Source organism: Pseudonocardia sp., from assembly GCF_050250275.1.
Classification (GTDB): domain Bacteria; phylum Actinomycetota; class Actinomycetes; order Mycobacteriales; family Pseudonocardiaceae; genus Pseudonocardia.
This window is the reverse complement of the sequence record NZ_JBFWOY010000003.1, coordinates 222,249-266,792: the sequence shown is the minus strand read 5'-3', so window position 1 is coordinate 266,792 and position 44,544 is coordinate 222,249. Positions and strand designations below refer to the sequence as shown.

45 protein-coding genes (1 of these 45 cut by a window edge) are annotated in these 44,544 nt (G+C 74.0%); 36 read left to right on the top strand and 9 right to left on the bottom strand.

Annotation, left to right across the window (positions count from 1 at the left end; translation table 11 throughout):
* Positions 1 to 122 precede the first annotated feature (122 nt).
* The 3 genes from AB7F12_RS05130 to AB7F12_RS05120 are packed head-to-tail and all read right to left on the bottom strand — an operon-like array spanning position 123 to position 3,012.
* Positions 123 to 971 carry an ABC transporter permease subunit gene (locus tag AB7F12_RS05130; RefSeq protein WP_428502025.1) on the bottom strand — a complete coding sequence of 283 codons (849 nt, stop codon included), beginning with the start codon at positions 969 to 971 and terminating at the stop codon, positions 123 to 125.
* Positions 968 to 1,960, bottom strand: coding sequence for an ABC transporter ATP-binding protein (locus tag AB7F12_RS05125; protein ID WP_428502026.1), 993 nt, complete (start codon positions 1,958 to 1,960; stop codon positions 968 to 970). Before AB7F12_RS05125 ends, AB7F12_RS05130 begins: the two co-directional genes overlap by 4 nt.
* Entirely contained in the window at positions 1,957 to 3,012 is a 1,056-nt protein-coding gene (locus AB7F12_RS05120) for a LolA family protein (protein WP_428502027.1), read from the bottom strand. Before AB7F12_RS05120 ends, AB7F12_RS05125 begins: the two co-directional genes overlap by 4 nt.
* Positions 3,013 to 3,187: 175 nt before the next feature.
* On the opposite strand from AB7F12_RS05120, the gene AB7F12_RS05115 reads away from it, so the two are divergent.
* The 13 genes from AB7F12_RS05115 to AB7F12_RS05055 all read left to right on the top strand — a co-directional run bounded on the left by AB7F12_RS05115 (position 3,188) and on the right by AB7F12_RS05055 (position 19,310).
* A complete protein-coding gene (locus AB7F12_RS05115; protein ID WP_428502028.1) occupies positions 3,188 to 3,874 on the top strand; it encodes a response regulator transcription factor in 687 nt (228 codons plus the stop codon).
* Between the two features lie 13 nt (positions 3,875 to 3,887).
* Positions 3,888 to 5,207 carry a sensor histidine kinase gene (locus AB7F12_RS05110; RefSeq protein ID WP_428502029.1) on the top strand — a complete coding sequence of 440 codons (1,320 nt, stop codon included), beginning with the start codon at positions 3,888 to 3,890 and terminating at the stop codon, positions 5,205 to 5,207.
* 19 nt (positions 5,208 to 5,226) lie between these two features.
* Complete coding sequence (locus tag AB7F12_RS05105; RefSeq protein WP_428502030.1) at positions 5,227 to 6,066, top strand: NUDIX domain-containing protein; 840 nt, start codon at positions 5,227 to 5,229, stop codon at positions 6,064 to 6,066.
* 90 nt (positions 6,067 to 6,156) lie between these two features.
* A complete protein-coding gene (locus tag AB7F12_RS05100) occupies positions 6,157 to 6,921 on the top strand; it encodes a hypothetical protein (protein ID WP_428502031.1) in 765 nt (254 codons plus the stop codon).
* A 400-nt stretch (positions 6,922 to 7,321) separates the two neighbouring features.
* Complete coding sequence (typA, locus tag AB7F12_RS05095) at positions 7,322 to 9,205, top strand: translational GTPase TypA (RefSeq protein WP_428502035.1); 1,884 nt, start codon at positions 7,322 to 7,324, stop codon at positions 9,203 to 9,205.
* A gap of 74 nt (positions 9,206 to 9,279) precedes the next feature.
* The gene (locus AB7F12_RS05090; protein WP_428502032.1) at positions 9,280 to 11,157 is read left to right on the top strand and encodes an ABC transporter substrate-binding protein; all 1,878 of its coding nucleotides are present in this window, start codon (positions 9,280 to 9,282) and stop codon (positions 11,155 to 11,157) included.
* A 233-nt stretch (positions 11,158 to 11,390) separates the two neighbouring features.
* Positions 11,391 to 13,094 carry a peptide ABC transporter substrate-binding protein gene (locus tag AB7F12_RS05085; RefSeq protein WP_428502033.1) on the top strand — a complete coding sequence of 568 codons (1,704 nt, stop codon included), beginning with the start codon at positions 11,391 to 11,393 and terminating at the stop codon, positions 13,092 to 13,094.
* A 70-nt stretch (positions 13,095 to 13,164) separates the two neighbouring features.
* Entirely contained in the window at positions 13,165 to 14,097 is a 933-nt protein-coding gene (locus AB7F12_RS05080) for an ABC transporter permease (protein ID WP_428502034.1), read from the top strand.
* Positions 14,098 to 14,140: 43 nt separating this feature from the next.
* Complete coding sequence (locus tag AB7F12_RS05075) at positions 14,141 to 15,115, top strand: ABC transporter permease (RefSeq protein WP_428501330.1); 975 nt, start codon at positions 14,141 to 14,143, stop codon at positions 15,113 to 15,115.
* A complete protein-coding gene (locus AB7F12_RS05070; RefSeq protein WP_428501329.1) occupies positions 15,115 to 17,208 on the top strand; it encodes a dipeptide ABC transporter ATP-binding protein in 2,094 nt (697 codons plus the stop codon). The genes AB7F12_RS05075 and AB7F12_RS05070 overlap by 1 nt, the downstream gene beginning before the upstream one ends.
* 121 nt (positions 17,209 to 17,329) lie before the next feature.
* Entirely contained in the window at positions 17,330 to 18,208 is an 879-nt protein-coding gene (mshB, locus tag AB7F12_RS05065) for an N-acetyl-1-D-myo-inositol-2-amino-2-deoxy-alpha-D-glucopyranoside deacetylase (protein ID WP_428501328.1), read from the top strand.
* Positions 18,205 to 18,558 (top strand): hypothetical protein, encoded by a 354-nt coding sequence (locus AB7F12_RS05060; RefSeq protein WP_428516786.1) that lies wholly within the window; start codon positions 18,205 to 18,207, stop codon positions 18,556 to 18,558. Before mshB ends, AB7F12_RS05060 begins: the two co-directional genes overlap by 4 nt.
* A complete protein-coding gene (locus tag AB7F12_RS05055) occupies positions 18,558 to 19,310 on the top strand; it encodes a hypothetical protein (protein ID WP_428501325.1) in 753 nt (250 codons plus the stop codon). Before AB7F12_RS05060 ends, AB7F12_RS05055 begins: the two co-directional genes overlap by 1 nt.
* Before the next feature lie 72 nt (positions 19,311 to 19,382).
* On the opposite strand, the gene AB7F12_RS05050 is transcribed toward AB7F12_RS05055, so the two are convergent.
* The gene (locus AB7F12_RS05050; protein WP_428501324.1) at positions 19,383 to 20,393 is read right to left on the bottom strand and encodes a GNAT family N-acetyltransferase; all 1,011 of its coding nucleotides are present in this window, start codon (positions 20,391 to 20,393) and stop codon (positions 19,383 to 19,385) included.
* 136 nt (positions 20,394 to 20,529) lie between these two features.
* On the opposite strand from AB7F12_RS05050, the gene fdxA reads away from it, so the two are divergent.
* The 3 genes from fdxA to AB7F12_RS05035 are packed head-to-tail and all read left to right on the top strand — an operon-like array spanning position 20,530 to position 23,214.
* A complete protein-coding gene (fdxA, locus tag AB7F12_RS05045; protein WP_428501323.1) occupies positions 20,530 to 20,856 on the top strand; it encodes a ferredoxin in 327 nt (108 codons plus the stop codon).
* Complete coding sequence (gene dapC / locus AB7F12_RS05040; protein WP_428501322.1) at positions 20,853 to 21,971, top strand: succinyldiaminopimelate transaminase; 1,119 nt, start codon at positions 20,853 to 20,855, stop codon at positions 21,969 to 21,971. Before fdxA ends, dapC begins: the two co-directional genes overlap by 4 nt.
* A 10-nt stretch (positions 21,972 to 21,981) precedes the next feature.
* The gene (locus AB7F12_RS05035; RefSeq protein ID WP_428501321.1) at positions 21,982 to 23,214 is read left to right on the top strand and encodes a CynX/NimT family MFS transporter; all 1,233 of its coding nucleotides are present in this window, start codon (positions 21,982 to 21,984) and stop codon (positions 23,212 to 23,214) included.
* Here AB7F12_RS05035 and AB7F12_RS05030 read toward each other — a convergent pair.
* Together AB7F12_RS05030 and dapD are read right to left on the bottom strand one after the other, a co-directional pair.
* On the bottom strand, positions 23,171 to 24,175 hold the full coding sequence (locus tag AB7F12_RS05030) for a CHAD domain-containing protein (protein ID WP_428501320.1): 1,005 nt from the start codon (positions 24,173 to 24,175) through the stop codon (positions 23,171 to 23,173). The genes AB7F12_RS05035 and AB7F12_RS05030 overlap by 44 nt on opposite strands.
* Before the next feature lie 45 nt (positions 24,176 to 24,220).
* Positions 24,221 to 25,156 (bottom strand): 2,3,4,5-tetrahydropyridine-2,6-dicarboxylate N-succinyltransferase, encoded by a 936-nt coding sequence (dapD, locus tag AB7F12_RS05025; RefSeq protein WP_428501319.1) that lies wholly within the window; start codon positions 25,154 to 25,156, stop codon positions 24,221 to 24,223.
* A 145-nt stretch (positions 25,157 to 25,301) separates the two neighbouring features.
* Here dapD and dapE point away from each other — a divergent pair, with 145 nt between their 5' ends.
* From dapE to AB7F12_RS04975, 10 genes are all read left to right on the top strand, one after another.
* Positions 25,302 to 26,369 (top strand): succinyl-diaminopimelate desuccinylase, encoded by a 1,068-nt coding sequence (gene dapE / locus AB7F12_RS05020; RefSeq protein ID WP_428501332.1) that lies wholly within the window; start codon positions 25,302 to 25,304, stop codon positions 26,367 to 26,369.
* Positions 26,370 to 26,514: 145 nt separating this feature from the next.
* Positions 26,515 to 27,279, top strand: coding sequence for a TIGR00730 family Rossman fold protein (locus AB7F12_RS05015; protein WP_428501318.1), 765 nt, complete (start codon positions 26,515 to 26,517; stop codon positions 27,277 to 27,279).
* Complete coding sequence (locus AB7F12_RS05010; protein WP_428501317.1) at positions 27,279 to 27,878, top strand: TIGR00730 family Rossman fold protein; 600 nt, start codon at positions 27,279 to 27,281, stop codon at positions 27,876 to 27,878. The genes AB7F12_RS05015 and AB7F12_RS05010 overlap by 1 nt, the downstream gene beginning before the upstream one ends.
* 74 nt (positions 27,879 to 27,952) lie before the next feature.
* Positions 27,953 to 28,768, top strand: coding sequence for a dihydropteroate synthase (gene folP / locus AB7F12_RS05005; protein ID WP_428501331.1), 816 nt, complete (start codon positions 27,953 to 27,955; stop codon positions 28,766 to 28,768).
* Positions 28,765 to 29,712, top strand: coding sequence for a glucosyl-3-phosphoglycerate synthase (locus AB7F12_RS05000; RefSeq protein ID WP_428501316.1), 948 nt, complete (start codon positions 28,765 to 28,767; stop codon positions 29,710 to 29,712). The genes folP and AB7F12_RS05000 overlap by 4 nt, the downstream gene beginning before the upstream one ends.
* 9 nt (positions 29,713 to 29,721) lie before the next feature.
* Positions 29,722 to 30,366, top strand: a complete 645-nt coding sequence (locus tag AB7F12_RS04995) for a DivIVA domain-containing protein (RefSeq protein WP_428501315.1) — start codon at positions 29,722 to 29,724, stop codon at positions 30,364 to 30,366.
* Positions 30,363 to 30,845, top strand: coding sequence for an SRPBCC family protein (locus AB7F12_RS04990; protein WP_428501314.1), 483 nt, complete (start codon positions 30,363 to 30,365; stop codon positions 30,843 to 30,845). The genes AB7F12_RS04995 and AB7F12_RS04990 overlap by 4 nt, the downstream gene beginning before the upstream one ends.
* On the top strand, positions 30,842 to 31,411 hold the full coding sequence (locus AB7F12_RS04985; RefSeq protein ID WP_428501313.1) for a DNA-3-methyladenine glycosylase I: 570 nt from the start codon (positions 30,842 to 30,844) through the stop codon (positions 31,409 to 31,411). The genes AB7F12_RS04990 and AB7F12_RS04985 overlap by 4 nt, the downstream gene beginning before the upstream one ends.
* Before the next feature lie 224 nt (positions 31,412 to 31,635).
* A complete protein-coding gene (locus AB7F12_RS04980) occupies positions 31,636 to 31,803 on the top strand; it encodes a DUF3117 domain-containing protein (protein WP_428501312.1) in 168 nt (55 codons plus the stop codon).
* Between the two features lie 359 nt (positions 31,804 to 32,162).
* Complete coding sequence (locus AB7F12_RS04975) at positions 32,163 to 32,756, top strand: CGNR zinc finger domain-containing protein (RefSeq protein ID WP_428501310.1); 594 nt, start codon at positions 32,163 to 32,165, stop codon at positions 32,754 to 32,756.
* A 37-nt stretch (positions 32,757 to 32,793) separates the two neighbouring features.
* On the opposite strand, the gene glgA is transcribed toward AB7F12_RS04975, so the two are convergent.
* Positions 32,794 to 33,957 carry a glycogen synthase gene (gene glgA, locus AB7F12_RS04970; protein WP_428501309.1) on the bottom strand — a complete coding sequence of 388 codons (1,164 nt, stop codon included), beginning with the start codon at positions 33,955 to 33,957 and terminating at the stop codon, positions 32,794 to 32,796.
* A 204-nt stretch (positions 33,958 to 34,161) separates the two neighbouring features.
* Here glgA and glgC point away from each other — a divergent pair, with 204 nt between their 5' ends.
* A complete protein-coding gene (gene glgC, locus AB7F12_RS04965; protein ID WP_428501308.1) occupies positions 34,162 to 35,412 on the top strand; it encodes a glucose-1-phosphate adenylyltransferase in 1,251 nt (416 codons plus the stop codon).
* Positions 35,413 to 35,425: 13 nt separating this feature from the next.
* Here glgC and AB7F12_RS04960 read toward each other — a convergent pair whose 3' ends face one another.
* Positions 35,426 to 35,983, bottom strand: a complete 558-nt coding sequence (locus AB7F12_RS04960) for an O-methyltransferase (protein ID WP_428501307.1) — start codon at positions 35,981 to 35,983, stop codon at positions 35,426 to 35,428.
* Positions 35,984 to 36,221: 238 nt separating this feature from the next.
* On the opposite strand from AB7F12_RS04960, the gene sigE reads away from it, so the two are divergent.
* The 5 genes from sigE to AB7F12_RS04935 all read left to right on the top strand — a co-directional run bounded on the left by sigE (position 36,222) and on the right by AB7F12_RS04935 (position 40,127).
* Positions 36,222 to 36,884, top strand: a complete 663-nt coding sequence (gene sigE / locus AB7F12_RS04955) for an RNA polymerase sigma factor SigE (protein ID WP_428502552.1) — start codon at positions 36,222 to 36,224, stop codon at positions 36,882 to 36,884.
* A complete protein-coding gene (locus AB7F12_RS04950; protein ID WP_428502551.1) occupies positions 36,881 to 37,570 on the top strand; it encodes an anti-sigma factor family protein in 690 nt (229 codons plus the stop codon). Before sigE ends, AB7F12_RS04950 begins: the two co-directional genes overlap by 4 nt.
* An 83-nt stretch (positions 37,571 to 37,653) precedes the next feature.
* Positions 37,654 to 39,261, top strand: coding sequence for a trypsin-like peptidase domain-containing protein (locus AB7F12_RS04945; protein ID WP_428502550.1), 1,608 nt, complete (start codon positions 37,654 to 37,656; stop codon positions 39,259 to 39,261).
* A gap of 30 nt (positions 39,262 to 39,291) precedes the next feature.
* On the top strand, positions 39,292 to 39,735 hold the full coding sequence (gene tatB, locus AB7F12_RS04940; RefSeq protein WP_428502549.1) for a Sec-independent protein translocase protein TatB: 444 nt from the start codon (positions 39,292 to 39,294) through the stop codon (positions 39,733 to 39,735).
* A 173-nt stretch (positions 39,736 to 39,908) separates the two neighbouring features.
* Positions 39,909 to 40,127, top strand: a complete 219-nt coding sequence (locus AB7F12_RS04935) for a hypothetical protein (RefSeq protein WP_428502548.1) — start codon at positions 39,909 to 39,911, stop codon at positions 40,125 to 40,127.
* A 356-nt stretch (positions 40,128 to 40,483) separates the two neighbouring features.
* Here the strand turns inward: AB7F12_RS04935 and AB7F12_RS04930 are convergent, their stop codons facing one another.
* Positions 40,484 to 41,893: an amidase gene (locus AB7F12_RS04930; protein ID WP_428502547.1), complete on the bottom strand. Its 1,410-nt coding sequence runs from the start codon at positions 41,891 to 41,893 to the stop codon at positions 40,484 to 40,486.
* A 125-nt stretch (positions 41,894 to 42,018) separates the two neighbouring features.
* Between AB7F12_RS04930 and AB7F12_RS04925 the strand changes: the two genes are divergently transcribed.
* The 4 genes in view from AB7F12_RS04925 to AB7F12_RS04910 are tightly spaced (at most 34 nt apart) and all read left to right on the top strand, a layout consistent with a single transcriptional unit that may run on beyond the window.
* Positions 42,019 to 42,534, top strand: a complete 516-nt coding sequence (locus AB7F12_RS04925) for a DUF3830 family protein (RefSeq protein ID WP_428502553.1) — start codon at positions 42,019 to 42,021, stop codon at positions 42,532 to 42,534.
* 28 nt (positions 42,535 to 42,562) lie between these two features.
* Complete coding sequence (locus AB7F12_RS04920; RefSeq protein ID WP_428502546.1) at positions 42,563 to 43,345, top strand: maleate cis-trans isomerase family protein; 783 nt, start codon at positions 42,563 to 42,565, stop codon at positions 43,343 to 43,345.
* A gap of 34 nt (positions 43,346 to 43,379) precedes the next feature.
* Complete coding sequence (locus AB7F12_RS04915; protein ID WP_428516788.1) at positions 43,380 to 44,105, top strand: maleate cis-trans isomerase family protein; 726 nt, start codon at positions 43,380 to 43,382, stop codon at positions 44,103 to 44,105.
* A 13-nt stretch (positions 44,106 to 44,118) separates the two neighbouring features.
* A protein-coding gene (locus AB7F12_RS04910) for a GntR family transcriptional regulator (RefSeq protein ID WP_428497998.1) crosses the window boundary here: on the top strand, positions 44,119 to 44,544 show its 5' portion. The gene runs 288 nt beyond the window's last position; only the first 426 of its 714 coding nucleotides appear in the window; its start codon is at positions 44,119 to 44,121; its stop codon lies beyond the right edge, outside the window.

Genomic DNA, 44,544 nt, shown 5'->3' with positions numbered 1-44,544 from the left:
GAGGACCTCCAGGGCGAGGGTGTGGGTGCCTTCAGCAGCTCCACACTCAGCCCGGAGGTCCTCCCTGGATCAAGCACCCTCACGGGTGTGTCGCCCTGCACCAACCTGCCCGAGCAGTACACCTAGGCGTCGCGCGTGAGCATCCGGCTCGTGGTGATCCCGCCACCGATCGCCATGTAGCACAACGCCCGTAGTGTGCTGCTGCCCGGATCGCCCCACGTCATCGGGTCGCGCAGCACGTCGGCGCCGGCGGAGAAGCCCGTCGTCAACAGGTAGGGCTGGAGCCAGTCGAGCGCGGGGATCGCGCCGAGCACCCCGAACACGATGAGCCCACCGAGCACGGACGCGAGCACGACCAGCGGGTGCTCGGTGAACGCCGAGATCGCCAGCGCGATCGCACCGACCGCGGCGAGCTGCCCGACCGTCCACAGCGCGGCGATCCCGACGCGGCCCATGGCCTCGCCGAAGCCGAGCGTGGTACCGGACAGGGTCACGAGCGTGCCGTCGGCACCACCCACCACGACGAGCCCGGCGAGCACCCCGACGACGGCGACGATCACCGTGGCCACCACGGCCACGACGAGCACGCCGAACGCCTTCATCACGACGAGCCGGCCACGTCCGACCGGTGCCAGCAGCAGGCTGCGCAGCGTGCCGTGGGCGGCCTCGCCCGCGATGGCGTCGGCCGCGGCCATGGCGACGGCCAGCGGCAGCAGCAGGGCCAGCATCAGTGTCATCGCCGCGACGGGCAGGACGAGCCCGTTGCCCGCGATCGCGCCGATCAGCCCGCCCCCGGACCGGTCGGCGACGACGACGACACCGATCGCGATCAGGATCGGGACGAGCGCGAACAGGCCCAGCATGACGAGGGTGCGCGGCCTGCGCAGCACCCAGCGCAGCTCCGCGGCCAGCAGCCGGCCCATGGGCGCGGACCCGCGGTGCGGCGTCGTGGCGCTCTCGACCAACGTCATGGCGACTCCTCGGTCAGGCGCGCGAACAGCTCTTCCAGCCGGGCCCGGCGCCGCCGGACCTCGTGCACCCCGACATCCGCCCGGACCAGCAGCGCAACGACCTCCGGGGCGGGTGGGCCGCCGTCGGCGACGACGATCCCGTCGCCCTCCCGGAACGCCGTCGCGCCGATGCCGCGCAACGCCTCCAGTGCGGTGTCGACGTCGGGTGTCGTGACGACGAGCCCGCCGGTCCCGGCCTCCAGCAGCGCACTCAGCTCGCCGGAGGCCACCAGCGTCCCGGCCTGCAGCACCGCGACGTGGGTGCACGTCGCCTCCACCTCGGCCAGCAGGTGCGACGACACCAGCACCGTCGCGCCCCCCGCGTGCAGTTCGGCGATGATCCGCCGGACGTCGCGGGTGCCGGCGGGGTCGAGGCCGTTGGTGGGCTCGTCGAGCACGACCAGCCTGCGCGGCACCAGGAGCGCCGCGGCCAGGCCCAGGCGCTGCTTCATGCCGAGGGAGTAGCCGCGGAAGCGGCGGTCGGCGGCGTCGGCGAGCCCGACCCGCTCCAGTGCGGTACCGACGGCGTCGCGGATCTCGTGGCCCGCGAGCAGCGGCTCGGTGGCCGCGACCCGGCGCAGGTTCTCCCGGCCCGACAGGAACGGGTGGAACCCGGGCCCCTCGACCAGCGCGCCGACGTGCGGCAACGCCTGCTCGGCGGCGTCGGGCACCGCGTGCCCCAGCAGCTCCGCGGTGCCGGCGGTGGGCCGGGTCAGCCCGAGGAGCATCCGGATCAGGGTGGTCTTGCCGGACCCATTGGGACCCAGCATTCCCAGCACCGCGCCGGTGGGCACCTCGAGGTCGATCCCGTCGACGGCGACGGTCTTGCCGAACACCTTGCGCACTCCGCGGACAGCGGCCGCGGGTGCGGCGACCGGAGTGGCCCCCCCACCCGGATCACCGGCGCCGTGTGCGCCGGCGGCGGCGCTCTGCTCGGTGGGGACGGTCACTGCGAGAGGGCCTCGGTGAGTACCTGGGCGGGCACCGCGCCGACCGCGACCCGGCCGTCGGAGGTGATGATCGCCGTCGCCACCGCGGTGTCGATCTCGCGGCCGCTGCCCCAGGGGCCGCTGACCTCCTTGCCGATCGACGACAGGTCGGGGGCGTCGCCGCCGTCGGGCCGGCCCGGGCCCGGCCGGGCCTGCTGCTGTCCGGCGTCGGCCGGCATCGTCGCGATCGTCACCGTGTCCCAGCCGTCGCCGACGACCTTCGGCTCCGGACGCTGCGGCTGCTGCGCGTCACCGGGGCGGTCGGGCGCCTCGGTCACCGTCGCGCCGGGCGGCGGGGTGAACGTGAACATGCCCGCATCCTGGGCCCCGAACTCCAGCTGGGTGAAACCGACCTGCAGCGCCGGGTCCGACGAGCCGTTGGCCAGCACCGTCAGCCGCAGCGGGACCCGCTTCTCCGAGTCGACCGCGACGCGCACCTCGCGCAGCAGCGTCCGCTCCGTCGGCAGCGGGCGCAGCACCAGCTCGTAGGCCGGGCGCCCCGCCACCTCGGCGGTGCCGTCGACCGCGACGGTGCTCGTCGCCCGCAGGTCCGTGATCGCCTTCTGCGCGGCCGCGGCCGGGTCGGTCGCGTGGGCCTGCGGGGTCGTGTGCCCCGCGCCCGCCGCCGTCTTCGTGACGGTCCTGTCCGCGGAGTCCCACGCCCACACGGTCGTGCCGTCGTCGACGATCGTCTTCTCGCCCTGCCCGCTGGGCACCGACAGGCGGCCCCTGCCGGCGCCGTCGGACCACACCTGAGCGGTCGAGGTCCCGTTCGCGGTCTGCGGCACACCCGCGATCGCGGGCAGCCCCAGCGCGTTGTCCAGGGTCACGGTCCCGTGCAGCGGACCCGGGTCCTTCGCCTCGACCACCGACGTCACCAGGTCCTCCGCGCTCACCGGCGGCAGCTCCGGCGCCGCGCCCGCGCCGGCCGGGACGGCCAGCAGGCCCAGCCCCACCGCCCCCGCGACGGCGACCCCCATGCCGACCCGTGCCCAGCCACGTCGTGATGCCATGCGCTCAGCCTGACGCATCGGCCCTGAGAAGCCACTGAGTGCGCTGAGAAGGCTCTGAGTGCGCTGTGGAGGCGCCGAGCGCGCTGTGGAGGCGCCGAGCGCGCTGAGAGTCCGCTTAGCCCGACCCGTGGACATCCGTGCCCGGCGCGGGTGGGGACCAGTAGCGTCCGGCGCGATGGCGAGAGTGCTGGTGGTCGACGACGAGCCCGGGGTGCGCACGGCGCTGCACCGCGGGCTCACCGCCGAGGGCATGGAGGTGGTGTCCGTCGGCGACGGGCAGTCCGCGCTGCGCGCCGCCCTGACCGGCAGCTTCGACGCCGTCGTCCTCGACATCATCCTCCCCGGACTGTCGGGCTACCGGGTCCTCGAACACATGCGGGCCGCCGGCGTCGACACCCCCGTCCTGCTCGTCTCGGCCAAGGACGGCGAGATCGACCAGGCCGACGGGCTCGACCTCGGCGCCGACGGCTACCTCGTCAAACCCTTCTCCTTCGTCGTGCTCGTCGCCCAGCTCAAGTCGATGCTCCGCCGCCGCGACGCCACCCTCGGCCGCACCGGGCAGCGCGTCCGCCTCGGCGGGCTCGTCGTCGACCCCGCGGCCCGCAGCGCCTCCTACGAGGGCAACGCCATGGAGCTGTCGCCGCGGGAGTTCGCGCTGCTGCACGCGCTCGCCAGCAGGCCCGACACCGCCGTCGCCAAGGACGAGCTGCTCCGGCTCGTGTGGGGCGACTCGCAGGCCGCGAGCCGCAACGTCGTCGAGGTCTACGTCGGATACCTGCGACGCAAGCTCGAGGCCGTCGGTGCCGGGCACCTGCTGCGCACCGTCCGCGGCTTCGGCTACCTGGTGGGCTCGGGCACGTGACCCACCCGACCGCGTGACCCGCCTGCGCCGCTGGTGGACACGGCGCTCGCTGCGGTTGCGGATCACGCTCGTCGTCGGGGTCGTGGCCGTCGTCGCGCTGGTCCTGCTGTCGCGGCTCGGTGCCGGGCTCGTGGCGTCCACGCTGACCGGGGCGGCCGACGCCGAGCTGCGTGGGCAGGCGACCACGGTCGCCGCGGACCTGCGCACCGGTGGGGCTGCGGCTGCCGGACCCGGGATCCGGATCGTCGACACCGCAGGCACCCCCGTCGACGGCCGCGGGCCACTCCCGCTGCGCGACAGCGAGATCCATCGCCTCGCCGGCGGGGCGGCGATCACCACGTTCGGCGACGGCGAGTTCCGCCGCTGGCTCGCCGTCCCTGCGGTGGTGCCCGACGGGTCGACCCGGCTCGTCGTCGCCAGCGGGACACTGGTCGGTGGGGCCACCCTGCTGGCCCGCGCCGCGGTCGGGTTCCTGCTCGCGGCGCTCGTCGTCGCGGCCGTGATCGCCGTGGCCGCGTGGGCGGCCACCCGCGCCGCGCTGCGCCCCGTCGACCGCATGCGCGCGGCCGCCGCCGCACTCCCGCCCGGTGCGCGGCTCCCGCTGCCCGAGTCGCGTGACGAGCTCCGCGCCCTCGCCGAGGAGATCAACGGGCTGCTCGCCCGCCGCGACGACGCCGTCACCCGCCTCGAACGGTTCACCGGCGACGCCGCCCACGAGCTCCGCTCACCCGTCGCCTCGATCCGCGCGCAGGCCGAGGTCGCCGTCGCCCACCCCGACCCCGCTCTCGCCGACGACACGTTGCGCGCCATCGCGGACGAAGCGCAACGGCTGACGACGATGCTGTCGGACCTGCTCGCCCTGGCCCGCGCCGACGCCGGCCGCCGCGCCGCCGCCGAACCCGTCGACCTGGTCGCCGCCGTCCGCGCGGCCGCGTCCCGGCTGCCGGCCGCGGGGCCGGTCGTCGAGGTCGTCGCGCCCGCCCCCGCCACGGTCGCCGCGGGCCCCGGCGAGGTCGCGCTCGTCCTGGACAACCTGCTGGGCAACGCGGCCCGCTACGCCCGCACCGTCGTCCGCGTCGCCGTCCTGCCCGCGGGCCGGTGGGTGCGCCTGATCGTCGACGACGACGGCCCCGGCATCCCCGAGGACGACCGCGCCCGGATCTTCGACCGCTTTACCCGTCTCGCCCCCGAACACGCCGTCGACGGCGGCGGCGCCGGGCTCGGCCTCGCCCTCGTCGACGGCCTGGTCCGGGGCCGCGGCGGGACCGTCGTGGCCGGGGCGGCCCCGGGCGGCGGCGCGCGACTGGAGGTGCGCTGGCCGGTCGCCGGCTGAGCTTTGCGACCATCACCGGGTGCCCGCCGAACGCCTCTCCTACGTCGTCACGGCCGGGCCCCGCACCGTCGCCGGGCTGCTCCGCGACGCCACCGTCGCCGCCGCCGCCCTCGCCGCTGCGGGCCACCGCTTCGCCACCGACGTCCGGCTCCTCGCCCCCGGCGACCAGGTCCGGCTCGGCGTCCGCGGCGTCCCGTGGCTACCGGTCCGGTTGCCCGCGGTCACCGTCGTCGACGAGGTCTCACCGACCCGCATCTCGACGTCGCTGGTCCGTGGCCCGCTCCACGGCCTGACCCATGTCACCGACCTCGTCGACGTGCCCACGGGCACCCGCGTCACCGACACCCTCACCTGGCGCGCCCCCTTCGGCCCGCTCGCCGACCCGCTCGTCGTCCGTCCGCTCCTGCGTGGCGTCCTGGCCGCGCGGGCGGCGGGCCTGTCGTCGGCGGTGGCCGGCGTCGCGGGCGCCCGGGTCGTCGTCGCGACCGCGCTGATCGTCGACGGCCGGGTCCTCGCCGCCCGGCGCACCCGCCCGGCGGCGCTCGCCGGACGGTGGGAGCTGCCCGGTGGGAGCGTCGAGGCGGGCGAGGGGGAGGCCGACGCCGTCGTCCGGGAGTGCACGGAGGAGCTCGGCGCCGACGTCGAGCCGTGCGGCAGGCTCGGCACCGACCTCCCCATCGACGCGGGCCTGCTGCGCGTCCACCTCGCCCGGCTGCGCCCCGGCTCCGCTGCGCCGCAGGCCCTCGACCACGACGCGCTGGCGTGGGTGGGGCCCTGCGAGCTCGACGCCCTGCCCTGGGTCGACGCCGACCGTGCCGTCCTCCACGACCTCCGGGCCGCCCTGACCCGCGGCCCCTGACGGGTGGTGGCCCTCCGGGGCGGTCGTGTGCGGCTGCAACCGATCGTGGGGCGGGGGGAACCGGGCGGCGCGGGGGAGCGTCGGAGCCGCATGTGTCTGGAGGACGTGCTCGCCACGCAGGCCGGGGTCGTGTCCCGGGCCCAGGCCCTGGCGACGGGGCTGACCCCGCGTGCGGTCGACCGGCTGGTCGCGCGCAGGCGCTGGCATCCCGTGCATCCCCGGGTCTACCTGGTGGGCGACGCCCCACGCACCGACGAGGCCCGGGTGTGGGCGGCGGTGTCGTGGGCCGGGGAGGGGGCGGTGTTGTCGGGCGCCGCGGCGGCGTGGTGGTGGGGGCTGCCGGTGCGGGCGCCGTCGTCGATCGCGGTGACGGTGCCGCGCAGGCGTGCACCGGGCCGGAGGCCGGGGATCGTGGTGCGCCGACGGACGCTGGCGGTCGCGGACCTGGGGCGGCTGCGGGGGCTGCCGGTGACGGCTCCCGCGTTGACGGTGGTGGAGACGGGACTGGAGATCGGTCCGGCGTTCCTGGACGCGGTGCTGCCCGGGACGGTCGCGCTGGGGGAGGTCGTCGCGGCGTCCGAGCGGGCGGGGGTGGGGCAGCGGCTGCTCGCGGAGGCGGCGGACCGGCTGGGGGCGAGGGCCCGGTTGCGGTTGGCGGGGGTGCTGCGCAGGGCGGGGGTGCCCGCTCACGTCGCGCCGGGGCGGCGGGCGGTGGTCTGCCCGGTGCACCGGGTGCTGGTCGTCGAGGCGGCGCAGGCGGCGCCGCGGGGCTGGGCCGTCGTCGTCGGCGGCGAGGAGAGCGGCATCGCCGCGAGGGTGCGTGAGGCGGCCCGGGGAGTGCGGAGGACGGGGTGATTCCGATCACCGGGGTGGCGGGCCGGGGCAGGCGTGGCGGCGCGGGTGGCGCGGCGGTGCCACGGCGGGGCCCGCCGCCCACGGCCGACCGCGCCGCGACGAACGGGCGGAGCGCCGTATCCGCTGGTCCGGCCTAGTACACGCGGGCCCGTTCGATCGCCTTCCGGCGCGCTTTCCCGCTCAGTTCGTCGAGCGCGACACGGCTCAACCGCTTGGCGACGACCGGGCAGTTGCGGCACCGTTCGGGTGTGGAACGGCAGCACTTCTTCTTCACTTTGCCCATCGTCAGGGGAGCCTAACCTCACGCCGGGCGAAGGACCAGGGTCGTGTCGAGATACCGTTAACTGTGAGCACAGCTGGGACCACCCTCGACGCTGCACCGGCTACCGCGGACCGCGGCCTGCCGGATTCGCGCGGAGGGCTGCGCAACGTCGCCATCGTGGCGCACGTCGACCACGGTAAGACGACGCTCGTCGACGCGATGCTGCGCGCGTCCGGCGCGTTCGGCGAGCGCGCGGAGCTCGTCGACCGGGTGATGGACTCCGGTGACCTCGAGCGCGAGAAGGGCATCACCATTCTCGCGAAGAACACCACGGTCAACTGGCACGGGACGACGATCAACGTGATCGACACCCCGGGCCACGCCGACTTCGGTGGCGAGGTCGAGCGCGGCCTGTCGATGGTCGACGGTGTGGTGCTGCTGGTCGACGCGTCGGAGGGGCCGCTGCCGCAGACGCGGTTCGTGCTGCGCAAGACGCTCGCGGCGGGCCTTCCGGTGCTGCTGGTCGTGAACAAGACCGACCGCCCGGACGCCCGGATCGAGGAGGTCGTCGACGAGTCGCTGGAGCTGCTGCTCGAGCTGGCCGACGAGCTGGAGCTCGGCGAGGACCAGACGGCGCACCTGCTCGACCTGCCGGTCGTCTACGCCTCGGGGCGTGCCGGCCGCGCGAGCCGCAACCGCCCGGCCGACGGCGAGATGCCCGACTCCGAGGACCTGCAGCCGCTGTTCGACGTCCTGCTGGACACCGTCCCGGCGCCGGCGGACGACCCGGACGCGCCGCTGCAGGCGCACGTCACCAACCTCGACGCCACGAACTTCCTCGGCCGTATCGCGCTGTGCCGCATCCGCGCGGGCGAGATCCGCCGCGGCCAGCAGGTCGCGTGGATGCAGGAGGGTGGCAAGGTCACCCGCGTCAAGATCACCGAGCTGCTGCGCACCGAGGCCCTGACCCGGGTGCAGGCCGACGTCGCCTACGCCGGTGACATCTGCGCCGTCGCGGGCATCCCGGACGTCATGATCGGCGACACCCTGGCCGACCCGGAGAACCCGGTCGCGCTCGAGCGCATCCACGTCGACGAGCCGGCGATCTCGATGACGATCGGCATCAACACCTCGCCGCTGGTGGGCCGCGACCCGCACCCGGGCCAGAAGCTGACGGCGCGCCAGGTGAAGAGCCGGCTGGACGCGGAGCTCGTCGGCAACGTGTCGCTGCGCGTGCTGCCCACCGAGCGTCCCGACACCTGGGAGGTGCAGGGCCGTGGTGAGCTGGCGCTGGCCATCCTGGTCGAGACGATGCGGCGGGAGGGTTTCGAGCTGACCGTCGGCAAGCCGGAGGTCGTCACGAAGGTGATCGACGGCAAGCTGCACGAGCCGTTCGAGCAGCTCTCGATCGACGTGCCGACCGACAGCCTCGGCGCGGTCACCCAGCTGCTGGCGGCCCGCAAGGGTGACATGAGCCAGATGGTGCACGGCGACACCCGGGTCCGGCTCGACTTCCGGGTCCCCTCGCGCGGCCTGATCGGCTTCCGCACCGAGTTCCTGACGATCACCCGCGGGGCGGGCATCGCCAGCCACGTGTTCGACGGCTACGGCCCCTGGGTCGGCGAGATCTCCAGCCGGCTGCGTGGCTCGCTGATCGCCGACCGGTCGGGCCCGGTGACGGCCTACGCGGTCGACGCGCTGGCCGACCGCGGTGTGCTGTTCGTCGGCCCGGGTACCCAGGTCTACGACGGCATGGTCATCGGCGAGTACACCCGCAACGAGGACCTCGAGGTCAACATCGTGCGGGAGAAGAAGCTCACCAACATGCGCAAGTCGACCGGTGACGAGCTGGTGAAGCTCACGCCGCCGACGATCCTGACGCTGGAGCAGTCGCTGGAGTTCTGCGCCAACGACGAGTGCGTCGAGGTGACCCCGGAGAACGTCCGCATCCGGAAGGTGGAGCTCGACTCGCACCTGCGCGGGCGGGCGCGTGCCCGGGCCAAGGCAGCGGCCGCCAACTGACCCGCCGCACCGGCCTCCTGCCCCGATGCGACGATGGTCGCGGGGGTAGGGGGACTCGGGCGCAGGAGGAGCGCGTGGCACGCAGGGGCGGTGACGTCGGCCCGGGTCTGTTGCGTGCGCTGATCGTGCTGCTGCTCGCCGCCCTGCTGGCGGCCTGCGTGAACGAACCGGCGCCGCGGGTGGTGACACCGCCGCCCTCACCGGCGACCACGACGCCGGCGCAGCCGGAGCCCTCGACGGTGACGGTCGGTGTGGAGTCGATCGGTGCGGGGTTCAACCCGCACCTGTTGGCGCACCAGTCGCCGGTGACGACGGCGCTGGAGACGTTGGTGCTGCCGTCGGTGTTCCGCCCGGACGTCGACGGCACGCTGCGCCTGGACCAGACGGTGGCCACGAGCGCGCGGGTGACGTCGACCGATCCGTTCACGGTGAGCTACGAGCTCAACGTGCAGGCGTCGTGGACGTCGAACGCGCCCATCGCGGCGGAGGACTTCGTCTACCTGTGGGAGCGGATGCGCTCGGAGCCGGGGACGGTCGACGCGGCCGGGTACTCGTTGATCACCGACGTGCGGTCACGGGCCGGTGGCAAGGCTGTCGACGTGGTGTTCGCGAGGCCGTACGACCACTGGCAGGAGCTGTTCTCGGGGCTGCTGCCGGCGCACATCCTCAAGGACGCGCCGGGTTCGTGGACGGGTGCGCTCGCGGGCGGGATGCCCGCGTCGGGGGGACCGTTCCGGGTGGTGACGGTCGACCGTGCGCGTGGCGAGGTCGTGTTGGCGCGCAACGATCTCTACTGGGCGACGCCGGCGGGTCTGGACCGGATCGTGCTGCGCGCCGTGGACCAGTCCACGATGGTCGACGAGCTGCGCTCCGGCGACCTCGACGTGGCGTTGCCGGAGGCCGACCCGACGGTGCGCCAGCTGCTCGCGGCGCTGGGGCCGACGGTGCGGACGCAGGACGCGCCGCTGCCCGTCGTGACGGGGCTGGGGTTCCGGTCGGACGTGGGCCCGATGTCGGACGTGCGGGTCCGCCAGGCGGTGGCGGCGACGCTGGACCGTGGCGCGTTGCGCGCGCAGGTGGCGCCGGGCGCGTCGGCGGCGGACGCGTTCGGGCTCGCCCCGTCGGAGACCGGCTACGCCTCGACCGCGCCGGCGGGGGCGCCGGCGACGCCGGATCCCGCTGAGGCGCAACGGCTCCTGCTGGCGGCCGGGTACGTGCGCGACGCGCAGGGCCGCTGGACGACCGGTGGGCAGCCGTTGGAGATCGTGGTGGCGGCCGCGGCGGAGCGCCCGCAGGACGTGGCGCTCGCGCAGGCGGTGGCGGTGCAGCTGGCCGCGGGCGGGATCACGGCGACGGTCCTGGCCCCGCCTGCGGCCGATCTGTTCGCCCAGCCGGACGTGCCGGCGACCCCGCCGACGACCGAGCCGGCCGCCCCCGGGGTGACGGGCCCGGCCCCGGTGACGACGTCACCGGCGCGGTCACGCACGACCTCGCCGACGCGCCCGCCCGCGACGAGGACCACCCCGCCCGCCACCTCGTCGACCACGACGACCGGGTCCACCGTGCAGGCGCCGCCGACCGGCCGGGTCCGCGCCGACGTGATGGTGCTGCCGCGCCCCGTGGGGGGCGACGTCAGCGCGCGGTACGCCTCCGACTACGGCTGTCCCGTCGCCCTCCCGGGTGGGGCGACGGCGGCGACGAGCCCGACGCGGTTCTGCTTCCCTGCGCTCCAGTCGCTGCTCACCGGCCTGGTCGACGGCACTGCCCTCCCGGGGACGCAGGCCGTCGTCGAGAAGGTCCTGTGGGCGCAGCTGCCGGTGCTCCCGCTGTACCAGCCGGTGTCCGTGGTGGCGAGTACCGCCGCGACGGACACCGCCACGGGGATCTCTGTGGGCCCGCTCCGTACGGGTCCGTTGACCGGTGCGCAACGCTGGACCGCGCCCCCGGGTTGAACAGGTGAACTCCGAGGGTTAAGTTACCCGGCGGTAGCGCACCGCTGTCGCGGACAGTCACCGACCAGTCACCCTTTGGTCACGATCATGACGGTGGCCGTGACGAGGCAGAACGCGCTTCCTACCGTCCGGGATACGCGGGTCCGTCCGAACATGGCGCGACCGGCGGTTGCTCGAGCGGGCGCCGCGGCGAACCCGCGGACCGGCAGCGTCAGCAGAGAGGCATGGAGTCGATGAGGAGATCCAGGGCGGCCCTTTCGGCCATCGCGCTCACCGCGGTGGTCGGGATGGTCCTCACCGGGTGCAGCCAGAAGTCCAACACGGGGACGAGCGGGAGCGGCCAGGCCTCCGTCGGGTTCCCCGAGACCCAGGACCTGCCCCCGGTGGCGGGCAAACCGGGTGGGACGTTCCGGCTCGGCATCACGGAGCCGACGGCGATCGACCCGTACAACGCCCAGGAGTCCGAGGGCATCCTCGTCAACAAGGCGCTGTTCACCGGCCTGGTCAACGTCAAGCCCAACGGCGACGTCTACGACGGTGTGGCCTCGAAGTGGGAGCCCAACGCCGACTGCACGGCGTGGACGTTCACCCTCAAGCCGAACCAGACGTTCTCCAACGGTGAGCCCGTCGACGCCGCGGCGTTCAAGCGTGGCTGGGAGCGCACCTCGGCCAAGGACTCGGGCTCCGACGTCGCCTACCACCTCAACGAGGTCAAGGGCTTCGACGAGATGCAGGCCGGCACCGCGACGTCGCTCTCGGGCGTCGACGCGACCGACCCGGCGAGCCTGAAGGTCGCCCTGTCCCGGCCCGACTGCGAGTTCAACCTGCGCACCGCGGCCCCGCCGCTGGCCCCGGTCCCGAGCGTCGCGGGCGCCGCCGACAACAAGGCCTACAACGACGAGCCCATCGGCAACGGCCCGTTCAAGATGGACGGCCCGTGGCAGCACGACAAGGGCATCAAGCTGGTCCGCAACGACACCTACGGCGCCGGCCCGAAGGCGAACCTCGACGCCGTCGAGATCACCATCACCCCGGCCGACACCGGCATCCAGGCCGAGTACGACGGCTTCAACAACGGCCAGTTCGACTGGGCCCGCATCCCGACGCCGCTGCTGTCGCAGGCGCGTTCGGCGCAGGAGTCCAAGAACCAGTGGATCTCCAAGAAGACGGCGGGCATCAACTACCTGCTCGTCTCGGTGACCACCAAGCCGCTCGACAGCGCCGACGCCCGCAAGGCCGTCTCCATGGCGATCGACCGGGCCGCGATCACCCAGGGCATCTTCCAGGGCTCGCAGGTCCCGGCCGACGCGTTCGTCCCGGCGTCGTTCGACAAGGTCTACCAGCCGGGCGTCTGCGACGCGTGCAAGTACGACGTCGCCGCCGCGAAGGACCTGGCGCAGAAGGCGGGCCTGACCCCCGGCACCGAGGTGAACTTCCAGTTCAACACCGGTGGTGGCCACGAGGAGTGGACCGCGGCGGTCAAGCAGCAGCTCGAGACGAACCTCGGCCTGAAGGTCACCTACTCGGGCGTGCCGTTCCGCGACCTGCTGGTCAACGAGCAGCAGCCCAACGCCAGCGGCCTGTTCCGGGCGGGCTGGACCGCCGACTACCCGACGGCGGGCAACTTCCTGACGCCGCTGCTGTCGACCGCGGCGATCGGTGCCGCCACGCCGCAGGACGTCGCCGTCGGTGACAACCGTGGCCGCTACAGCAACCCGAAGTTCGACGACCTGCTCGCGCAGGCCGCCGCGACCCAGGACGAGGCCAAGCGCGACGACTTCTACAAGCAGGCCGAGAAGATCGCGATCGGTGACGACCTCGCACTGATCCCGCTGTTCGCCCGCCAGCAGTTCCGGATGGCGAACACCGCGACGTTCGGCAACGTCCGGATGGACTTCTGGGAGAACTCGACGCTGTCGGAGATCACCCTCAAGTGACCGTCAGGGGCGGTTCCCGGCCCGTGACCCGGGCCGGGAACCGCCCCTCCGTGCGTCGAAAGCCGGTTACATGGCTCGCTTCATCGCGCGGCGACTGGTCCAGGCCGTCCTGGTCATCCTCGCCGCCACCTTCCTGATCTTCCTGGCGACCTTCGCGCTCGGTGACCCCTTCGCGTCGTCGGGGGAGAAAGCCGTCCCCCCGGACATCGCCCAGGCCAACCGCGAGAAGTTCGGCCTCGACAAGCCGCTGCCGCTACAGTACCTGATCTACGTCGGCAACATGGTGCGCGGCGACTTCGGCATCGACTTCGACCAGCACCGTCCGGTGTCGCAGCTGCTCGAGGCGGCGGTGCCCAACACGGTGCGGCTCGCGATCGTCGCGATCATCATCGACATCCTGATCGGCGTCATCGCCGGCGTCATCGCCGCGATCAAGCGCTACTCGTTCTGGGACGTGCTGGTCACCGTCGTCGCGACGCTGGCCATCGGCATCCCCGTGTTCGTCATCGGCGTCGTCCTCGTCGCCAACGTCTCGGGATGGGGTCCCTTCCCCTCGGTCCCACGAAGTTTCACGGTCGACGTGCCCTGGTACCAGGAGGTGCTGCTGCCGGCGTTCACGCTCGCGATCATCGACGCGGCGTTCATCGCCCGGCTCATGCGCGGATCGATGCTCGAGGTGCTGCGCGCCGACTACATCCGCACGGCCCGGGCCAAGGGCCTGTCCGAGCGGACCGTCATCGGCAAGCACGCGATGCGCAACTCGATGATCCCCGTCGTCACCTATGTCGGTGTCTCGCTCGGCGTGCTGTTCGGCGGCGCGATCATCACCGAGACGATCTTCCAGTACAACGGCGTCGGCTATCTCCTGTCGCGCGCGATCGTGAACAGCAACGCCCCGATCATCATCGCGGTGGTCGTGTTCAGCGTCGTCGCGTACGTGCTGATCAGCATGATCGTCGACATCCTCTACGCGTTCCTCGACCCGCGGATCCGGCTCAGCTGAGCCGGCGCGGTCCCGAACAGACTCCTGAGGGCGGTCCCACCACATGACCACTCCCACCTCGGCGGGCGGAACCCCCGCCGACGCCGACGCCCCGGGCAGCGCTCTGGTGCTGCCGGGGCCCGACGCCCCCGCGGGCGGCACCACCGTGCCGCTGGGCGCGCGCGGATCCGGGCAGTTCGCCGACATCCGGCGACGGTTCGTCCGCAACCGGCTCGCGATGGTCGGGCTCGCGATCGTGACCGTGCTGATCGTGCTCGCGATCATCGGCCCGTACGTGACGCCCTACAACGCGTTCGAGCAGAACCTCGCCAACACGCTGCAGCCGCCGAGCGCCGACCACTGGTTCGGGACCGACGTGCTGGGCCGTGACCTGTTCTCCGGGATCATCTACGGCTGCCGGCTGGCCATCCTGGTCGGCCTGCTGACCGTCGCGTTCTCGCTGCTCATCGGCCTCACCCTCGGCGCCGTCGCCGGGTTCAAGGGAGGCGCCTGGGACGCCGTCATCGCGCGCTTCATCGACGTCTTCCTGGCGTTCCCGCCGCTCGTCGGCGCGATCGTCATCGTCAGGGCCGTCGGCGGCGGCGTCACCCCGGTGATCGTCGCGCTCGTCGCGCTCGGCTGGATGACGACGGCGCGGCTCACCCGCGGCCAGGTCCTCGCCCTGCGCGAGGCCGAGTACGTCGAGGCGGCCCGCTCGATCGGCGCGGACAACCGGCGCATCGTGATGCGCCACGTCCTGCCCAACGCCATCGCGCCCGTGCTCGTCTACGCGTTCACCAACATCGGTGTCGTCATCGTCGCCATGGCCTCGTTGTCCTACCTCGGTATCGGTGTGCCGCCGGACGTGCCCGAGTGGGGACGGCTGATCTCGCAGGCGACGCCGTTCCTGCGGGTCGAGGGCAAGTCGCATCTGTGGCTCGCCCCGGCACTGGCCATCGCGATCACGACGCTCGGCTTCGCGTTCGTCGCCGACGGCATGCGCGACTCGCTCGACCCGAAGCTGCGGGGAGGCAACTGATGGCCCGCCACGTGAAGCCCGACCCCACCGCCGCCGAGGCGCGGCACCTGCTGGAGGTTCAGGACCTGCGCGTCCACTTCCGGACCGGCGGCGGCGTCGTCAAGGCCGTCGACGGCGTCAGCTGGCACGTCGACGCCGGTGAGACGCTCGCGATCGTCGGGGAGTCCGGGTCGGGCAAGTCCGTCTCCGCGATGACCCTGCTCGGCCTGGTCCCCAGCCCGCCCGCGACCTTCCCCAGCGGCCGCGTGCTGCTGGAGGGCCGCTCCCTGCTCGACATGCCCGAGCAGAAGCAGCGCCGCCTGCGCGGCAAGGACATCGCGATGATCTTCCAGGACCCGCTGACCGCGCTGAACCCCGTGTTCCGCGTCGGCGAGCAGATCGCTGAGATGGTCCGCACCCACCAGGACATCGGCAAGATGGCCGCGAAGAAGCGGGCCGTCGAGCTGCTCGACGAGGTCGGCATCCCGGACCCGCGGCTGCGCGCCACGCAGTTCCCGCACGAGTTCTCCGGCGGCATGCGCCAGCGCGCCATGATCGCGATGGCCCTGGCCAACGACCCGAAGGTCCTCATCGCCGACGAGCCCACCACCGCGCTCGACGTCACCGTCCAGGCGCAGATCATGAGCCTGCTGGAGAAGCTGCAGGCCGAGCGGGACACCGCGATCGTGCTCATCACCCACGACCTCGGCCTCGTCGCCGCCCACGCCGACCGGATCATGGTCATGTACGCGGGGCGCGTGGTCGAGGAGGGCGGCAACGACGAGATCTTCGCCGCACCGCGCCACGCCTACACCCACGGCCTGCTGTCGAGCCTGACCCGGATGGACCACGCCCGGCCCGAGAAGCTCGAACCCATCCCCGGCCAGCCACCCAACCTCGCCCGCGTCCCGCAGGGGTGCGCGTTCCACCCGCGCTGCCCCTTCGCCACCGACGCCTGCCGTGCCGAGGTGCCGCTGCTCGTGCCGACGATGCCGGGCTCGGCGCACCGGCACGCGTGCGTGCACCCCGACGAGGTCGCGGTGTCCCACGAACGGCCCCGCGAACCCGCACCCGTCGTCACCGCCGAGGTCCCGGTCGACGAACGCGCCCCCATGCTGGAGGTGCACGAGCTCGTCAAGCACTTCCCGATCAAGGTCGGCACGTTCGTCAAACGGACCGTCGGCGAGGTGAAGGCCGTCGACGGCGTCACCCTGGACATCACCGAGGGCTCCACGTTGTCGCTGGTCGGCGAGTCGGGCTGCGGGAAGTCGACCGCTGCGCGCGCCATCCTGCGGCTGCACGAGCCCACCAGCGGCACCGTCGCGCTCGGCGGCCGCGACGTCACCGGGCTCTCCCAGTCGCAGCTGCGCGCCGCCCGTCGCGACATGCAAATCGTCTTCCAGGACCCCTACGCGTCGCTCAACCCGCGCATGACGGTCCGCCAGATCCTCACCGAGAAGTACGAGCTGCTCGGCGGGCAGGTCACCTCGTCGACGATCCCGGACCTGCTGGAGACCGTCGGCCTCGCCCCCGAGTACGCCGACCGCTACCCGCACGAGTTCTCCGGTGGGCAGCGCCAGCGCGTCGGCATCGCCCGCGCCATCGCGCTCAACCCCAAGTTCGTGGTGCTCGACGAGCCCGTGTCCGCCCTCGACGTCTCCATCCAGGCACAGGTGCTGAACCTGCTGGAGGAGCTGCAGCAGGAGTTCGGGCTGACGTACCTGTTCATCGCCCACGACCTGTCGGTGGTGCGCCACATCTCCGACCGGGTCGCGGTGATGTACCTGGGCGGGATCGTGGAGATCGCCGACCGTGACGCCCTCTTCGAACGGCCGCACCACCCGTACACGCAGGCGCTCATCTCGGCCGTGCCGATCCCGGACCCGGCCGTCGAGCGTTCGCGGGAGCGGATCGTGCTCACCGGCGACGTGCCCAACCCGGCCGACCCGCCCTCGGGCTGCCGGTTCCGGACACGCTGCTGGAAGCACCTGCAGCTCTCCGACGACGAGAAGCGCCGCTGCATCGAGGAGCCCCCGCCGCTGCTGTCGGCGTCGGGCTCCGACCGCCACCAGGTGGCCTGCCACTTCGCGGGCGAACGCGAGGTCCTGAGGTAGCGCTGCTGCGCCGGGGCCTCCGAGACGTCAGGAACGGCACAACCGGGCCGGCCCCGGGGCGCCTCTCCCCGGGGGCGGTCCCGGGGCGGCGGGTCACGGCGCGGGCTGCGATATTGGCGCCGTGACCGCTTCCCGCCGGCTCGTCCTCGTGCACGCCCACCCCGACGACGAGACCCTCGCAACCGGCGGGGTGATCGCCCGTTACACCGCCGACCCGGACACCGACGTCACCGTCGTGACCTGCACCCTCGGCGAGGAGGGCGAGGTCATCCCGGCCGAGCTGGCCGAGCTGGCGCCCGACCGCGGCGACCAGCTGGGCGGCTACCGCATCGGTGAGCTGGCCGGCGCCGTCGCGGCCCTGGGCGGACCCCGGCACCGCTACCTCGGCGGCGTCGGCCGGTTCCGCGACTCCGGCATGGCGCTGGCCGGCGACGGCGGCGTCCGCGCCACCGTCCGCGCCGACCTGCACCCCCGCGCCTTCGCCGACCCCGCCAAGCTCGCCGAGGAGACCGACGCCCTGGTCGAGCTGCTCACCGAACTGCGGCCCCAGGTCCTGGTCACCTACGCCGACGACGGCGGCTACGGCCACCCCGACCACGTCCGCGCCCACGAGATCACCGTGGCCGCGGCGGCGCGGGTGCCGTCGGTGGCGAAGGTCTACTTCGCCGTCCACGGCCGGTCCACGATGGACGCCGCACTCGCCGAGCTGGCGGCGGAGGCGGGCCTGCCGTACCGGCTGCCCGGACCGGGGGAGCTGCCGACGGTGCCGGACGCGACGATCACGACGCGGATCGACTGCACCGACTGGCGCGCGGCGCGCATCGCCGCGATCCGGGCCCACGTCACGCAGGCGTACGTGTGGGAGAAGGGCAGCGGGCTCGTGGCCTACGCGATGAGCAACGACGTCGCGCAGCCGCTGCTCGACGTCGAGGAGTACGTCCTGGCCGGTGCCCCCCACGGGCTGTCGGAGACCGACCTGTTCGAGGGGCTCGGCCGGTGAAGGTCGTGACGCTCGTCCTCATCCTGCTGTGCTCGGTGCTGCTCGCCGCGTTCGAGCTGGTCCTGCAGCCGCTCTACGCCGGGTCGGTACCGGCGCCGGTGGGGACGGTCGTCGCGATCGTGACGATGCCGTGGCTGGTCCGCGGTGCGAGTGCCGAGTTCGGGTCGGCCGCCGCGGCCGGGCTGCCGATCGTGGCGTTCGTGCTCACGATCGGCGTGCTGGGCACCGTCGCCCCCGGTGGCGACGTGATGCTCCCCGCGACCTGGCAGTCGCTCCTGCTCGCCGTCGTGGGCATCGGCGCCGGGCTCGTGGCGTTGCGCGGCATCGCGATGCGGCCGGCGCAGCCCTGATGGGCGAGGCCATCTCCGACGCCGCGGTCGTCGCCGTCCTGCGGCCCTTCGTCCGCGCTGCCCGTCCGGTCCTCGCGGGGCTGCGCGACGCCGACCCGTTCGGCCTGCGCGCCCGCGCCGCGCCGGAGGCCGATGCCGACCGCGCCCTGCACGACAGGCTGCTCGACGCCCTCGCGGCGGCGAAGGTGCCGGGGACGTCGCGGTGGGCGTCGATGGACGTCGAGGAGCGGTGCCGGTGGTGGGTCTTCCGCGTCGGCCGGGTGACGACGATCGCCGCCGCCGTCCCGGGCCTCGGCGGGGCGCTGGCGCGGAGCCTGCCGGTGTCGTCGACGGTCGGGGCGGCGGGGCAGGGGCTGCTGCTGGTCGCGATCGCCGGGGAGCACGGCGTCACCGACGAGAACGAGGTCATCGCCCTGCTGGGGCACATCCTGTTCGAGCGTGACCTCGCCCCGCGCACCGCCGACGCGAAGGCGGACGCGGCCGCCGACGCGCGCGCCGACGAGCTGACCGGCGACCTCCGCGACGACGACGGCCGCTCCACCGCGCGCAAGGTCACGACGGCGGTGTGGCGGATGGGCCGGGCGTTGTACGCGGTGGAGGACGAGCTCGACAAACGCCCCCACGGCCGCTTCTACCACGAGGCGGTCGGGTTGCTGCCCGGCGTCGGGGTCGTCGGCAAGTACTTCGGGGAGTGGTCGGGGCTCAAACGGGCGTCGAAGAAGGCGCACAGATGGCTCGTCGCCTGCGTCTGACCCCGACGACCCGCGCGCAACCGCACTGCTGCGGATCCACCTCCGGACGACCGTGAGGTTGCGCGCGGATGGTCAGCTGTCCCCGGGCGGGACGAGGTAGTGGTAGCGGTGGTGCTCGGTCGTGCCCAGCGCCGCCCAGAACGCCAGGCCGCCGGGGTTGGCCGTCGACACCTGCAGGACCAGCCAGCGGGCACCGCGCTCCAGCCCCCAGCGCGCCGCCCCGGCGACGAGCGCGGTGCCCGTCCCGCGCCGGCGCCCCGTCGCGGTGACGGCGAGGCACGAGAGGTGCAGGTGGTCGTCGACGACCGCGAGCCGCACGACGGCGTCCGGGTCGGCCGGATCGCCGGCGACGCCGAACCCGAGGTGCGCGATCCGGTCCCCGGCGCCGGCGAGGACGTGCCGTTGCGCCGCACCGGGCGGACCGCCGACGGTCGTGCGCCACCACCCGTCGGACGGCGCGTCCGAGCACGACAGCGGGGTGTCGGCGGCCAGGACCTCACACGCCGCGACCTGCGTCGACACCTCGGGGCCGGGCTCGTGGCCGGCGTCGGCCAGCCAGCCCTCGGCGCGGACGGCGCGCGACCACGGTGACCCCGTGGGCGCGAGCACGCGGGGCGCGACGCCGTGCTCCTCGGCGAACCCACGGACGATCGACAGGGCCGCCGCGGTACCGACGCCGGGGTCGCCGACCGCGACGGCGGCGTTGGCGCGCCCGCTGAACCCGCCGGCCGCCCGCAGCCGCCACGCGCCGAGGGGACGCTCGGCGAGGGCGGGCCAGGCGTCGGCGCAGAGGTTCTGCAGGCGTGCGACGTCGGTCAGCGGCGCCCGGCGGGGCACGGCGGCGGGCACCTCCCGGACGGCGACGACGGCGTCGCGGGCCACGACGACGTCGCCGCGGCGGGTGGCGATCGTCACGGTCGCGACCCCGTCGCGGACGCCGCCGTCGGACAGGGTGCCGACGGCGTCGGTGAACAACGGGCGGCCGTCACGCTCGCCGATGCGGTGGCGCAACGCGACGCGGGACCCGACGAGACCGTCGAGCCGGAGGTCGCCGGGTCCGCCCGGTGGGGGCGCGTCGGACATGGTGAGGCAATCCTCTCCCCACGGGCGGCGGGGCCGCCGGGTTAATCTGACAGCCGGATCGTCGCCCACCCTGGGACGATCAGTGCGGCAAGGGATACTGGCAGCAGTCTTGCTGTCCCGAGTGGAGGACTTCGAAGTGACCTACGTCATCGCCGAGCCATGCGTCGACCTGCTCGACAAGGCGTGCATCGAAGAGTGTCCCGTGGACTGCATCTACGAAGGCGGGCGGATGATGTACATCCACCCCGACGAGTGCGTCGACTGCGGTGCCTGCGAGCCGGTCTGCCCGGTCGAGGCCATCTACTACGAGGACGACGTCCCGGAGCAGTGGGGCGCCTACCAGAAGGCGAACGCCGAGTTCTTCGACGAGCTCGGGTCGCCCGGTGGCGCGTCGAAGGTCGGCAAGGTCGCGCGTGACGCCGGCCCGGCCCTCACGCTGCCGCCCCAGTCGCACGACGAGTGAGTTCCGCGGGGACGGTCGACCGGACCGGCCTACCGGACTTCCCCTGGGACTCCCTCGCGGACGACCAGGAGCTGGCGCGGGCGCATCCCGGCGGGATCGTGGACCTGTCGATCGGTACGCCGGTCGACCCGGTCCCGGCCGTGGTGCGTGCCGCGCTGGCCGGCCCGGCGGCCGACATCCCGGGCTACCCGACGACCCACGGCCCCGCGTCGCTGCGTGAGGCGATCGCCGGGTCGTTGGCGCGCCGGTTCGGCGTCCTCGGCCTCGACCCGGCGGCGGTGCTGCCCACGATCGGCTCGAAGGAGCTGATCGCGTGGCTGCCGACGCTGCTGGGGCTGGGCGCGGGCGAGCTCGTCGTGATCCCGGAGCTGGCGTACCCGACCTACGAGGTCGGGGCGCGGCTTGCGGGTGCCGATTTCGTCCGTTCCGACGGGCTGCTGGGCATCGGGCCGCGGCGGACGAGCCTGGTGTGGCTGAACTCACCGTCGAACCCGACGGGCCGCGTCCTGCCCGTCGACCATCTGCGCAAGGTGGTCGCGTGGGCCCGTGAGCGGGGCGCGATCGTGGCGTCCGACGAGTGCTACCTGGCCCTGCCCGGGGTGTCCGATCCGGCGCCGGTGTCGGTGCTGCACCCCGACGTGTGCGACGGCGACCACACCGGTCTGCTGGCGGTGCACTCGCTGTCGAAGACGTCGAACCTGGCCGGGTACCGGGCGGCGTTCGTCGCGGGGGACCGGGCACTGGTGTCGCGGCTGCTGGAGATCCGCAAGCACGCCGGGCTGATCGTGCCGCACCCCGTGCAGGCCGCGATGGCGGCGGCGGTGGCCGACGACACACACGTCGACGCGCAGCGCGCACTCTACGACGCGCGCCGTGTCCGGTTGCGCGCGGCGCTGGAGTCGCGCGGGATGCGCATCGAGCACTCCGGTGCCGGCCTGTACCTGTGGGCCACCGAGGGGCGCCCGGGCCGCGACACCGTCCACGACCTCGCCGGGCAGGGTGTCCTCGTGGCACCCGGTGAGTTCTACGGCCCGGCGGGCGACGAGTACGTCCGGGTCGCGCTGAGCGCGAGCGACGAGCGGATCGACGCCGCCGTGGAGCGCCTGACGCGGTGAGGCGGTCGCGGTGAACGGCGCCGGGCCCCCGACGAAGCGGGTGGGCGCGGGGGTCGTCCTGCTGGGTGTCCTGGCGGTGGCGGCCAACCTGCGGGCGCCGCTCGCCGGCTACCCACCGCTGATCGAGAGCGTCCGCGACGACCTCGGCGTCGGCGCGAGCGCAGCGGGGCTCGTCCAGTCGGGCGCCATCCTGATGATGGCCGTCGGGTCGTTCGTCGGGCCGGCGGTGAGCGCCCGGACCGGTCGCGAACGGGGGCTGGGCTGGTCCGTCGCGTTGATCGCCGTGGGCAGCCTGTTGCGTGCGGTGCCCGCGCTGCCCACCCTGGTCGTCGCGAGCCTGCTCATCGGGCTGGGTATCGGGCTGGCGGGGGTGCAGCTGACCGGCGTCGTGAAGCACCACCTCGCCGACCGGGCCGGGGCGGTGACCGGCGGCTACGTCGTGTCGATGATGGTGGGCGCGACGGTCGCGTCGGCGATCGCCGTCCCGATCGCGGTGGGCCTCGGCGGCTGGTCCTGGTCCATGGCGGTGTGGACGGTCCCCGCGGTGCTCGCCTTCGTGGTGTGGCTGCCGATCGCCCGGCACATCTCCGAGCCGGCGGCCGCCGCGCCGCGGCTCGCGCTGCCCTGGCGCGACGCGTTCGCCCGCCGCTGCGCCTGCTACCAGGCGGGCACGTCGACGATGTTCTACGGCTGGATCACCTGGCTCGCGCCGTACTACGAGGGCCAGGGCTGGAGCGCGCAGCGGGCCGGGGTGCTGCTGGCGGCGTGGAGCGTCACCCAGATCCCGGCGGCGCTGCTGGTCCCGGCGCTGGCCGAGCGGCACCGCCGGTGGCGGTTCTGGGCCGGGGCGACGGTGGCCTGCGGGATCGCCGGAACCGTCGGGGCCATGCTGGTGCCGCAGATCCCCGGCGTCGGCCCGTGGGGGTGGGCGGTGCTGATGGGCATCGGGGTGGGGGCCGGCTTCCCGCTGGGCCTGGCCGTCATCGCCTGGCGCACCCCCGACGGGCACGCCAGCGCCGCCGTGAGCGGGCTCGCGCTGGGCGTCGGCTACGTCGCGGCCGGGCTGGCGCCCCTGCTCATGGGCCTGCTGATCGACGTCACCGGCGGCTACCGCGCCGCGATCGCCGTCCTCGTCGCGGGCGGGTTGCTGCAGGCCGGTGCGATCTGGCGGATCGGTGACGAGCCGCGCGGCCGCCCGGTCAGCCCGAGGCCGGCCGGCCCAGCGTCGCAGCCCGGTCCCTGACGCCCACCCACGCGTCCCACCACTCGGCCCGCTTGGCCTCGGCGCGGTGCCGTTCGCGCTCCACGAGGCGCCCGGCGACGAACACCACGTGGGCGTCGAGCGCGCCGTCGGCGTCGGGGGCCTCGCCGAGCCGGTCGAGCACCTCCCGGATGCGCTGCTCGGCGACGCAGGCGTCCTGGTGGTCCCCGAGGACCTCCTGCAGGTCGGCCGTCGCCGCCAGCAGCTGCTTGACCTGCTTGCCCTGCGCGGTGCCGCGCAGGCTGGGCTCGACCAGCTCGCCGGTGTAGCGGACCCGCTTGCCCAGGATGCGCAGCGCGTGCAGCGTCTCGTCCTCGGGGTCGGGGCCGGCCTTCTTCACGGCGTTGGCGAGCTTGCGGGCCTCGACGCGGACGAGGTCGATGAGGGCGGGCTGCTGCTGCATGGCCGACGGCGTGGGCAGCGGCAGCCGCACCGCGTCGGCGATGCGTTCGAGCAGCGCGCTGTAACGGGGGGCGTCGAGCGCGGCCAGCATCTCGGCACGCGCCTGCTCGCGTTCGCGCTCCAGCTCGGCCACCAGGACCTGGCCCGCCTCCGCCTCGGCCTGCGACAGCGTCGCGACCTCGCCGCGCAGCCGCAGCAGCATGACGTCGAGGTCGCGGACCGGGCCGAGCGCACCGCCCAACCAGCCCAGCTCGACGCGCAGCGCGTCGGCCCACTGGGCGTCGAGCAGCGGGCGGGCCGACCGCAGCGCGGCCCGCATCCGGCGCACCGACACCCGCATCTGGTGCAGGTCCTCGATGTCCTCGCCGCTGCGCGTCCCGGGATCGTGCTCGATCAGGGCGCGCAGCCGGGTGTCGAGCGCGACCCGGACATGGTGCACCGGTGAGGCGCCCGGAGCGGCGACCAGCGCGTTCTGCGTCTCGAGGAGGTGGGTGACGTCGGAGCGGACCCGGGGAGCGGGACGCGTGGGAGCGGGCGACACGGTGGGAGACCTTAGGGCAGGAGGATGAACGAACCGGTCACACGTTCAGTTGGCGTGCAGGGCGGCGTTCAACGTGATGCCCTCGCCGGTGCGCAGCAGCGCCTCGACCGCGCCGGTCCGGGAGTTGCGCCGGAACAGCAGCCCGTCCTGGCCCGACAGGGTGCGCGCCGCGGTGACGGTGCCGTCGGGCAGCGACACCTTGGTCCCGGCGGTGACGTAGAGCCCGGACTCCACGACGCAGTCGGCGCCCAGCGAGATCCCGATGCCCGCGTTGGCGCCGATCAGGCAGCGCGGGCCGACGGAGATGACCTGCTTGCCGCCGCCCGACAGCGTGCCCATGGTCGACGCGCCGCCACCCAGGTCGGCGCCCTCGCCCAGCACGACGCCCGCGGAGATGCGGCCCTCGACCATCGACGCGCCCAGCGTGCCGGCGTTGTAGTTGACGAAGCCCTCGTGCATGACCGTGGTGCCCTCGGCCAGGTGCGCGCCCAGGCGGACGCGGTCGGCGTCGGCGATCCGCACACCCGGCGGGACGATGTAGTCGACCATCCGCGGGAACTTGTCCACGCTGTACACGGTGACGGGCCCGCGGGCGCGCAACCGGGCGCGGACGGCCTCGAAGCCCTTGGGCATACAGGGCCCGTGGTTGGTCCACACGACGTTGGCGAGCAGCCCGAACACGCCCTCGAGGTTGACCTCGTGCGGGCGGACCAGCCGCCACGACAGCAGGTGCAGTCGCAGGTAGACGTCGGCGGCGTCGACGGGAGCGTCGGCCAGCGACCCGATCGTCGTGCGCACGATCTGCACCGAGACGCCACGGGCGTCGTCGTCACCGGCGACGGGGGCGAGGTCGGCGGAGGTGTCGGGGGCGTCGGATCCCAGCGCCGGGGCCGGGTACCAGACGTCGAGGACGGTCCCGTCGCTGGTGACGGTGGCCAGGCCCGTGCCGGATGCGGACTCGGTGCGGAATGCGGTGCTCACCCCGCAACGGTAACGGCTGGCGGCGCGCGGCCGGCAGTCCGCCCCGGATTGCAGGAACGGCACTTTCCCGCAACTGAGCTGCGGGAAAGTGCCGTTCCTGCACGACCCGGGGCGCCGGGTAGCGTCCCCGGGCGTGACGACGACTGTGCCGACGCTCGACCTCACCGCCGATCCCGTCGCCCTCACCGCCGCGCTGGTCGACGTCCCGAGCGTCTCCGGCGACGAGGGCGCGCTGGCCGACGCGATCGAGCACGCGCTGCGGGCGCAGGCCCCGCACCTGGAGGTCGTCCGCTCGGGGGCCTCGGTGCTGGCCCGGACGAACCTGGGCCGGGCGCGGCGGGTGCTGCTGGCCGGGCACATCGACACCGTCCCGATCGCCGACAACGTCCCCTCCCGCCGCGACGGCGACACCCTCTACGGCTGCGGCACGTCGGACATGAAGGCGGGTGACGCCGTCATCGCGCACCTGGCCGCGACGCTGATCGAGCCCACGCACGACCTGACCGTCGTCTTCTACGACTGCGAGGAGATCGAGGCCGCGCGCAACGGGCTGGGCCGCATCGAGCGCGAGCTGCCGGAGTGGCTGCGCGCCGACCTCGCGATCCTCGGCGAGCCCACCGACGGCATGGTCGAGGCAGGCTGCCAGGGGACGTTGCGCGCGGAGGTCCGCACCACCGGCCGGCGGGCGCACTCGGCCCGGAGCTGGTTGGGGGACAACGCGATCCACCGCGCCGGCGAGGTGCTGGCCCGGCTGGCGGCGTACCGCCCGCGCCGCGTCGACATCGACGGCTGCGAGTACCGGGAGGGGCTGCAGGCGGTGAAGGTCGCGGGCGGCGTGGCGGGCAACGTCGTGCCCGACGAGGCCGTCGTGACCGTCAACTTCCGCTTCGCCCCCGACCGCTCCGCCGACCAGGCCGTCGCCCACGTGCGGGAGGTCCTCGACGGGTTCGACGTCGAGGTCACCGACCTCTCGCCCGGCGCCCTGCCCGGTCTCGCGGCCCCCGCGGCGCAGGAGTTCCTCGCCACCACCGGCGCCACACCCCGAGCCAAGTACGGCTGGACCGACGTCTCCCGCTTCGCCGCGCTGGGCATTCCCGCGATCAACTACGGCCCCGGCGACCCGAACCTCGCCCACACCCGCGAGGAGCACGTGGACGTCGCGAAGATCCGTGACGCGACCGACGTGCTCCGCCGGTTCCTGGCGGGCGGCTGAGGGCCTGCCCGCCGCGGCCCCGGCGCCCGGACCGCCGGGCCCGGCGACCGTGGTCCACGAGCCCGCGCCACCCGTCCGGCCGGGGTTCACCCGTCCGTCGCCGCGTCGTCGATCGCGCGCGGCGACCCGTCCGTATCGTGGTCTGATGACAGCAAGTGGGGGTCGTCGACCCGAGGAGAAGCAGCGCGGCCCGGTGGTGCTGCGCCGAGAGCACCGCAACGAGTCCACCACCACCGACCAGCGACTTCTCGACTCGCGGGGTCCGTCGGACTGGGTGCACACCGACCCGTGGCGGGTGCTGCGCATCCAGGCGGAGTTCGTCGAGGGTTTCGGCGCACTGGCCGAGGTGCCGCGCGCGGTGACGGTGTTCGGGTCGGCCCGCACCCCGCGCGACCACCCCGAGTACGAACAAGGGGTGCAGCTCGGCGCGGCGTTGGCGGACAACGGCTTCGCGGTCATCACCGGCGGCGGGCCGGGCGTCATGGAGGCCGCCAACCGCGGCTGCAGCGAGGCGGGCGGCTTCTCCGTCGGTCTCGGCATCGAGCTGCCGTTCGAGCAGGGGCTCAACGACTGGGTGGACCTCGGCATCAACTTCCGCTACTTCTTCGCGCGCAAGACGATGTTCGTGAAGTACTCGCAGGCGTTCGTGTGCCTGCCCGGCGGGTTCGGCACGCTCGACGAGCTGTTCGAGGCCCTCACTCTGGTGCAGACGAAGAAGGTCACGAAGTTCCCCGTCGTCCTGCTGGGCGTCGACTACTGGAAGGGCCTCTACGACTGGATCGCCGGCGCCGTCCTCGACGGCGGGAAGGTCGGCGAGAAGGACGTCGCGCTGCTGCACCTCACCGACGACGTCGACGACGCGGTCAAGGTGGTGCACGAGGCCTACCGGGCGTGGGAGGACGTGCACTGATGGCAGCCCCGCACACGAACCGGCCCAGCGGCACGCGGTTCAGCGTCGCCGTCTACTGCGCGTCCTCGTCGTCGGTGCCGGCGCGCTACATCGACCTGGCCACCGACGTCGGCCGCGGGCTGGCCGAACGCGGCTGGGACCTGGTGTCCGGCGGCGGGCGCGTGTCGATGATGGGCGCGGTCGCCGTGGCGGCGCGGGCGGGCGGCTCGCGCACCCTCGGGGTGATCCCACGGTCGCTGGTCGACCGGGAGGTGGCCGACACCGCGGCCGACGAGCTCGTCGTCACCGACACGATGCGCGAACGCAAGGCGTTGATGGAGGCGCACGCCGGTGCGTTCCTCGCGCTGCCCGGCGGCATCGGCACGTGCGAGGAGCTGTTCGAGGTCTGGACGGCCGCGACGCTGGGCATGCACGACAAACCCGTCGTCCTGCTCGACCCGGACGGTCACTGGGCCGGGCTGCTGGACTGGGTCCGCGGGCTCGTCGACCGCGGTTTCGCGGGCGGAGCCGCGATCGAGCGGCTGCTCGTCGCCACGGACGTGACGCTGGCGCTGGACGCCTGCGCCCCGTCCCGCGACGTGACAGCATCGATGTCGTGACGATCGACGGCGTCCGCGACCGCTCCGTGCTGCGCTTCGGCACCCGCACGGTCGCGGGCGACCGGGCACTGGTGATGGCCATCGTGAACCGCACCCCGGACTCGTTCTACGACCGTGGCGCCACGTTCTCCGACGACGCCGCGATGGCCGCCGTCGACCGCGCGGTCGCCGAGGGCGCCGACGTCATCGACATCGGCGGGGTCAAGGCGGGTCCGGGGCCCGACGTCGACGTGGACGAGGAGGTCCGCCGCGTCGTGCCGTTCGTGGTGGCCGTCCGCGACCGCCATCCCGACGTCGTGATCAGCGTCGACACGTGGCGGGGGGAGGTGGGGCGGCTCGCCGTCGCCGAGGGGGCCGACCTGCTCAACGACACCTGGAGCGGGACCGACCCCACCCTCGCCGAGGTCGCCGCCGCCACCGGCGCGGGCATCGTGTGCTCGCACACGGGCAAGGCGGTGCCGCGGCTGCGCCCGCACCGGGTGCGCTACGCCGACGTCGTCACCGACGTGATCGACGAGGTCACCGGGCAGGCGGAACGGCTCGTCGCGATGGGGGTGCCGCGCGAGGGCATCCTGGTCGACCCGACGCACGACTTCGGCAAGAACACCTATCACGGTCTCGCTCTGCTGCGCCGGCTCGACGAGCTGGTCGCGACGGGCTGGCCGGTGTTGATGGCGTTGTCCAACAAGGACTTCGTGGGGGAGACGCTCGGGGTGGCCGAGGTGACCGAGCGCCTCGAGGGCACGCTCGCGGCCACCGCGCTCGCCGCCGCGGCCGGCGCGCGGATGTTCCGGGCGCACGAGGTCGCGGCGACCCGGCGGGTCGTCGAGATGGTCGCGGCCATCGCCGGGACCCGGCCGCCGGCGCGCACGGTCAGGGCACTCGCATGACCGACTGGTTCGCCCGCCGCACCTGGCAGCGCCCGCCGTGGTCGGTCGAGGACCTGGTGGCGGCCAAGGCCGGACGCCGTGTCTCCGTCGTGCTGCCGGCCCTCGACGAGGAGGCCACCGTCGGCGGGGTCGTCGCGGCGATCGCGCCGCTCGCGGCGGGCCCGGACCCGCTGGTCGACGAGCTCGTCGTCATGGACTCCGGGTCGACCGACCGGACCGCGGCCGTGGCCGCGGCGGCGGGCGCCCGCGTCGTCGCCCGTGACGAGGTCCTCCCCGGGTTCGAGCCGGTGGGCGGGAAGGGCGAGGTCCTGTGGCGCTCGCTCGCCGCGACCGTCGGCGACGTCCTGTGCTTCATCGACTCCGACCTGGTCGACGTCGATCCCGGCTTCGTGCCCGCGCTGCTCGGGCCGCTGCTGGCCGAGGACGGCGTCGGCCTGGTCAAGGGCTTCTACCGGCGGCCGCTGCGCCTGGAGGTCGGCGACGCGCAGGCGCTGGACCACGGTGGTGGCCGCGTCACCGAGCTGGTGGCCCGGCCGCTGCTGGCGGCGCTGCGCCCGCCGCTGACGGCCGTCGTCCAGCCCCTCGGCGGGGAGTACGCGGCGACCCGCGAGCTGCTGGAGACGCTGCCCTTCGCCACCGACTACGGCGTGGAGATCGGGCTGCTCATCGACACCCTCGACGCCCGGGGTATGGACGCGATCGCGCAGGTCAACCTGGGTGTGCGCAAGCACCGCAACCGCTCGCTGCTGCAGCTCGGGGCGATGGCGCGCCAGATCACCGCGACGGCGCTGCGCCGTTCGGCCGCGCACGACAGCGGGGCGCCGCTCGTGCAGTTCGTGCAGGTCGACGGGGAGTGGGTCCCGCAGCCGCGGGAGATCACCGGGATCGAACGGCCGCCCATGAGGGAGGTGCGCGATGCCGTCCGTCGGGGGCCCGTGGTGTGATGGCCCACTATGGGAACCGCGCTGATCTACCTGCTGGTGGTCGTCGTGGTGGCCGCGGTGGTCTACGCGCTCGCGGTCGCGGTGTTCGGCCGTGGCGAGGAGCTGCCGCCGCTGCCCGAGGGGGAGACGCCGACGCGGCTGCCCGTCGGTCGCGTGTCGGGTGCCGACGTCCGCGCGCTGCGCATCCCGCAGGCCGTCCGCGGCTACCGGATGGTCGAGGTGGACTGGGTGCTCGACCGGCTGGCCGGTGAGGTGGAGCGGCTCGGCGCGGAGCGCGACGAGCTGGCGGCGCGGCTGCGCGCGGTCGGCGACCCGGTCCCGGCCGGTGACGGCGACGCGGCCGACACCCCGACCGGGGGATGGGTGCTGCCCGGGGGCGAGCGCCCGCCGGGACGGCACAGCCGCACCGCCGACGTCGCACCCGAGCGGGAGACCGGCCCGGCGGGCGACGCGGTGCCCGGGGCGGTGACCGCGACCGGGACCGACGCCGGGGGTGACACCGACCCCGACACCTCGGCCACCGCATGGCCGCCGCAGCCACCGGCCGACCCAGCAGAACGTGTCGACACCGGGGTGGACGGGAAGGCCGACGGGTCGTCGGTCGGCGTCGGCGGCCGCCGCCACGGTCTGCACCGCGCGCAGGAGCAGGCGTGAGCCGCGCGGAGCTCGTCGTCGAGCTCGACGTCGCCGCCCCCGCCGAACTGGTGTGGGACACCGTCATGGACTGGCCGCGCCAGGGCGACTGGATTCTCGCCACCCGCGTCGAGGTCACCGCGGGCGACGGGAGGTCCGTCGGGTCGCAGGTGAGCGCGGTGACGGGCGTCGGACCGCTGGGTGTCGTCGACACCATGGTGGTCACGGAGTGGACGGAGCAGCGGCCCGCCGGCCCGTTCCGGTGCGTGGTCGACCACACCGGGAAGGTCGTGCGCGGCGACGGCGTGTTCGAGGTCGTCGACCGCGGCCCGGGACGCTGCCGCTTCCGCTGGGTCGAGCGGCTCGACCTCCCGCTCGGCGCGCTGGGCCGCCTCGGCTGGCCGGTGGTGCGCCCGGCGATGCAGGCCGGCGTCGCGCACTCCATGCGGCGCATGGCCCGCGAGTGCGAGCAGCGCCATCGATCGGGGCCGGGGGCGTGACGGTCCCGGTCGCCGAACGGGGGCGGTGCGGGTGGGCCACGTCGGCACCCGACTACGTCGCCTACCACGACGACGAGTGGGGCACGCCGCTGCGCGGTGTCGCCGCGATGTACGAGCGGCTGAGCCTGGAAGGCTTCCAGTCGGGCCTGTCGTGGCTGGTCATCCTGCGCAAGCGGCCGACGTTCCGCGCCGCGTTCGAGGGTTTCGACCCGGCCGTGGTGGCCCGGTTCGGCGAGCCCGACGTGGAGCGGCTGCTGGGCGACCCGGGCATCGTCCGCAACCGTCGCAAGATCGAGGCGACGATCGCCAACGCCCGCGCGGTGCTCGATCTCGACACGCCCCTCGACGACCTGCTGTGGGGCTTCGCTCCCGACCCGGCGGCCCGGGAACGGCCGGTGACCCTGGCCGACGTCCCTGCCACCACCCCCGAGTCGGTGGCGATGGCCAAGGAGCTGAAGCGACGCGGGTTCCGGTTCGTCGGTCCGACGACGTGCTACGCGCTGATGCAGGCCACCGGGATCGTCGACGACCACGTCACGACGTGCTGGCGGGCCGGCGGGGCCTGACGGTCACGCGACGTCGCCGCGCGGTCGCGGACCGTCCGGTCCATTCGCGACAGAGGTGTCCGTCGTGGTCGGGGGAGGTGTGCGGTCGGCGCGCCCAGGCGCCGTTGATCGCTCCGGTTGTGCTCCCGACGGGGCCATGGGAGAGAATGAGGCGCAGCATCCCCGCCCGTGCGCTGCTCCCCATGCGCACCGGCCCTGGACGAGAGTGACGGAGGGAGCAGGAGATGGCGGCGATGAAGCCCCGGACCGGCGACGGTCCCCTCGAGGTGACCAAGGAGGGCCGGGGCATCGTGATGCGTGTACCGCTCGAGGGTGGTGGACGTCTCGTCGTGGAGATGACCCCTGACGAGGCGGCCGATCTGGGTGAGGCCCTGCGGGCAGCGTCCGGCTGATGCCGCCGTCCCCGGCGGCCTCGGTCCGCCGTCGGGGACGTGCCGGAGCCCGGGTCAGACCCGGGCGGCCACGGCGCATCGCGCCGGCAAGGTTCCGGGACCGTCGTGTCCCGAGGTCGACGCGACGGCGTCGACCGTCGTCGTGTGTGCGCCGAGCGTGATGAGCTCGATGGAGACCTCCCCGCAGGCGCACCGGCGGTAGCGCACCCAGCCCTCCGACGTCGAGTGCGTCGACAGCACCCGCGCCTCTGTTCCCGGCCGTCCACAACGCGTGCAGCGCGGTTCCACGCCCATCTCCTCTGTAATATGTGTCTTGAGTTCGTTCCTTACGAGTACAGGCTAGCAGGTGTAAGAGGCCAGTGGACTTCATCGGTTACAAAAGTGACGCGCTCGGCGCTGCCGTCGCGCTCGTGAACGCCGTGACCGCCGACCCGGACGGCGACGCCGACACCCCGCCCGAGCAGTCCGGCAGGCGGCTGCGCGACCTGCTCGTCGAGCACCGCTACCTCGCCGCCCGCGCCCCCGCCTCGGCCGAGCCCGCCCTGCGAGCCTGGGCGCGACGGCTGCGGACGGTCTTCGACGCCACCGGCCCCGCCGACGGCACCGCGCCGCCCCTCGAAGCCACCGCCGTCGCCGTCAACGCGCTGCTCGCCGACGTCCAGATCGGCCCGCACCTGTCCGACCACGACGGCCAGGGCTGGCACTTCCACTACGCACCGCCCGAGGCCTCACTCGTCGAACGGGTCCGGTCGACCACCGCGTTCGCCGTCGCGATGCTGGTGTCGGAGTACGGGGTCGACCGGCACGGGGTGTGCGCGGCCGAGGGCTGCCGGCGCGTCTACGCCGACACCTCCCGCAACGCCGCCCGCCGCTACTGCTCGCCCGCCTGCGCCAACCGCGCCGCCGTCGCCGCCCACCGCGCCCGCGCGAAGCTCAAGGCCGGGGGCACCTGAACCCCACCGGCCGACCGACCTCGGACCGGCGCCGGCGTCAGGGGCGCAGCGACCGGTAGATCGCGACGGTCCGCTCCGCCGCCTGCCCCCACGAGAACTCCCGCACCGCGCGATCCCGGCCCGCCGCGCCCATCGCCGTGGCCCGGCCGGGGTCGGCCAGCAGCTCGTTGACCGCCGACGCCAGGCCCGCCCGGAAGGTGCCGACGTCGTGCTCGTCGAAATGCACCAGCAGCCCCGTGCGGCCGTCGTCGACGACCTCGGGGATCCCGCCGACGTCGGACGCCACCACCGCCGTCCCGCACGCCATCGCCTCCAGGTTCACGATCCCCAGCGGCTCGTAGACCGACGGGCACACGAACACCGTCGCCGCCGAGAGCAGCTGGCGGATCTCCGTCGTGGCCATCATCCGGCGCACCCACACCACCCCGGGCCGCGCCTCCTGCAGCTCGGCGACGGCCTTCTCGGTCTCCTCGGCGATCTCCCGGGTGTCCGGGGCGCCCGCGCACAGCACGATCTGGGCGTCCTCGCTGATGGAGTGCGCCGCCGCGACCAGATGCCCCAGCCCCTTCTGTCGGGTGATCCGCCCGACGAACACCACACTCGGCCGGTCGGGATCCACCCCGGCGCCGACCACTGCGTCGCGGCGGGCGTCGGGCCGGTAGAACTCGGTGTCGATCCCGTTGTGCACCACGTGGACCCGGGACGGGTCGAGGCTCGGGTAGCAGTCGAGGACGTCGGTGCGCATGCCGTCGCTCACCGCGATGACGGCGTCGGCGGCCTCGTAGGCGGTGCGTTCCACCCACGACGACAGCCGGTAGCCGCCACCGAGCTGCTCGGCCTTCCACGGCCGCCGCGGCTCCAGGGAGTGCGCGGTCACCACGTGGGGCAGGTCGTAGAGCACCTTGGCCAGGTGCCCGGCCATGTTCGCGTACCAGGTGTGCGAGTGGGCGAGGTCGACGCCGTGCAGCGACGCGACCATCGACAGATCGACACCGATCGTCTGCAGGGCGGGGTTCGCCTCGGCCAGCGCGTCGGGCACCGGGTGGGCCCGCACCCCGGGGGCGTCGCGCGCCGGGTCCCCGAAACAGTGCACGTCGACGTCGACGAGCCCGCGCAGCGCGGGCACGAGGTGCTCGACGTGGACGCCGGCGCCACCGTAGACGTCGGGCGGGTACTCGCGGGTGAGCAGTCCGATGCGCACGAGCGCAGACGCTACTTGTTCGGTCACCGGGTGGCCGCGCTCGCTCCAGGGAGATCGCCGGGCGGTGACATGCGGGCGAACGCCAGGTTCCCGCGGTGGCCGGGCGGCGCCGCGGAGCACTAGGGTTCGCCCTGTGAGCGCGCACCTCCCGGCGGGACTCGGCTCCACCGGAACGAATGCCGACGCGGGAGTCGGGGTGGTCCGATGACCACGCCGCGCTTCAGCTCCGGCGCTGCAATGCTGCCGGCCAACGTCCTGGGAATCGTGCTCGCGGGTGGCGAGGGGAAGCGGCTGTGGCCGCTCACCGCCGACCGCGCCAAGCCGGCCGTACCGTTCGCCGGCAACTACCGGCTGATCGACTTCGTGCTGTCGAACCTGGTCAACGCGGGCCTGCACAAGCTGTGCGTCCTCACCCAGTACAAGTCGCACTCGCTCGACCGCCACATCTCCACGACCTGGCGGCTCTCCAGCGTGCTCGGGCAGTACATCACCACGGTGCCGGCGCAGCAGCGGCTCGGCCGCCGCTGGTACACCGGCAGCGCCGACGCGATCTTCCAGAGCCTCAACCTCGTCTACGACGAGCGCCCCGACTACATCGCGGTCTTCGGCGCCGACCACGTCTACCGCATGGACCCCGGCCAGATGATCGCCCAGCACATCGCGAGCGGTGCCGGCGTCACCGTCGCGGGGATCCGGGTGCCCCGCACCGAGGCCAAGGCCTTCGGCTGCATCAACTCCGACGCCGACGGCAAGATCCTCGAGTTCCTCGAGAAGCCGTCCGACCCGCCGTCGGTACCCGACGACCCCGACGTGACGTTCGCGTCCATGGGCAACTACGTGTTCACCACGGAGGCGCTGCTCGACGCGCTGCGTGCCGACGCCGAGGACGGCGACTCCGACCACGACATGGGCGGCGACATCATCCCGCGCCTCGTCGGGCAGGGCGACGCCGCGGTGTACGACTTCGCCGACAACGTCGTCCCCGGCGCGACCGACCGCGACTCCGGCTACTGGCGCGACGTCGGGACGCTCGACGCCTACTACGACGCCCACACCGACCTCGTCTCGGTGCACCCGATCTTCAACCTCTACAACGACCGCTGGCCCATCCGCACCTCCGTCACGACGTCGCTGCCGCCGGCCAAGTTCGTCGAGGGCGGCATCGCGCAGGACTCCGTCGTCGGCGCGGGCACGATCATCTCCGGGGCGATCGTGCGCCGCTCGGTGATCAGCCCGAACGTCCGCATCGAGGCGGGGGCGGAGGTGTCCGACTCGGTGGTCCTGCCGGGCGCCCACATCCGCCGCGGCGCGGTGGTGCGCGGCGCGATCCTCGACAAGAACGTCGAGGTACCCGAGGGCGCCCTCGTCGGTGTCGACCTGGCGCTCGACCGGGCCCGCTACACCGTCAGCCCGGGCGGCGTCGTCGTCCTCGGGAAGGGTGCGACCGCGCTGTAGCCCGCCCCCGGGCTCAGGGGCGTCGGGTCGCGCACAGCAGGCCCGCGCCCAGCGGCAGCAGCACCGGCACCAGCTGCGGGTCGTCCCGCACCAGATCCAGCGTCGAACGCACGGCGGCGACCTCCGGCCCGTCGCCCGTGGGCTGCTCCTGCACGCCGTGCAACGCCAGCACCCCGCCGGGGCGCAGCAGCCGGATCGCCTCGACGAGATGGCCGGGGTACTCGGTGCGCACCCCGTCGACGACGACGAGGTCGTAACCCCCGTCGGTCAGCCGCGGCAGCACCTCGCCCGCCAGCCCCACGATCAGCCGCAGCCGCGACGGCCCGTACCCGGCGTCGAGGAACGTGCGGCGGGCGGCACGCTGCTGCTCGGGGTCGACGTCCATCGACGTGAGCACACCGTCGGGCGCCATCCCGCGCAGCAGCCACAGCCCGCCCCAGCCGGTGCCCGTGCCGACCTCGACCACGGCCCGCGCGTTCACCGTGGCCGCGAGGAAGGCCAGGCCAGGACCCAGCCCGGCCACGGGTGGGTCGTCCCGCACGTCGGCGCGCGCGGGGTCGGGGCGGGTCATGGCGCGAAGGCTACCGAGGAGCGGGGACGAGACCGGCGCCACGGCCCGGCGGGTCGCTTTCACAGGTTCTTCTCAGACCGTTCTCACACCTCCTTCACGACATTGGGGAACTCTTGACGTGCAGGGTCGGGGTCGTCGACCCAGCCGCCGCCGGAAACCCGGGCCGAGCCCGGGAACGAACTCCCCCGGCGGGACGTTGAACCACTGCACGACCCGCTCCCTGGAGGCGCACCCACCGATGACCGACCGCCCGACCGCCGTGCAGGCAGGTTCCGCGACGACGACCCCCGAGTCGTCCGCGGTCGCCACCGTGCTGCCGGGGGACGGGGCCGACTGGACACCGCCGAGCTGGGACGAGATCGTCCGTGAGCACGGCGACCGGGTCTACCGCCTCGCCTACCGGCTGACAGGCAACCCGCACGATGCCGAGGACCTCACCCAGGAGACGTTCATCCGGGTGTTCCGCTCGCTCGCGTCCTACAAGCCAGGCACCTTCGAGGGCTGGCTGCACCGCATCACCACGAACCTGTTCCTCGACATGGTCCGCCGCCGCGCCCGGGTGCGCATGGAGGCCCTGCCCGACGACTCCGACCGCATCCCCGGCCAGGGTCCCGAGCCCGAGGTCGTGTTCTCCGAGACCCACCTCGACCCGCTGCTGCAGGCCGCGCTCGACGAGCTGGCCCCGGAGTTCCGCGCCGCCGTCGTGCTGTGCGACGTGGAGGGCCTGTCCTACGAGGAGATCGGCGCCACACTGGGTGTGAAGCTCGGTACCGTGCGGAGCAGGATCCACCGTGGGCGCGCCGCCCTGCGCAGCGCGCTCGAGCGGCGCCGTGCCGAGGCCGCCGAGCTCGACGCCCTGGTGGGCGTGCGGAACGGACTGACACTGGAGGCAGCGGGATGACCGACGCGCGCCGGCGCTTCTCGGTGAACGCACCCGACTGGGGCGAGGACCACCTCACCCTGGACGCGATCGTCGCCTTCACCGACGGAGAGCTCACGGCCGGCGCGCACGCCCGGGCGGCCACGCACATCGCGCAGTGTCCAGAGTGTGCCGACGAGGTCGTCGCCCAGGACCAGGCCAGCCTCATGCTGCGCTCGGCGAGCGCGCCCGCGATGCCGTCGTCGCTGCTGTCGTCGCTGCGGTCCATCCCGCTCGACGCCGACCTCCCCGAACCTCCCGCCGGGCTCGCGATGAGCGCCGACGGTCAGCTGGTCTCCGTCATGCGCCCCCTCGGAGGCGTCGTCACGGTGTCGCGCCCCGCCGCCCCCGAGGTCCGCCTCGGGCACGGCCGCAGGCTCCGGATCGGGGCGGGCGTCGCGGTCAGCGGGCTCGCGCTCGGCGCGTTGGCCCTCGCCGCGCCGTCGGCGTCGCTCGACATCCCGGCCGCCGCGGCGAACACCAACCCGGCCTCGCTCAGGTCCGTCGCCGGTGCGGCACCCGCGGCGTTCGACACCGCGCTCACCGGCCGCACCACGCCCGGCACCGGCGCACCGGCGGCCGACCCGACGCTCGCCGACCTGGGCGACGCCCAGGTCGCCCAGCAGCTCGACGGCATGGCGCCGTCGTTCCTGCCGCCGTCGCGCTGACCGCGACCGGCTACGCGGACTTCACCGCCGATCCGGCACTCTGAGGAGCGACCCACCCGCACGATCCCAGGAGCCGGCCGGCGATGACCGACGAGCACGACGGCGCCGCCGACCCACCTGCGGACGCGCCTGCTCCCGGAACGTCCGCCGTCGAAGGGTCCGGGCGCCACCACCGCGTCGAGCCCGCGGAGCCCGCCGGGGCGAGCCCGCCGCGGCTCACCCCGAAGCCGCTGGAACGCCCCGCGGTCGATCCCGGCGAGGAGCACGTCTTCGGCCGCCCCTCCGGTGTCGACGGCGGGTTCGCCGCCCAGCGCGACGGCGCGCCCGGCGGCAACGGCCGCGTCGTCACCACCGCGCCCCCGCCCGCCGCGCTCGCCGCCGCCTTCTCCCGCAGCCCCGGCGACGGCACCGACCTGCAACGCCCGCCCAGCCCCGCCGGGCCCGTCGGCGAACCGGGCGGCCCCGCGTTCTGGGACGACCCCGCCGCCCCCGCCGACACCGACCCCTGGCGCAACCCCGCGAGCCCGGTCCACCTCGGCGAACCCGCCCCCGGCGACGGCGAGCAACGACCCGCGCCCGGCCCCGGCGCCCGGCTCGGCGTCCGCGAACTGCTGTTCGGCCGCCGCGTCCACCCCCGCGCGCTGATCCTGCTCGCCGTCCTCGCACTGGCCGTCGGCGCGGTCGGCGGCATCGTCGGGCGGCTCACCGCCGACGGCGCCCAAGGCCTCACCGAACCCGGCGCCACCCTGACCTCGACGTCGGACTCCAAGGAACGCCCACCCGGCAGCGTCGCCGACATCGCGGCCCGCGTGCTGCCCGCCGTGGTGTCCATCGAGATCAAGGTCGGCGACCAGGGCGGCACCGGATCGGGCGTCGTCATCGACGCGGCCGGCTACGTCCTCACCAACAACCACGTCGTCTCACCGGCCGCGCAGGGCAACGGCGCCACCATCGAGGCCGTCTTCAGCAACGGCCAGCGCGTCCCGGCTCAGATCGTCGGCCGCGACCCCAAGACCGACCTCGCCGTCGTCAAGGTTGGCGTCGCCAACCCGACGGTCGCGCAGATCGGCTCGTCGTCCTCGCTCGCGGTCGGCGACGGGGTCCTCGCCATCGGCTCCCCGCTCGGCCTGGCAGGCACCGTCACCGACGGCATCGTCAGCGCCCTCAACCGGCCCGTCCGCCTCGACGGCGGCGGCAGCGACACCAACGCCGTCATCGACGCCATCCAGACCGACGCCGCCATCAACCCCGGCAACTCCGGTGGCCCCCTGGTCGACTCCACGGGCGCCGTCGTCGGCATCAACACCGCTATCCGCAGCCTCGGCCAGGGCGCCGAGGGCGGCTCGATCGGCCTCGGCTTCGCCATCCCCATCGACGACGCCCGCCGCATCGCCGAGGCCCTCATCCGCGACGGGTCGGTCAAACACGCCGAGCTCGGCGTCAACGCGAAGTCCGTCACCGACGGCACCACCGACGGCGCCCAGGTCCAGAACGTGGTCGCCGGCGGATCCGCTGCCGCGGCGGGCATCGTCGAGGGCGACGTCATCCTCAAGGTCGGGGAGCGCACCATCGCCGGCGCCGACGAGCTCGTCGTCGCCGTGCGGGAGCTGGCGCCCGGGCAGAGCGTGCCGATCGAGATCGTCCGCGACGGCCGCCCCCTCACGGTGACCGCGGTCCTGGCCTCGGACTGAGCTCCGCGTCGTCCGGGTAGCATCGCCGCTGTGTTCGACAGTGTCGGCTGGGGCGAGATCCTGGTGCTCGTCGTCGCCGGGCTGTTCATCCTCGGCCCCGAGCGGCTCCCCGGCGCCGCCGCCTGGCTGGGGCGCACCATCAAGCAGGTCCGCGAGTACGCGACCGGCGCCCGTGAGCAGCTGCAGAAGGAGCTCGGTCCGGAGTTCGACGAGCTGCGCAAGCCGCTCGAGGACCTCCGCGGCCTGCGCAACCTCAGCCCCCGCGCCGCGGTCACACGCACCTTGTTCGACGGCGAGGCCCCGAACTTCGGTGTCGACATGTCCAAGCCGCCCCTGCGCGGCGGCCTCGACACGACCGGGTCCGACGGCCGGGGCCCCGCCGCGAGCAACGGCAACGGCTCGGCCGCCCCCCGCCCCGCGGTCACCCCGCTCAGCCCCGGTGAGCGCCCCCCGATCGACCCCGACGCCACCTGACCCGGCCGCCCTGACCCCGCCGCCCCTGACCCCGCCGCCACCCGCGAACGTGTGACGAGCGCGGGCGTCGGCCCCTGAGGACACGTTCGTCGCGCGCGGTCCGGGGCTGCGGCGGCCGCGAGCGCCGGAGCCCGGCCCCCGCGTCGCACGGCGCCCGACCCACGGTGCCGGCCGTGCTCGCCGTGCTCGCCGCGCCCACGGTGCCGATCGCGCCCACGGTGCCGATCGCGCCCACGGTGCCGACCGTGCCCACGGTGCCGACCGTGCCCACGGTGCCGACCGTGCCGACCGCGCCCACGGTGCCGACCGTGCTCGCCGTGCTCGCCGTGCCGACCGCGCCCGCCGTGCCGACCGGCGGAGGTGTGATCAGAGTTGTTGTTCCACGCCTGTGACACGCTCGGTGGCGTCGCGTCGACCGAGCGCACCGGCAGAGTCGGCCTCGGGCGCTCAGGACACGCTCGGCGCAGAGCTGCCGCCGGCATACGTGCCCGCGCCGACACGGTCCCGGACGTGTCGTCATGGCGAACGGCCGACGCTGGTCACACGTTCGGCGGGACAGCCCGGACCCGCGCCCGCCTGCGCCGGACGCGCCCCCGCCCGCCTGCGCCGGACGCGCACCCCGCCCCCGCGGCGGGCGTGTGATCGGAGCCGACGGACGACCCTGCGGACACGCTCGTCGGCGGCTGCGTGGCCGAGCGTGTCACCAGCGTCGGTGACAGACCCTCACGACACGTCCGAGGGGGACCGGTCAGGTCTGCAGGAGTGGGGGACGGCGCAGGTGGTGGTCGGTGGCCTGTTCGTAGGCGTGCGCCGCGGCGAGGACGCGGGCGTCGGCGTGGCGGGGGCCGACGATCTGCAGCCCTATCGGCAGGCCGGCGGTCGTGAACCCGCACGGCACGCTGGCGGCGGGCTGCTGCGTCATGTTGAACGGGTAGGTGAAGGGCGTCCACGTTGTCCAGCGCCGCCCGTCGGGCGACTCCCGGCCCCCCTCGAAGGCCACGATGGGCAGGGTCGGGGTGAGCAGCAGGTCGTAGCGCCGGTGGAACGCTCCCATGAGGGTGCCGAGCTCGTTGCGGACGGCCATGGCCGACAGGTATTCGACGGCGCTGTAGCGGGCGCCCTGCTCGGCGATCTCGACGAGCCCCGGGTCCATCGTCGCGCGGGCGTCGGGGCCGAGGGCCTCCATCGACTTGGCGGCGCCCGCGAACCAGAGGGTCTCGAAGGGCTCGACGGGGTCGGCGAACCCGGGGTCGGCGTGCTCGACGGTCGCGCCGAGCGTTGCGAGGACGGCGGCGGCGGCCTCGACGGCGGCGCGCACCTCGTCGTCGACCTCGGCGAACCCGAGGGTGGGGCTGAGCGCGATCCGCAGCCCGGCGACGCCGTCGCCGAGTGTGGCGGTGCAGGTGTGGGGTGGGGCGTCGAGGGCCCAGGCGTCGCGGGCGTCGAAGCCGGAGATCACGTCGAGCAGGAGCGCGGCGTCGGCGACGGTGCGGGTCATGGGTCCGACGTGGGCGAGGGTCCCGAACGGGCTGGCCGGGTGGTGGGGGACTCGGCCGTAGGTGGGCTTGTGCGCGACGGTCCCGGTGAACGCGGCGGGGATGCGGACGGAGCCGCCCCCGTCGGTCCCTAGGGACAGCGCGCCCATGCCGAGCCCGACGGCGGTGGCGCTGCCTCCGGAGGAGCCGCCGGCGGTGAGTGCGGGGTTCCACGGGTTGCCGGTGATGCCGGTGAGGGGGGAGTCGGTGACGCCCTTCCAGGCGAGCTCGGGGGTGGTGGTCTTGCCGATGAGGACGGCGCCCTGTTCGCGGACGCGGGCGACGGGCGGGCCGTCGACGTCGCCGGGTGCGGGGTCGGTGGTGGCCGAGCCGCGGCGGGTCGGCCAGCCGACGGTCAGCAGGATGTCCTTGATCGAGGTGGGAACGCCGTCGAGCACGCCGCGGGGGGTGCCGCGTCGCCAGCGTTCCTCGGACTCCTGGGCGGAGGCGAGCGCGCCCGCCTCGTCGACGAGGCAGAAGGCGTTGACCCGGCTGTCGAGCTGCGCGATCCGGCCGAGCGCGTCGCGGGTGGCCTCGACGGGGGAGAGCTCGCCGGTGCGGTAGGCGGTGAGCAGTTCGGTGGCCGAGAGATCGGCCGTGCTCTGACCTGCGGAAACGGGCACGTAGTGGTCCTTTCGGGTCCGATCCGGCGGCATTGACACGCTAGGAACCGCTCGTATGATTGTCAACAATCCGCGGCGTTGCGGCCGGTCCGGAGCTTCCCACCATCCAGCGCGGGGTGATCGTGTTGTCCAGGTTCATCAAGATCGAACTCCAGAAGCGGGGCGTCTCGTGTGTCGCCGAGCTCCTCGAGAAGGAGGCGCCGCGCACGTCGGCGGCGGTCTGGGAGGCGCTCGGCGGCGGTGAGCTCGGGGGTGAGGCGCAGCACGCGAAGTACGCGCGCAACGAGGTCTACACGATGGTCCCGCGCTTCGGCGACGAGATCGGCTACGAGAACACCACGGTGACGCCCATCCCCGGCGACGTCGTGTACTTCGCGTTCTCCGGCGGAATGCTCGACCAGTCGTTCAAGGCCGACCAGGGGATCGACCACCTCCCCGGCGTGATCGACCTGGCGATCTTCTACGGACGTAACAACCTGTTGATCAACGGCGACGTCGGTTGGGTACCGGGCAACGTCTACGCGTCGATCGTCGAGGGCCTCGACGTGATGGCGGAGGCGTGCCACGACGTATGGCGGTCGGGGAGCGTCGGGGAGCGCCTGGTGTACTCACGCCTCACGAACCGACCGGGTTCGGACTGACCGTCGTACCGACCGAAGGAGGGCGCGCATGCCCACAGAGCCCTCCGTCGGACTCACCGGGCCCTCCGCCGGCAGTTGCGCCGCCTCCGACGACCAGCCCGGCATCGGCGTCGTCGCCCCGTTCGACTTCGCGCTCGACCGGGAGCTGTGGCGCTGGGCGCCCGACGACGTCTCGCTGTACCTGACGCGGCTGCCGTTCTTCACCACCCCGGTGACGGTCGAGATGGCCGTCGCGATCGGGGACCGGCGGGCGCTGCGCCGCGCGACCCGCGACGTGCTCACCCCACGACCCGGGGTGGTGACGTTCGCGTGCACGTCGGGCAGCTTCGTCGGCGGGGCGACCGGGGAGTACGTGCTGCGCCGCACGATGCTCGAAGCCGGCGCCCCCACAGTGTCGACGACGTCGGGCGCGCTGGTCGAGGCCCTGCAGCTGCTGGGCATCCGGCGCCTGGCCGTCGCCACCCCGTACATCGACGCGGTCACCGACCGGCTCGCGTCGTTCCTCGGCGAGCACGAGGTGGAGACGGTCGCGCGGCAGGGGCTGGGTCTGCTGGGCAACATCTGGCGGGTCAGCTACGACGAGGTCGTCCGGATCGTGCGGGCCGTGGACCGTCCCGACGCCGAGGCGCTGTTCATCAGCTGCACGAACCTGCCGACCTACGATGTCATCGATCCGCTGGAGCAGGCCCTCGGCAAGCCTGTCGTCACCGCGAACCAGGTGACGATGTGGGCCGCGCTGCGCGCGATCGGCCGGGCGGCCGTGGGTGGTGGGGCGTTGCTGGCCGAGCAGCGCCGGCTCTCGGTGGCTTGACCCCGACCGGGCGTTCGTAGGATTGTCGACAATCATGAGCACCACCGTTGGAATCCTGTACCCGGGCTACTCGGCCGAGGACGACTACCCGCGCGCCGAGGCGGCCCTCGGCGACGGCAGCCGGCTCCCGCTCGTCCACACCGAGATGCGGGAGGACGCCCACCGCGTCGACGCCCTCCTCGACATCGGCGGCGAGGACGTGCTCGCCGCCGGCGCGGCGCAGGTCGCCGCGCAGGCAGGCCCGCTCGACTCCATCGTCTGGGCCTGCACCTCCGGCAGCTTCGTCTTCGGCTGGGACGGCGCCGCCGCCCAGGTCGCGGCCCTGCAGGAGGTCGCAGGCGTCCCCGCCTCCAGCACCTCCTTCGCCTTCGTCGACGCCTGCCGCGCACTCGGCGTCACCCGCGTCGCGGTCGGCGCCACCTACCCCGACGACGTCGCCGAACGCTTCGTCGAGTTCCTCGGCAAGGCCGGCATCACCGTCCTGTCCCTCTCGGCGCGCGGCATCGTCACGGCCGCCGAGGTCGGCACCCTGCCCGGCGACCTCGTCCTCGACTTCGCCGCCGCGGCCGACCACCCCGACGCCCAGGCCGTCCTCCTCCCCGACACCGCGCTGCACACCGTCGAACTGCTCGACGCCCTCGACACGCGCGTCGGCAAGCCCGTGCTGACCGCCAACCAGGTCAGCATCTGGCAGGGTCTCCGGCTCGCGGGCGCACAACGCGTCCGGACCGGCCTCGGTGCACTCTTCGCGGCAGGCTGACACAGGAGGCGCGGTGGACCTCGATCTCGACGACCTGGAGCCCGTCAGCCGGCGCTCCACCGCGGCCATCGTGGCCGACCGGCTCCGCCACGCCATCATGCGCGGCACCTTCCCGCCGGGCGCCCAGCTCGGCGAGGTCGAGATCGCCGCCCGGCTCGGTGTCAGCCGCGGTCCCCTGCGCGAGGCCATGCAACGCCTCGTCGCCGAAGGACTCGTCCGCAGCGAACGCCACCGCGGCCTGTTCGTCCGCGACCTCGACGCCGCCGCGGTCCGCGACGTCTACACCGCCCGCGCCGCCATCGAACGCGCGGCCGCCCTGCTGATCCTCGCCGGGGAGCGGACCGAGGCCGTCGTCGTGCTCACCTCGGCGCTCGCCGACATGGAGGCTGCCGCCGCGACCGGCGACGCCGTCGCCCTCGCCGACGCCGACCACCGCTTC

What these genes read in the sequence shown, in the direction of transcription:
- AB7F12_RS05130 (WP_428502025.1), bottom strand. Translation starts at nt 971, where the DNA reads ATGACGTTGGTCGAGAGCGCCACGACGCCGCACCGCGGGTCCGCGCCC.
- AB7F12_RS05120 (WP_428502027.1), bottom strand. Translation starts at nt 3,012, where the DNA reads ATGGCATCACGACGTGGCTGGGCACGGGTCGGCATGGGGGTCGCCGTC.
- AB7F12_RS05115 (WP_428502028.1), top strand. Translation starts at nt 3,188, where the DNA reads ATGGCGAGAGTGCTGGTGGTCGACGACGAGCCCGGGGTGCGCACGGCG.
- AB7F12_RS05100 (WP_428502031.1), top strand. Translation starts at nt 6,157, where the DNA reads ATGTGTCTGGAGGACGTGCTCGCCACGCAGGCCGGGGTCGTGTCCCGG.
- AB7F12_RS05085 (WP_428502033.1), top strand. Translation starts at nt 11,391, where the DNA reads ATGAGGAGATCCAGGGCGGCCCTTTCGGCCATCGCGCTCACCGCGGTG.
- AB7F12_RS05080 (WP_428502034.1), top strand. Translation starts at nt 13,165, where the DNA reads ATGGCTCGCTTCATCGCGCGGCGACTGGTCCAGGCCGTCCTGGTCATC.
- AB7F12_RS05075 (WP_428501330.1), top strand. Translation starts at nt 14,141, where the DNA reads ATGACCACTCCCACCTCGGCGGGCGGAACCCCCGCCGACGCCGACGCC.
- AB7F12_RS05070 (WP_428501329.1), top strand. Translation starts at nt 15,115, where the DNA reads ATGGCCCGCCACGTGAAGCCCGACCCCACCGCCGCCGAGGCGCGGCAC.
- AB7F12_RS05055 (WP_428501325.1), top strand. Translation starts at nt 18,558, where the DNA reads ATGGGCGAGGCCATCTCCGACGCCGCGGTCGTCGCCGTCCTGCGGCCC.
- AB7F12_RS05050 (WP_428501324.1), bottom strand. Translation starts at nt 20,393, where the DNA reads ATGTCCGACGCGCCCCCACCGGGCGGACCCGGCGACCTCCGGCTCGAC.
- AB7F12_RS05015 (WP_428501318.1), top strand. Translation starts at nt 26,515, where the DNA reads ATGACAGCAAGTGGGGGTCGTCGACCCGAGGAGAAGCAGCGCGGCCCG.
- AB7F12_RS05010 (WP_428501317.1), top strand. Translation starts at nt 27,279, where the DNA reads ATGGCAGCCCCGCACACGAACCGGCCCAGCGGCACGCGGTTCAGCGTC.
- folP (WP_428501331.1), top strand. Translation starts at nt 27,953, where the DNA reads ATGGCCATCGTGAACCGCACCCCGGACTCGTTCTACGACCGTGGCGCC.
- AB7F12_RS05000 (WP_428501316.1), top strand. Translation starts at nt 28,765, where the DNA reads ATGACCGACTGGTTCGCCCGCCGCACCTGGCAGCGCCCGCCGTGGTCG.
- AB7F12_RS04995 (WP_428501315.1), top strand. Translation starts at nt 29,722, where the DNA reads ATGGGAACCGCGCTGATCTACCTGCTGGTGGTCGTCGTGGTGGCCGCG.
- AB7F12_RS04980 (WP_428501312.1), top strand. Translation starts at nt 31,636, where the DNA reads ATGGCGGCGATGAAGCCCCGGACCGGCGACGGTCCCCTCGAGGTGACC.
- glgC (WP_428501308.1), top strand. Translation starts at nt 34,162, where the DNA reads ATGACCACGCCGCGCTTCAGCTCCGGCGCTGCAATGCTGCCGGCCAAC.
- AB7F12_RS04960 (WP_428501307.1), bottom strand. Translation starts at nt 35,983, where the DNA reads ATGACCCGCCCCGACCCCGCGCGCGCCGACGTGCGGGACGACCCACCC.
- sigE (WP_428502552.1), top strand. Translation starts at nt 36,222, where the DNA reads ATGACCGACCGCCCGACCGCCGTGCAGGCAGGTTCCGCGACGACGACC.
- AB7F12_RS04950 (WP_428502551.1), top strand. Translation starts at nt 36,881, where the DNA reads ATGACCGACGCGCGCCGGCGCTTCTCGGTGAACGCACCCGACTGGGGC.
- AB7F12_RS04945 (WP_428502550.1), top strand. Translation starts at nt 37,654, where the DNA reads ATGACCGACGAGCACGACGGCGCCGCCGACCCACCTGCGGACGCGCCT.
- AB7F12_RS04920 (WP_428502546.1), top strand. Translation starts at nt 42,563, where the DNA reads ATGCCCACAGAGCCCTCCGTCGGACTCACCGGGCCCTCCGCCGGCAGT.
- AB7F12_RS04915 (WP_428516788.1), top strand. Translation starts at nt 43,380, where the DNA reads ATGAGCACCACCGTTGGAATCCTGTACCCGGGCTACTCGGCCGAGGAC.